Here is a 57,671-nt window from a genome sequence, read left to right on the forward strand (position 1 = left end):
CGTTTCCCGGAATATCCTCTGACGCCAGGACGTCAGGTGGGCACCGTGTGATCTGGACCTTAAGGTTTCCCAAACGGCCCAGGCAGGGACAGCTCCCTTAGATAGATAATCGCCTCAGGGATGTTCTCATCAGTTCGTGCCGGACAGTACCGCCAAAAAACAATATAAGCCACTTACGTTAATTCTCAAGCCTTAGCGCCAGATTTTCCAGCCGGCTCGCAAGCCTCTCTAATATATCGCAGGATTGCAGCATTGCGGCGGAAGGTCCCGCAGTTTCGGCGGGCGTTGTACGACCTGCGTCATGCAGCTTGTCGGCGAGTAGCAGCGCAGAAAACAGGAGCGCGCGCGTTTCTGTCAGGCCACGGGCGCCGCCAGCTGCTTCAAGCGCAGTGGCGTCCACCAAAGCGCCCAGTTGCAGCAGGCGCTGCTCTTCACCGGCGTTACACGCAACGAAATAGTCGCGACCAGCGATGGATAATTTAACGTCGGGCATCAGCGCGCATCCGCCAGTATCTTGTCCAAATCTTGAATGGCCATAAGCGTTTCAGATTTTAGCTTCTCATGCCGCTCGGCAAGGCCATTATCGCCAGTTGGCGCAGGTGCGATTGCCGATTTTTCGATGCGCGACAGGGCACGCTCTATCCGGCCGATTGCCACAATAAATCGTTGTTCTATCATGGGTTAGTTTCCTTTGCTGAGGAGTCTTAGCAGAGACTATGCCGTATGCAAATGTGTGAACGCGATTATAAGCACAAATTCATGGGGAAAAGCGCCCTCGCTCACTTGACGCTTTGCGCTTGCATCCGCAAGGGTTCGCTCCAACGATTCGGCGGTGCCACACACAACAATGTGCTCCGCCACCCGCTCCCGGCCGGGAGTAACCAGTGGGGAAAAGAACATGACCGTTAGTGACCAGCAAATGGCCAATGCAATTCGGGCACTGGCCATGGATGCTGTGCAGGCCGCGAATAGCGGTCATCCCGGAATGCCAATGGGCATGGCCGATGTCGCAACGGTGCTATATTCGAAATTTCTAAAATTCGACCCAAAAGCGCCCGATTGGGCCGACCGTGACCGGTTTGTTTTGTCCGCAGGCCATGGTTCGATGTTCGCTTATGCGTCCTTATATCTGACTGGCTATGCCAGCCCGACTATCGACGATATTCGTAATTTCCGTCAATTGGGTAGCCCATGTGCGGGGCATCCTGAAAACTTCCTGCTCGATGGCATTGAATGCACCACCGGTCCATTGGGGCAGGGTTTTGCTATGGCCGTCGGGATGGCCATTGCGGAACGGCATTTGAATGCGCGCTTTGGCGATGATCTGGTCGATCACCGTACTTGGGTTGTGGCTGGCGACGGGTGCCTGATGGAGGGCATTAACCATGAAGCCGTTGGTCTGGCCGGACATCTTGGGTTGGGACGTTTGATTGTGTTCTGGGACGACAACCGCATCACCATCGATGGTTCGACCGACCTTTCCACCAGCGAAGACATTGCAGGACGGTATAGCGCCAGCGGCTGGCATGTTGAGGCTTGTGATGGACATGATTTCAATGACATAGAGCGCGCAATTAAGACGGCTTTAGCCGACAACCGGCCCTCATTAATTGCCTGCCGGACTTTGATCGGCAAGGGATCACCAAATAAAGAAGGCACGAAAGCGCCGCATGGCAGCCCGCTTGGCGCAGATGAAATCATTGTGACGCGCGCTGCTCTTGATTGGCCTTATCCTGCATTCGAAGTACCCGACGACATTCTTGGGGCATGGCGTGCAACGGGCGAAGCAGGCGCAGCCGCGCATGCGGATTGGAAATCTAGGTTCGCCGCATCCGCCAAGAACAGTGCGTTTACGGCGGCCATGGCGGGCGAACTAAATAATGCATGGCTGAAGCCGCATCTCGATAGCTTGATTGCGGCACCGCAAAAGATTGCCACGCGAAAGGCATCCGAAATCGCGCTGACGGCTGCTACGGCTGCAATATCGGAATTATTGGGTGGGTCTGCGGATTTAACGGGCTCCAACTTTACCCGCACGGTGTACACCAACACATTGGATAAAAAAGACTATTCGGGCCGCTATGTCAATTACGGTATTCGTGAATTTGGGATGGCTGCGGCGATGAACGGCATGGCGCTGCATGGCGGCATCATACCGTATGGCGGTACATTCCTGATTTTTTCGGACTATTGCCGTGCAGCCATTCGGCTGTCCGCTTTGCAAGAAACGCGTGTCATTTACGTCATGACGCACGACTCCATCGGTGTTGGCGAAGACGGCCCGACGCATCAGCCCATTGAGCAGATTATGTCGATGCGGCTGATCCCCAATTTGGATGTGTATCGGCCATGTGACGTGATTGAGACCGCCGAATGTTGGGCGCTGGCGATTGAAAGCGCATCTACGCCCTCGGTGCTGGCGCTTTCGCGGCAAAATCTACCGCAACTGCGCACGGACATTAGCGAGAATTTTTCCGCCAAGGGGGCTTATAAATTGCTCGCGGCCACCGCGGCACGCAAGGTCATCCTTGTTGCAACGGGTTCTGAAGTGGAGATTGCTACTGTGGTGGCGGACAAGCTCGAAGCACAAGGCATTGGCGCAGACGTGGTCTCGATGCCAAGCTGGGAGAGGTTTGACGCACAGCCGGCGGCTTATAAATCGGAACTTCTTCCAACCGATACGCTGCGCGTTTCCATTGAGGCGGGCACAACCATAGGGTGGGAGCGTTATGTCGGCGACGGCCTTCGGTTCGGTATCGATAGCTTTGGCGCTTCTGCACCCATTGATGCGCTTTACGAGTATTTTGGCCTGACGGCTGACAAGATTACCCCGCAAATTGTCGCCCGCTTGGGCTGATAGGAGCAGTTATGACAGTGAAAGTAGCAATTAACGGTTTTGGTCGTATCGGCCGTTTGGTCGCCCGCGCGATTTTGGAACGCGATGACCATGATCTGGAACTGGTCGCGATTAACGATCTTGCACCTGCCAAGGCAAACGCCCTGTTGTTCAAACGTGACAGCGTCCACGGGGCCTTCCCCGGCACGGTTGAGGCCGATGGCAATGACATCATCGTCAATGGTAAGCGGATTCATGTGACGGCAGAACGTGACCCGGCCAATTTGCCGCATGCGGCCAACGGCGTCGATATTGCGCTAGAATGCACCGGTTTCTTTACAGACCGCGTCAGCGCCGAAAAGCATCTTGCGGCAGGCGCAAAGCGCGTCCTGATCTCCGCGCCCGGTAAAAATGTGGACAAGACGGTTGTTTTTGGCGTCAACCATAACGTGCTGAGCGCTGCCGATATTATCGTGTCAAACGCAAGCTGCACCACCAACTGCTTAGCACCAATGGCAAAGGTCCTGAACGACGCCATTGGTATTGAGCGCGGATTGATGACCACGATCCATAGCTACACCAATGATCAAAAGATACTCGACCAAATCCACGATGACATGCGCCGTGCGCGTGCTGCGGGCATGTCGATGATCCCGACAACGACTGGCGCTGCGCGCGCTGTTGGCGAAGTTATGCCAGAGCTGAAGGGCAAGCTGGATGGTTCTGCGATCCGCGTGCCTACGCCCAATGTCAGCATCGTCGACCTGACCTTCACGCCAAAGCGCGATACCAGCGTTGAAGAAGTCAACGCATTGTTGAAAGCAGCATCCATAGGCGCTTTGCAGGGCGTGTTGGCCTATTCGGATGAGCCCTTGGTCTCAATTGACTATAATCATTGTCCCGCAAGTTCGACGATCGACAGCTTGGAAACAGCCGTGATCGACGGCAAGCTTGTGCGTGTGTTGAGCTGGTATGACAATGAATGGGGTTTCTCCAATCGCATGGTTGATACCGCCGGTGTCATGGGCAAGTTTCTGTAAGGATCAATAAATGGCATTCCGCTCGCTCGACGACCTCGGCGATATCAAGGGCAAGCGTGCTTTGGTTCGCGTTGACCTGAACGTCCCCATGGCTGACGGGCGTGTGACGGAAGAAGCGCGCATGCGTGCGTTGTTGCCGACGGTGCTGGAACTGGCGGATAAGGGAGCCAAGGTCCTGCTGCTTGCACATTTCGGGCGACCCAATGGCGCGAAGCATAGCGAAATGTCGGTGTCGATGGTGCTCGACTCCTTGCAAGAAGTGCTTGGCCGCGAGATCATGTTTGTCCCAGAAATAGCGGGCGACGTTGTTGCGCAATCTGTTGGTATATTGGCCGATGGTGATGTCGCGCTCCTCGAAAACACCCGGTTTTGGCCGGGCGAGGAAGCGAATGACCCTGAACTCGCACGCGCCGTTGCCGCCAACGGCGATTTCTATGTAAACGATGCCTTTTCTGCGGCGCACCGTGCGCATATGTCCACCGAAGGCCTTGCGCATGTCCTGCCAGCTTATGCTGGTCGTGCCATGGAGGCCGAGTTGAAGGCGCTTCAGGCTGCCTTGGGCGCACCTGAACATCCTGTCGCCGCTGTCGTTGGCGGAGCAAAGGTTTCCACTAAGCTCGACGTTCTGAACCATCTGGTCAAGCAGGTTGACCATTTGATTATCGGCGGCGGTATGGCCAATACATTTTTGGCTGCGCGCGGTGTCAATGTCAGGAAATCCTTGTGCGAGCATGATCTGGCAGATCAAGCCAATGCGATTATGGATGCGGCGGATGTCGCAGGCTGCACGGTCCATCTCCCCTATGATGTCGTGACGTCAGTCGAATTCCGAGCAAACCCGCCAATCCGGACGGTCAATGTGCATGAAGTGGCGGCGGATGAAATGATTTTAGACGTGGGGCCTGCCGCGGTTGAGGCATTGGCCGATGTTTTGAAAAACTGCCGCACTTTGGTGTGGAATGGCCCATTGGGTGCTTTCGAGATTGAACCTTTTGACGCTGCAACGGTGTCATTGGCGCGGACGGCGGCTGCCCTGACCCGGGAAGGGTCGCTGGTGTCGGTTGCAGGGGGTGGCGACACCGTTGCCGCACTGGCCCATGCGGGCGTGACTGAAGATTTTACCTATGTTTCGACCGCAGGCGGCGCTTTCCTCGAATGGATGGAAGGCAAGCCGCTTCCGGGCGTCGATGCTTTGAATATCGCTTAAACCTGCGGTGCAATGCCCCGTTTTTTTCAATTGCCCATGCATACGTATGCAAGACCATATTATAGGATGCCAACAATGAATTACGCCGAAATGCTTGCAAAAGTGTCCACTGCCTCGGGCTTTATTGCTGCACTCGATCAGAGCGGCGGTTCAACTCCCAAGGCGCTCAAGGGATATGGCATAGAGGAAGATGCCTACACGACCGAAGAAGAGATGTTTGGCCTCATCCACAACATGCGTGCGCGGATCATTACCGCACCCAGCTTTTCCGGCGAGAAAGTATTGGGCGCGATATTGTTCGAACGCACCATGGACGGCGAAGCAGGCGGCAAGCCCGTGCCGACAGCATTGCAAGACCGCGGCGTTGTGCCTTTCCTTAAGGTAGACAAGGGGCTGGAGGACGAAGTGAACGGTGTTCAGTTGATGAAGCCAATGCCAGGTCTGGATGCGTTGCTTCAACGCGCCAAGGCCAAGGGCGTGTTTGGCACAAAAAAGCGCTCCGTCATCAACCAAGCGTCGCCATCGGGCATTGCCGCGATCGTAAAGCAACAATTTGATGTGGCCGAGCAAATCCTCGCTGCTGGATTGATGCCGATAATCGAGCCTGAGGTGAACATCAAAAGTGCTGATCGCGCGCACAGCGACATCATCTTGCGTGATGAAATTTTCAAAGCGCTAGAAACCGTATCGGCTGACCACAAGGTCATGTTGAAACTATCGATTCCCGCAGAGGCAGGGACGTTTGACGCGCTCATCAATCACCCACGCGTGCTGCGCGTTGTCGCGCTTTCTGGTGGCTATGCCCGTCCGGAGGCTTGCGCTGAACTTGCCAAGAATAGCGGCATGATCGCCAGCTTCTCCCGCGCTTTATTGGAAGATTTGCGTCACCAGATGACGGCTGAGGAATTTGATGCCGCGCTTGCCAGCGCCATTGACGAAATCCACGCAGCATCCGCGACCTAGGGTCAGGACCGCTTATGCGAAAGATGTTTGCCGCCGGCCTAAAGCCCCGCTAATGAGCGCGGCATGAAAGAATCTGCCTGCCAATTATACTTGATCTCACCGCTGGACGTAGGCGGCGATTTTCCCGCCCGGCTTGAGGCTGCCTTATCCGCTGGCCCCGTTGCCGCGTTCCAGTTTCGGGTCAAAGAATTGGATCAGCATGAGGCGGCGGCCCTTGCAGAGCCATTGCAGGCCATTTGCGCTGCGTATGACGTTGCGTTCATCGTGAATGACAGCGTTGCTTTGGCCAAGCGGTTAAAAGCCGACGGCGTGCATATGGGGCAGGGCGATGGCGACGTTCGTGAGGCGCGGGAAATGCTTGGTAGTAACGCACAGATTGGCGTTACCTGTCACAACAGCCGTCATCTGGCGATGGAGGCAGCGGAGGCCGGGGCCGATTATGTGGCCTTTGGCGCTTTTTATCCCACGGTTACGAAGACGGTGGAACATGTCGCTGAACTCGACACATTACAGAAATGGTCTTTTGTAACGGAGGTCCCCTGCGTTGCCATTGGCGGCATTACATCAGACAATGCCAAGCCATTAATCGATGCAGGCGCGGATTTCATAGCGGTGAGCAGCGCGGTGTGGAACCATCCGCAGGGTCCCGCCGAAGCAGTCAAGGCGTTTAACGCATTGCTTGCCTAATTGCGCCGTCATCGTTAATGCCCGCGTCCATCGGCACGTTTTTGCGTGTCTGCTCTTTCCATCTGTCAAGCGAGTGCACTCATGAAAATCAACGCGGTTGAAATCAAGCCGGGTAACATATTGGAATATGAAGGCGGCCTGTGGCGTGTCGTAAAGACCGCGCACACCCAACCGGGTAAAGGCGGCGCGTATATGCAAGTTGAGCTCAAAAACCTCCGCGACGGCCGCAAGAACAATATCCGTTTCCGTTCGGCCGAAAGCGTCGAAAAAGTGCGCCTTGACCAGAAAGATTTTCAGTTTCTCTATGCCGAGGGCGATAATCTGGTGTTCATGGACACGGAAACCTATGATCAAGTGACTTTGCCAACCGATCTTCTGGGTGACGCTTCGGCTTTCCTTCAGGACGGCATGGACGTTGTCATGGAAATGTATGATGACGAAGCGCTCTCAGTCGCTTTGCCGGATCAGATTGAGGCTACGATTGTCGAAGCAGACGCTGTTGTAAAAGGCCAGACGGCGTCATCAAGCTATAAGCCTGCAATCCTCGACAATGGCGTGCGTGTAATGGTGCCGCCGTTCATCAGCGCAGGTACGCGGATTGTGGTCGATGTTTACGAACGGGAATATGTCCGGAAGGCTGACTAATGCCAGCATTAACCGGTCTTTTGACCATCATGGAAAAAGCAGCCCGTAAAGCGGGCGGCAAGCTTCGCCGCGATTTTGGTGAAATTGAACATTTGCAGGTGTCTCAAAAGGGGCCTGCTGACTTCGTATCAAAAGCCGACGAGCGCGCCGAAGATACGATTTTCCGTGAACTTGAAATCGCACGTCCCGATTGGGGCTTTCTAATGGAAGAAGGCGGCGAGATTGCAGGGGCGGAGGGTAAACCACGCTTTATCGTCGATCCGCTCGACGGCACGAGCAACTTCCTACATGGCATTCCGCATTTCGCGATTTCGATTGCCGTACAAGATCCAAAGCCGGATGGTTCGGGCTGGGGCGATATTTTTGCGGGCCTGGTATACAACCCGATCACCGACGAAAGCTTCTGGGCCGAACGTGGCAAGGGGGCTTGGCTTGGCAACCGCCGTTTGCGGGTATCTGCGCGCCGTCAGTTGAACGAAGCCCTTATTGCGACGGGCACGCCTTACAAAGGCCATGGCGATTTTGAAGAATGGACCAAGATTTTTGAGGCCATTGGGCCTTCGGTTTCGGGCATTCGGCGTTTTGGCGCAGCGAGCCTTGATCTCGCTTGGTTGGCCGCTGGCCGCTACGATGGTTTCTGGGAAAGTGCCTTATCTCCGTGGGATACGGCGGCTGGATGCCTGCTTGTGCGCGAGGCGGGTGGCTTTGTAACCGACTATCGTGGACGCAGTCCGCACATTGCAGATGTTCAGGTTTTGGCCGCTAACGACATTTTGCACAGCAAGCTGCATAAGCTGTTGGTCGGCGCCATAAAATAAACGACGAAAATGGCACAAAAAATGACGAGTCTTGGCCTTGCAGGTCAGCACTCTTCTGCCTAAAAGCGCCGCAACTTACGGGGTTTCGGAAACGAGTCTGATATGACTGATTTGTCGCAATATTTGCCTATACTGCTTTTCCTCGTGGTGGCGCTTGCGTTGTCGTCGGCCTTTGTGTTTCTGCCGATAGGTGTTTCGCGATTAACGGGCACGCACAAGCCCACAGAGGCAAAGCTCACTGAATATGAGTGCGGCTTTCCTGCGTTCGAAGATTCGCGCAGCCAGTTTGACGTTCGCTTCTACCTCGTTGCGATTTTGTTTATCATTTTCGACCTTGAAGCTGCCTTTTTGTTTCCATGGGCGGTCAGTCTGGGTGAAACAGGCTGGATTGGTTGGGGCACCATGATGCTGTTCCTGTTCGAATTGGTTATTGGATTTATCTATGCATGGAAAGTGGGAGCACTCGAATGGGAGTAATCGCGCCATCACACTCTGACGTGCAAGCGCCGGATGCTGCGTTTTTCAAGGATATTGAAAGCGAAGTGAACGACAAGGGCTTTGTCGTGTCTTCGGCCGAAGACCTGTTTAATTGGGCGCGGACCGGGTCATTGTGGCCAATGACTTTTGGGCTTGCTTGCTGCGCAGTTGAAATGATTCACGGTTACATGCCGCGCTATGACTTTGAACGTTTTGGTATCGCACCGCGCGCGTCCCCGCGTCAGTCCGACGTGATGATCGTCGCCGGCACGCTTTGCAATAAAATGGCACCTGCGTTGCGCAAGGTTTACGACCAGATGTCTGAACCCAAATATGTCATTTCCATGGGTAGCTGCGCCAATGGCGGCGGCTATTATCATTACAGCTACAGCGTGGTGCGCGGTTGCGACCGCATTGTGCCAGTTGATATTTACGTACCCGGATGCCCGCCAACTGCCGAAGCGTTGCTATACGGTATTATGCAGTTGCAGCGTAAAATCCGCCGGACAGGGACCATCGAACGGTGACCCATTCTGCGCCCCTTATCCAAACGCCCGATGGCACGATAGAAGCTATCTCATATACGCTTGGTAAGCATATGGTTTCTATTGAAGAAGCCAATGGTGAAGTTGCCGTGCACATTCACCGTGATGCGTTGGGTGAGTGTATGTTCAAACTGCGCGACCATTGTGCGTATCAGCAGTTGATGGAAATTGCAGGCGTTGACTGGCCCGATCGCGAGCCACGGTTTGAGATTGTCTATTGCCTTTTGAGCCTGACTAAAAACCACCGTATTCGCGTGCATCTGACCACGAATGAAGATCAGCCTGTGCCTTCGGTCACCAGCATTTGGCCCGTTGCTGGATGGTTGGAGCGCGAAGTGTTCGACATGTATGGCGTGTTATTCTCCGGCAACGCAGATTTGCGGCGCATTTTGACCGATTATGGTTTTTCGGGACACCCGCAGCGCAAGGACTTTCCATTGTCGGGCTATGTTGAGCTGCGCTATTCCGAAGAGGAAAAGCGCGTGAAATATGAACCCGCGCAATTGGCGCAGGATTTCCGCAATTTCGACTTTCTTAGCCCCTGGGAAGGCGCGGATTATGTCCTGCCGGGCGATGAGAAAACTGGCGAGGGCGCTGGCAACGACGCGCCTCCGCCGGCTACGCCCAAAACAAGCGATACCGCGGCGCAGACGGGCGCGGGTAAGGCAACGAATACAGAAGCGGTGAAGCGCAGCGTGCATAAACCAAAGTCGACGGGAGACAAAGCATGACCATGCAACAAGACCTCGCGCCGACCACTGGCGATGAAGTCATTCAGAATTACACGATCAACTTTGGCCCACAGCATCCCGCAGCGCACGGTGTTTTGCGTCTGGTGATGGAACTGGACGGTGAAATTGTCGAGCGGCTTGACCCGCATATCGGCCTTTTGCACCGTGGCACCGAGAAACTGATCGAATATAAAACCTATTTGCAGGCTTTGCCTTATTTCGATCGGTTGGATTACGCCTCGCCAATGGCGATGGAATATAGCTATGTGCTCGCGATTGAGAAATTGTTGGACCTCGAAGTGCCACTTCGGGCGCAATATCTGCGCGTATTGTTCGCAGAACTGACGCGGATCAAGAACCACACGTTGAACATTGCGCACCATATTATCGATGTTGGCGCGATGACGCCGCCCTTGTGGCTCTATGAAATCCGCGAAGACATTATGGGCTTTTATGAACGGGCGAGCGGCGCACGGATGCATGCCGCATGGTTCCGGCCCGGCGGCGTGCATCAGGATGTGCCGTTGAAGCTTTTAACCGACATTGCCGATTGGCTCGATGACCGCATGCCCAGCTTATTTGAGGACGCGATGTCGCTGGTGGTCGACAACCGCATTTTCAAACAACGCAATGTCGATATCGCGATTGTTTCAAAGGAAGACGCGATCAAATGGGGCTTTTCCGGCCCGATGATCCGTGGCGCTGGCATCCCTTGGGATATCCGCAAGAGCCAGCCTTATGATGTTTATGACCGGATGGAGTTTGACATTCCCGTCGGCACACGCGGTGACTGCTACGACCGGTTCATGGTCCGCGTCGAAGAGGTGCGCCAATCGATCTGCATCATGAAGCAATGCCTACAGAACATGCCCGAAGGTCCGGTATGCACCGACGACCGCAAGGTCGCACCGCCCAAGCGCGCCGAAATGAAGCAATCGATGGAAGCATTGATCCATCACTTCAAATTGTACACCGAAGGCTTCAAAGTGCCCGCAGGCAGCGTCTATGTCGCCACCGAAAGCCCCAAGGGCGAGTTCGGAGTGTATCTGGTCGCCGACGGTAGCAACAAGCCTTATCGCTGCAAAATCCGGCCAACAGCCTTTTCGCACCTTCAAGCGATGGATTTCATGACTCGTGGGCATATGCTTGCTGACACGACCGCAATCTTGGGCGCGCTCGACATCGTGTTTGGGGAGTGTGACAGGTGATGACACGCGAGCTTATGTTTTTGGCATTGGCGGCGTTTGGTTCGGTCGCATTGGTCGCGGCCTATCTCTATTTGTTTCATGCCGAGGTGTCGGCAAAGGAAGTGGGTTCGACCGCAGCGGCGATGATGTTTGGCGCATATTTGGGGCGCGTTTGGGGACGGAAAGAAGCGCATGGCTGACCCGCATTGTCTTGAAAATGTAAAAGGCACAGCTCTGTCGCTGTCACTTGGAGCTTTCGCGTCATGAGCGCGCGCCTGGCTATCGCGCAGCAGATGATCGCGCACTACAATGCGCAAGATGCGGACGCATATGTGGCCTTGATGACCGATGATGCCGCCGAGGCGGGATATCGTGGGGCCGTTGTACGCGACGGGAAAGAGGGCGTTTGTACGGGATTGAAAGCAATGTTCGCTGAATTTCCGGAAAATAGAGCCGAAATATTGGCGGGCTATGCCTTGGGCGATTTCGCGGTTTTGCACGAAAAAGTGTATCGTTCAGCGTCGTCCGAGCCCTTTGAAGTCATGACGATTTACAGTTTTGAAGGCGACAAAGTCAGTCGCGTGGAGTTTGTGCGATGACAAATCCTCCGCTCTCTTCATTCGGCACCCTGAACTTGTTTAAGGGTCCATCGTGCAGCCAATCCGGCGCGTGCAGTGAACAAACTGAATCGGAAACATTGCGTTCGATTTCAAAAATTGAGCGTGCGGATAAATGGACCCTGAAACAAGTTCAGGGTGACGGAGTGTGTGATGGCTGATTCAGCAGCAATTCCCAACGAAGCCGAAACCAGTTCCAAATGGGGCAGCTTTGCTTTTGCGCCGGAATATAAGGCAAAGGCCGATATGTACATCGGCCGCTATCCTGCCGGACGGCAACAATCGGCCGTGATGGCGTTGCTTGACTTGGCGCAGCGTCAGGTTGGCGAAGAAACACAGACGCAAGGCTGGTTGCCAGTGCCGGTGATCGAATATGTCTCTGGCTATCTCGGCATGCCGTATATGCGCACTTACGAAGTCGCGACCTTCTACACGATGTACAATCTCGCGCCCGTTGGCCGCTATCATGTGCAAGTGTGCGGAACGACGCCGTGCATGTTGCGCGGGTCGGATGATATCATCGCGGCGTGCAAGAGCCGTGGACTATTGAAAGGTGCGACAACGCCTGACGGCATGTTCACGCTGACCGAAGTGGAGTGCATGGGCAATTGCGCGTCTGCACCTATGGTTCAGATCAACGACGATAATTACGAAGATCTCGACCATAGCAGCATGACCGCAATCCTCAAAGGCTTGGCCGAGGGTAAGCAGCCGAAGGTCGGCACCCAGTTGCCGGGCCGTCACACGGTAGAACCTTATGGCGGCGCAACGACCTTGCATGCCATGGTGGACAAGAACCATGACTATCGGGGGGAATATTGATGCTCGCCTTTGCCGCATCGAACTCCGTCGCCCCAGCGCAGGCTGGGGCCCATTACGTCTATCATGCACGGACGACGCGCGAGATAGGCACCAGCCTTCGCTGGTGCGACGTGGCGTGTTTTTGTGAGACGGGGAGATTGCGCTAATGGAATTTCTCTCCCTCATCGGCATTCTTATCGCCGCGTTCGTCGCGTGGAAATTGCTCAAGGGCATTATTAAGCTGGCCGTTATTGGCCTGCTGATCGCCGGGGCAGCTTGGTTTTTTATTGGAGGTTTGGGCTAATGCTCGCTGACAAAGACCGCATCTTCACCAACCTTTATGGCTATCAGGAATTCGCCCTGAAAGCGGCGCAGGCGCGTGGCGATTGGGACAAGACCGTTGACCTGATGAAGGTCGGACAGGATGCGATTATTGAGGAAGTGAAGGCGTCGGGCCTGCGCGGTCGCGGTGGTGCGGGCTTCCCGACGGGGATGAAGTGGAGCTTCATGCCCAAGGCACCAACGCCCGAGCGGCCCAACTTTCTCGTTATCAACGCCGATGAATCCGAGCCTGGTAGCTGCAAGGATCGCGAGATTATCCGTCATGACCCGCATAAGCTGATTGAAGGCGCGCTGATCGCTGGCTTTGCCATGCGCGCGCGTGCCGCCTATATCTATATTCGCGGCGAGTATATTTTCGAGGCAAAGGTGCTGGAAAACGCAGTAGCCGAGGCATATTCGGCGGGACTACTCGGCAAGAACGCCGCAAAATCAGGCTATGACTTTGACGTCTTCGTCCATCGCGGCGCGGGCGCCTATATTTGCGGCGAAGAAACCGCGATGATCGAAAGCCTTGAGGGCAAAAAAGGCCAGCCACGCCTGAAGCCACCATTTCCGGCAGGGGCAGGACTATATGGTTGCCCTACGACCGTGAACAATGTCGAAAGCATTGCGGTCGTGCCAACGATCCTACGGCGGGGCGCGGCTTGGTTCAAAAGCTTTGGTCGCGAGAATAACCATGGCACGAAGCTGTTCCAAATCTCAGGCCATGTGGAAAGGCCATGCGTTGTCGAAGAAGAAATGGGCATCCCGTTCTTCGAGCTGATTGAAAAGCATTGCGGCGGCGTGCGCGGTGGATGGGACAATCTCCTCGCCGTCATTCCGGGCGGTTCGTCAGTACCATTGGTTCCTGCCGCGATGATGATGGACGTGCCGATGGATTTCGACGGCTGCAAGGCTGTTGGCTCCGGCCTCGGCACTGCGGCAATTATTGTGATGGACAAGTCTACCGATATCGTTCGTGCGATTTCGCGATTGAGCTATTTCTATAAGCATGAAAGCTGTGGTCAATGTACGCCATGCCGCGAAGGCACTGGCTGGATGTGGCGCGTCATGGAAAAGATGCGCACGGGCAATGCAGAGATTGGCGACATTGATACCTTGTATGATGTCACCAAGCAAGTCGAAGGCCATACGATATGCGCGCTCGGCGACGCGGCGGCTTGGCCAATTCAGGGCCTGATCAAGCATTTCCGCCCAGAGATGGAGCGGCGCATTCATGAAGCCAAGGGCGACAATATGTTGGAGGCGACGGAGTAAACATGCCTAAAGTCACCGTAGACGGCCTCGAAATCGAAGTCCCGCAGGGCGCAACCGTCCTTCAGGCGTGTGAGATGGCGGGGAAGGAAATTCCGCGTTTTTGCTATCATGAACGGCTGTCCATTGCGGGCAATTGCCGCATGTGCCTAGTTGAGGTTGCCCCCGGGCCGCCAAAGCCGCAGGCGTCTTGTGCGTTGCCCGCTACCGAGGGCCAGATCATTCGCACCGATACGCTGATGGTGAAAAAGGCGCGTGAGGGGGTGATGGAGTTTTTGCTTATCAACCACCCGCTAGATTGCCCGATTTGCGACCAAGGCGGCGAATGCGATTTGCAGGATCAGAGCGTTGCTTTTGGTCGGGGTGCTTCGCGTTTTGAGGAAAACAAACGCGCGGTTACCGAGAAATATATGGGGCCGCTCGTCAAAACGGTGATGACGCGCTGCATTCAGTGCACCCGCTGCGTCCGTTTTGCGCAAGAAGTCGCAGGAATTGAGGAGGTGGGCGCGATTGGTCGCGGCGAGAATTTGCAGATTACGACCTACCTCGAGCACGCCATGCAAAGCGAGCTTTCGGGCAATGTTGTTGATCTTTGCCCTGTCGGTGCGCTGACGTCGAAGCCATATGCGTTCGAAGCGCGTCCATGGGAATTGAAGAAGACGCCAAGCATCGACGTCATGGACGCGGTTGGCACCAACATCCGCCTCGATAGCCGGGGCAGGGCCGTATTTCGGGCGCTGCCACGCATCAATGATGACGTGAACGAAGAATGGGCGTCCGACAAAACGCGCCATGCGGTTGATGGCCTCACACATCGGCGTTTGGACAAGCCTTATATCCGCAAAGACGCAAAGCTTGTCGCGGCAAGCTGGGCCGAGGCGTTTGACGCGATCAAGGCGCATTGGACGGGCGAAGCGGCGGTCGTCGCCGGTGATCAGGTCGATTGCGAAACCATGTTTGCCGCGCGCGAGCTTGCTGGCGCGTCGACGTTGGAGGGCCGCCAGACGGGCCTTGCCTATGACACATCCTCGCTGTCGGCAGTGAATTTCAACACCACCATCGCTGGCATTGAAAATGCGGACGTGATCCTATTGGTCGGCAGCGATTTGCGGCGTGAGGCACCATTGGTGAACACACGCATTCAAAAGGCTATGCGCAAGTGTGGGGCAAAGGTGTTTGCCATCGGTCCCGTCACGAACCTGACCTATCAGGTTGAGTGGCTCGGCGATGACCTAAGCGCGCTGACCAAATTGCCTAAGCTATTATCTGATGCGCTGAAGTCGGCTGAACGTCCGGCGATTATCGTTGGCGGTGGCGCGTTGCGTTATGAAGGCGTCCACGGCGCGGCGTTGGCGTTGGCCAACAAGTATAAGCTGGTGCGTTATGGCTGGAACGGGTTTAACGTTCTGCACTTTGCAGCCGCGCGGATGGGCGGGTTGATGCTCGGTTTTGCGCATGATGGGGGCATTAAGGCGTTGGCGGCGAAGAAGCCTAAGCTGGCATTCTTCCTTGGCGCGGACGAGGCCGATTATGGCCTGTTTGCCGAAAGTTTCAAAGTTTACGTCGGCCACCATGGCGACAATGGCGCGCATCATGCCGACGTGATTTTGCCGGGTGCTGCTTATTCCGAAAAATCTGGTACCTATGTGAACTTGGAAGGCCGCGTGCAGCGCGGCGAGCGTGCGGTATTCCCGCCCGGCGATGCGCGCGAAGATTGGGCCATATTCCGCGCTTTGTCCGATGTTCTGGGCAAGCGCCTGCCATTTGACAGTCTCGACGCCCTGCGCGCTGAAATGGCGAAGGCAGTGCCTGCTTTGGGTGTTGAAGGGCTGGCGGATTATGGTTGGTCAGAACCATCTCTGCCATCCGATGTGACTGGCAAAATCGTTGATTATCCGATTAAGGATTTCTACCTGACGAACGCCATTTGCCGCGCGTCCGAAACGATGCAGAAATGCTCGGCGGAACTGGTGCATTGCACACAATTTTTGGAGGCGGCGGAATGACGCTCAACCTCAGAACACACAGCTACGTCGCTCCAGCGCAGGCTGGAGCCTATCTCGTCTTGCGGTTTAGACGGATAGACGTGATGGACTCCAGCCTGCGCTGGGGCGACGGGGGAGTGGCATCATGACTTCCTTCTTCCAAAATCTCGGCATGAGTTACGAAGGCGCTTGGTTCACAGCCACCATAGCCGGCATCCTCCTGATCGCGCTGCCGCTAATGCTCGCGGTGGCGATGATCATTTATGCGGAACGTAAATTATGGGCGGCTTTCGCACTGCGCCGGGGACCCAATGTCGTCGGTCCATTTGGGGTGCTGCAAAGCTTCGCGGATGGCTTGAAGGTGTTCTTGCAAGAAACCATCATCCCAAGTGCGTCGAACCGCGGCTTGTTCCTGATTGCGCCGATCATCACCTTTACCGTCGCATTGATGGCTTGGGCGGTCATTCCCTTCGCCGATGGCGTCGTATTGGCGAATATCAATGTCGGATTGCTCTACATCCTCGCGATCAGCAGCTTGGGTGTTTATGGCGTGGTCATTGCGGGATGGGCATCCAACTCCAAATATCCATTCTATTCGGCGATGCGCGCTGCCGCGCAGATGATTTCATACGAAGTCTCCATTGGCTTCATCCTGATCTGCGTCGTCCTTTGGGCAGGCACATTCAACGTCAGCGGCATTGTCGAGGGGCAGCGTGGCCATGTTTTCGGCTTCATCAACGCTTATGCCTTCAACCCCTTGCTGTTCCCGATTGCGGTGATGTTCCTCATCAGCTCAATGGCCGAAACCGCACGTGCGCCGTTCGATTTGACTGAGGCGGAGAGCGAGCTTGTTGCCGGTTATCAGACCGAATATTCTTCCATGGCCTTCGCTTTATTCTGGTTGGGTGAATATGCCAATGTCCTGTTGATGTGCGCGCTGAACGCGATTCTGTTCTGGGGCGGATATTTGCCACCCGTTGATTGGGCGCCATTATACGCCGTTCCGGGCATCCTCTGGTTCTTTGCCAAAATCCTTTTGATGTTCTTTATCTTCGCATGGGTGAAGGCAACCGTGCCGCGTTACCGTTATGACCAATTGATGCGTCTGGGCTGGAAAGTGTTCCTGCCGATTTCGCTCTTCTGGGTATTTTTGGTGAGCGGTTATCTTATGTTCACAGGACATTTCGCATGACCACCATCGCGCACCTCATCAAAACCTTCACGCTGTGGGAATTCGTAAAGGCGCATATGTTGACCTTGAAATATTTCTTCAAGGCAAAGGCGACGATCAACTATCCGTTCGAAAAGAACCCGCTTTCCCCACGTTTTCGCGGCGAGCATGCTTTGCGGCGTTATCCCAATGGTGAAGAACGCTGCATCGCGTGTAAATTATGTGAGGCGGTTTGCCCTGCTTTGGCCATTACCATCGAGTCCGAACCACGCGACGATGGCAGCCGCCGGACCACGCGCTATGACATCGACATGACTAAGTGTATTTATTGTGGTTTCTGCCAAGAGGCATGCCCGGTTGACGCCATTGTCGAAGGTCCGAACCTCGAATTCGCAACAGAAACGCGCGAGGAACTGCTCTATGACAAGGCCAAGCTCCTCGACAACGGCGCAAAATGGGAACGGGCAATTGCTGCGAACCTTGCCGCCGATGCACCCTATCGTTAAGGGCGGCGCTGAGATGACTCAAGGGCTGACCTTTACCAACAAAAACATCGTCGCCCCAGCGCAGGCTGGGGCCCATGACGTCTGTCCGTTTAGAAAGATAAGCGAGATAGGCACCAGCCTCCGCTGGTGCGACGATGTTATCATGACTGAGGTATTGGCATGATCCAACTGGTCTCCTTCTATATCTTCGCAAGCATCGTCATTGCGTCTGCCGCAATGGTCATTTTTGCGCGCAATCCGGTGCACAGCGTGCTCTGGCTCATCGTTGCATTCTTCAACGCGGCAGGCCTCATGGTCCTCATCGGTGCAGAGTTCATCGCGATGTTGTTGGTCATTGTTTATGTCGGCGCGGTTGCGGTGTTGTTCTTGTTCGTAGTGATGATGCTCGACATTGATTTTGCCGAATTGCGTGCAGGTTTCGTCAAAAACGTGCCACTTGGGTTTTTGCTCGCGGTGGTTTTGGTGGCTGAACTGGTGCTTGGTATCGGCGCGTATCAGGCTGGTGCAGTGAAGCTTGGCACAGAAGAAGCGGGCGTTGCAACGCTGTCGGCGACCGTGCCGAATATCGAGGCGATTGGTGCGTTGCTGTATAGCAAATATGTGTTCTTGTTCGAAACCGCGGGCTTGATCTTGCTGGTCGCGATGGTCGGCGCAATCGTTTTGACGCATCGCCGCAGCCACGGCACACGCGGCCAAAGCATCAGCAGCCAGGTGCAGCGCCGTCCGCAAGACGCGACGCGTAATGTTAATCAGCCCGTCGGGCAGGGGATTGAGCTGTGATTGGTATCGAACATTATCTCGTCGTCAGCAGCATATTGTTCGTTATGGGTGTGCTTGGTATTTTCCTGAACCGCAAAAATGTCATCATCATCCTGATGGCGATTGAGCTCATATTGCTTGCGGTGAACATCAATCTGGTCGCGTTCAGCGTGTTTTTGGGCGACCTGACCGGGCAGATCTTTGCGATATTCGTTTTGACCGTCGCGGCGGGTGAGGCGGCGATTGGTCTTGCGATACTGGTTATTTATTTCCGCGGCCGTGGCACCATCGCCGTTGATGACGTCAACCGGATGAAGGGATAACATCCAGTGACTGCAATCCATTTCATTGTTTTCCTGCCGCTTCTGGCTGCGCTCGTCGCTGGTTTGGGACAGCGCTTCATTGGCGCGTTGGCGGCCAAGACGATCACAACCGCAGGGTTATTTATCGCCGCGTTCCTGAGCTGGCCGATCTTCATCGGTTTCCTGAACGGCAGTGAGACCACTTATGTACAGCCGGTGATGACATGGGTGCAGTCAGGCGACCTGACCTTTGATTGGGAATTGCGCGTTGATGCGCTGACCGCCGTCATGCTCGTGGTGATCACCAGCGTATCGGCGCTCGTCCATCTCTATAGCTGGGGCTATATGGAGGAAGACCCCGATCAGTCGCGCTTTTTTGCGTATCTGTCGCTGTTTACCTTCGCGATGTTGATGTTGGTGACGGCCAACAATCTGGTGCAGATGTTCTTTGGATGGGAAGGCGTTGGCCTTGCGTCTTATTTGCTGATCGGTTTCTGGTACAAGAAACCAAGCGCAAATGCGGCGGCAATTAAGGCATTTGTCGTCAACCGCGTTGGCGACCTTGGATTTATGCTCGGTATCTTTGGCATATTCTGGCTTTTTGGAACTGTTTCGATCCCCGAAATCCTTGCTGCCGCTCCTGATAAAGTCGGCTCAAGCATTGGCTTCCTTGGCCTGCGCATCGACACCATGAGCTTGCTGTGCGTATTGCTGTTCATCGGCGCGATGGGTAAATCAGCGCAGCTTGGGCTGCACACATGGTTGCCGGACGCAATGGAGGGCCCAACGCCCGTTTCCGCGCTGATCCATGCCGCGACTATGGTTACCGCTGGCGTGTTCATGGTCTGCCGCCTGTCGCCCTTGTTTGAAACCAGCCAGTTCGCGTTAGATGTGGTCACGATTGTTGGCGCCACGACGGCGATTTTTGCTGCAACTGTTGGTCTTGTGCAAACCGACATTAAGCGTGTGATCGCATATTCCACCTGTTCGCAATTGGGCTATATGTTCTTTGCAGCCGGCACTGGCGCTTATGGCGCGGCGATGTTCCATCTGTTCACGCATGCCTTTTTTAAGGCATTGTTGTTCTTGGGGGCTGGTTCGGTCATCCACGCGATGCACCATGAGCAGGATATGCGTTATTATGGCGGCTTGCGGAAACATATCCCGCTGACATTCTGGGCAATGATGGCGGGGACGCTGGCGATCACCGGCGTCGGTATCCTTGGGGTTGCCGGATTTGCAGGCTTTTATTCAAAGGACGCCATTATCGAGGCCGCGTTCGCCAGTGAATCCACTTATCATATGTATGGCTTTGCCATCGGTGTGATCGCGGCTTTGCTAACGAGTTTCTATAGCTGGCGTTTGATGTTCCTAACTTTCTTTGGAAAGCCACGTTGGGATCAGTCGGAGCATATCCAGCACGCGATGCATGACCATGGCGACCATGAAGCACATGCGCATAGCGCGACCAGCGAGGGTACCGCAGAATATCATCCCCATGAAAGTCCATGGTCGATGCTGATGCCTTTGGCGCTGCTGACCATAGGCGCAGTTTTTGCAGGTTTTGTCTTCCATGAAGCATTCATTGATGCGGAGGCTGGCAAGGCATTTTGGGCAAACAGCACCCTCTATTTCAACGCGCATCTGATGCATGCGATGCACGAGGTGCCGTTGTGGGTGAAATTGTCGTCGACCGTGGCAATGCTGCTTGGCCTAATAACAGCCTATCTGATGTACATGCGGTCGCAAGATGCACCACAACGTCTGGCAACCACGTTTGCACCAATCTACCGTTTCTTCCTCAACAAATGGTATTTTGATGAGCTGTATAACTTCCTGTTCATCCGCCCCGCATTCTGGTTCGGACGTCTGTTCTGGAGGCAAGGCGACATCGGGATCATTGACCGCTTTGGTCCCAATGGTTCGGCGGTTGTCGTTTCCTTTGGTAGCAAATTGGCTGTGCGCATGCAGTCGGGCTATCTGTATACATACGCGCTTGTGATGCTTCTTGGCTTAGTTATCGCGGTGAGCTGGATGATGGTGAGAGTGTAATGAACGCCGCGGATATCCCTGTACTTTCGATCATGCTTGCCATTCCGGTGGTCGCAGCGGCAATGTGCCTGTTCGTGCGCGCTGAACGTGCGCGTATCATAGCGCTGTCGGCGACATTGGTGAATCTGGTTCTTGGTCTCCTGCTCTGGCTGTGTTATGATCCAGCGGGCGCGCAGTGGCAGTTTACCGAAAGCGCTACTATGTTCGGGCCAATTGGCTGGCGGCTTGGCATAGACGGTATTTCACTGAGTTTGATCATGCTGTCGGTGTTCCTAATGCCGATTTGTATCGGTGCAAGCTGGACATCCATTCAGAAACGCGTCGGCGAATATATGGCGGCGTTCCTGCTAATGGAAACGCTGATGATTGGCGTTTTTGCGGCGCAGGATTTGTTGCTGTTCTACATCTTTTTTGAAGCTGGTCTCATCCCGATGTATCTTATCATCGGTATCTGGGGTGGGCAGGACCGCATCTACGCATCGTACAAATTTTTCCTCTACACCTTGCTTGGCTCACTCGTGATGTTGATCGCAATGCTGTGGATTATCCAATTTGCGGGCACCGCCGATATTCCGACATTATTGAATACCGATTTCCCTGCAGAGGCGCAGAAATGGCTGTGGTTTGCATTTTTCGCATCCTTTGCGGTGAAAATGCCCATGTGGCCAGTGCATACATGGCTACCCGATGCCCATGTTCAGGCGCCGACCGCTGGCTCAGTCATATTGGCTGGCGTGCTTCTCAAAATGGGCGGCTACGGCTTCTTGCGTTTCTCTTTGCCGATGTTTCCAGAGGCAAGTGCGGACTTCATTCCATTGGTCTTTGGCCTATCGATGGTCGCGGTGGTCTACACCTCGCTCGTTGCATTGGTGCAGGAGGATATGAAAAAGCTTATCGCTTATTCCTCAGTGGCGCATATGGCGATTGTAACCGTTGGCCTGTTCACTTTCAACCAACAAGGTATAGAAGGCGCAATCATCGTGATGTTGAGTCATGGCCTAGTGTCGGGTGCCCTGTTCCTGTGCGTCGGCGTCATTTATGACCGCCTGCATACGCGTGAAATCAGCCGTTATGGCGGCCTCAGCGTCAATATGCCTAAATATGCCTTGTTGTTCATGCTGTTCACCATGGCGAGCGTTGGCTTGCCCGGCACCAGCGGATTTGTTGGGGAATTTTTAAGCCTTGCCGGCGCGTATAAGGTTTCCACCTGGGCCACATTTATTGCGACCACCGGAATTATCCTTGGCGCTGGCTATATGTTGTACCTCTATCGCCGCATTGCATTTGGGCCGCAGATCAATGCTGATGCCGCTACGATGTCGGACGTCAATATTCGTGAAATGTGGCTTCTCGCGCCAATTGCTGTCGTGGTGTTGTGGATGGGGGTTTATCCGGAAACATTCCTGGCACCCATTCGCCGCGATGTGGCAACGATTGTCGCCCGCATTGAACGCGCTGCACCCGTTGGTGACAGCAAGCTGAAATTAGTCGACCCGACAACCGCGCGGTACCGCGTGGTGCATGGTCCGGAAAAAAATATGGCTGAGGGGAGCCATTGATAATGGAACTGAACGCCTCTCTTTCTCTGGTCCGTCCGGAAGTCATCTTGAGCTTTTCTGCGCTTGGCCTGCTGCTTTTGGCTGCGTGGCGTGAGCAGGCCGGACGCTTGATCAGCATATTGGCTGTCGCTGCGCTGGTCGCTGCTGCCGCATTCGTCCTCAACTTTATGATGAATGGCACAAATTTGTCCGCTTTTGACGGTCTTTTAATCAATGATGCATTTGGCAATTTCTCCAAGATACTGATTTTCATTGCGGCCGCGATTTCGTTGATCATTGCGCCACGCTTCTTGGAGAATGCAGGGGCGATGCGGGCCGAATATCCGGTGCTCATCCTGTTGTCTTGTGTTGGCATGGGCGTGATGGTGTCTGCAACCGACCTGATTTCCTTATATATTGGTTTGGAGCTGCAGAGCCTGTCAGCCTATGTCCTTGCAAGCTTTGTGCGCTCTGACGGGCGTTCAGCCGAAGCCGGGCTGAAATATTTCGTCCTTGGTGCATTGGCCAGCGGTATGCTCTTGTTCGGCGCGTCTTTGGTTTACGGCTTTGCCGGATCGACAAGCTTTGCTGCTATCGGCGCGGCCATGGATGCGGACGTCGGCCTCGGCCTGATCTTTGGCATTGTGTTCATTCTCTCGGGCCTCGCCTTCAAAATTAGCGCTGCGCCTTTCCACATGTGGACACCGGACGTGTATGAAGGCGCGCCAACGCCTGTGACCGCATTCTTCGCCAGCGCGCCAAAGGTTGCGGCAATTGCGTTGACCATCCGCATCGTACTTGAGGCATTTGGCGCGCAAATATTGGTATGGCAGCAAATCATTATCGCCGTGGCATTGATGTCGATCATCATCGGCGCAGTCGGCGCGATTGGGCAGCAAAACCTGAAGCGGCTGATGGCCTATAGCTCGATCAACAATGTCGGCTTCATCCTGATTGGCCTCGCCACCGGAACGGAGCAGGGCATTTCTGCGATGCTGGTCTATTTGGTGATCTATGTTGCCATGACCTTAGGCAGCTTTATCTGTCTTTTGCAGTTGAAGGATAAAGACGACGGCTATCGTGAAGAGTTTGCTGACATATCCGGCCTATCCAAGACGCGTCCGGCCTTGGCCGCTGCGTTGGCAATATTCATGTTCAGTCTGGCTGGTATTCCGCCATTATTCGGTTTCTGGGGTAAGCTTGTGGTGTTTAACGCCGCTGTGGCTGCTGGCCTGTTGCCACTGGCCGTGATCGGCATCACAGCGTCCGTCATTGGCGCATTTTATTATCTGAAGGTCGTCAAGGTCATGTATTTTGATGATGCTGCGGATGTCATTGTCGACAGCGACGACAATGTTCTCGTCTGGACTGGCGGCATATTGGCCGCTGCGAACTCACCTTTGGGCTATTTTGCGATACCTGCGCTTGGCATCTGGACGGCCTATGCCGCAAGGGCGCTGTTCTGACGCCCATCTTTGAAGAAGTCGCGCTCACTGGGTCTACCAATGCTGATCTTTTGGTACGGGCGGCACAAGGCGCACCGGAAGGGCTATGGCTTCGCGCAGATGCACAAGATGGCGGCCGTGGACGACTTGGCCGTGCTTGGGAAAGCCCCAAGGGTAACCTCTTTGCCAGTTCCATTGTGCGCTTGCGCGATACGGACTCTTCGCCCGCCGGTCTGGCTTTCGTAACTGCCGTTGCTGCATATGACGCCATCCGACAGATGGCGCGGCAAGTTCCAATCATCCTGAAATGGCCAAATGACATTCTGGCGCATGATGGTTCAAAATTATGCGGCATATTGTTGGAGCGCGCGTCTGACGCAGTGATTGTGGGCATTGGCCTCAACCTTGTCTGGCACCCGCAAAATCTGGATCGGAAGGTGTCTGACTTGCGGACACTTGGCGCAACGCCGCCCGATGCGCAAACGGCAGTGGAGATCGTGGCAGAGGCATTCGCCCGCTATCTCAATATTTGGCGGCAGTCGGGGCTGGGCAACATCGTCCGGCATTGGGAAGCGTGCGCTCATCCACGCGGCACAGCCTTGTCAGCGAAACTGCCGGATGGCACGGAAGTGTATGGTCTATATGCCGGGCTGAATGATGAAGGTGCGTTGCAGCTTCGCTTGGCGGATGGTGCAATTCGTGCCATTCACGCTGCCGACGTTTTTCTAATTTAACAGGGATGGGCTATGCTGCTCGCGATTGATACGGGTAATACCAATGTGAAATTTGCATTGGTCGATGACACTGGCGAAATACTGCAGCGATGGCGCATTGCAACCGATGCGCGGCGCACGTCGGATGAATATGCCGTATGGTTGGATCAATTGATTCAGATGGCCGGCTTTCACCGCACAGACATTAAAGCGGTCATTATTGCCACCGTCGTTCCGCGCGCTTTGCACAATCTGCAGTTGCTCGCGACACGCTATTTTGGGTGTGAGGCCTTGGTTGCCGGACGCGATAGTGTGGGTTGGGGTATCCAATTGCATGTGGCCGAACCGCATTCCGTTGGCGCTGATCGCGCAGTGAACGCCATTGCGGCGCAGTCCATGGCCGACGGGCACAAGGTCGTCATCAGCTTTGGCACAGCGACGACGTTTGATTATATTGGGCCAGATGGTTCCTATCGCGGGGGCAGCATCGCGCCTGGCGTTAACTTATCACTCGATGCCCTATATGCCGCAGCCGCCATGTTGCCGCGAATTGCAATTGAACCACCACCAAATGAAAGCGTTCTTGGCACAACGACTGTTGGACAAATGCAGATTGGCATCTATTGGGGCTATGTGGCGATGATCGAAGGGATACTCGCACGGATGAAGGCTGAAATTGGCGAACAGGTATCGGTCATTGCAACCGGCGGTTTGGCTATTTTGTTTCAGCAACACGGCCATTTATTCGACCGGGTAGAACCCGATTTGACGCTGCGGGGGCTGGCGCTTTTATATAGGAATAGAGACATAAACTCATGACGACCCCAAAAAATGAACTGCTTTTCTTGGCCCTTGGTGGGTCCAACGAAATCGGAATGAACGTTAATTTATACGGTTGTCAGGGCAAATGGGTGATGGTCGATTTGGGCCTTACATTCGCGAATTCGGAATATCCCGGAATTGACCTTGTCCTGCCTGATCTGGAATTCATCGAAAAGCGCAAGGCCGACCTGCTGGGTATCGTGCTGACCCATGGCCATGAAGATCATATCGGCGCAGTTGCCTATTTTGCCGCCGACTTGGGCGTTCCACTTTATGCTACGCCGTTTACGGCAACCCTCATCCGGGGCAAGCTGGAAGAAGAAGGCATAGCTGACATCGTCGAACTCAACGTGATCCCGATGGAGGGCGCGTTTTCCATGGGGCCGTTCGACTTCAAATTCGTTACCTTGGCCCACTCGATCCTTGAAATGAGCGCTTGCCTGATAAGCACGCCTTATGGGAATATTTTCCACACCGGCGACTGGAAACTGGATCCGAACCCCGTATTGGGCACGCCGTCGACACAAGAAGCGCTGACCGCCATTGGCGATAGCAAAGTGTTGGCGATGGTGTGTGATTCTACCAATGTGTTCAATGCAGAAACCAGCGGCAGTGAAGGCAGCGTAAAGGACGACCTGCTGAAGGCTGTCAATGCTGCCAAGGGCAGGGTCGTTGTCACAACCTTTGCGTCGAATGCCGCGCGGTTGCAGACCTTAAGCGAGGTCGCCCGCGAAAGCGGTCGCACCTTATGTTTCGCAGGGCGCTCGCTTCACCGGATTATTGAAGCCGCGCAGGCGAATGGCTATTTGAAGAATATGCCTAAGACGGTGGATATGGAGAGCGTCGATAGCCTGCCGCGTCCCGACGTTATCGTTGTCGCCACTGGCGGGCAGGGTGAGGCACGTGCAGCTTTGGCGCGTATATCCGAGGGCAATCACCCTGTGAAGTTGGAAGCCGGCGACACGGTTATTTTCTCGTCGAAGCAGATACCGGGTAATGAAATCGCTATTGGCGTGATCATGAACAACCTTGCCGAACGTAACATCCTGACAGTTACCGAAAAGCAGGCGCATGTGCATGTATCCGGCCATCCAGGGCAGCCGGAACTTGCCGCGCTCTATGATTGGGTTCGGCCAGAGGTCCTTATTCCCGTGCATGGCGAGCGCCGGCATATGGCAGAACAGGCGCGGTTTGCGCGGGCACATGGGGTGCCAAAGGCAGTCGTGCAATCCAATGGCGACGTGGTGCGCCTTGCGCCAGGTGAACCCAAAATCATCGGCAAGGAACGCACTGGCCGCTTGATCCTTGATGGGGACACCATCATCGCCGCCGACGGCGCGACATTGAACGAACGCCGCCGCCTGTCATGGTATGGCCTGATTTCCGTCGCCTTCGCGCTGGATGCCAAAGACCGGATGCTCGGCAACCCTGAGATCCGATTGCACGGTGTGCCGATTGAGGAAGATCTGGACGATTTTCTGGAAGAAGCCACTGCCGCTGCCGTCAAAGCGGTGAAGGACCATCGCGGCGATTATGACAAGTTGCGAGAAACCGTGCGTTTGGCTGTGCGCCGTGTGGCGGTTAGCTGGACGGGTAAGAAGCCGATCGTGGATGTTTTGATAGTGGAGACCGCATGACCTGGACCTCGATTATTGCCATTTATTTGCTGTTTTGGGTTATGTCGGCGTTCGTCATCTTGCCCATTGGTGTACGCACGCATGACGAACTGGGCCTTCCAAAGATCCCCGGTCAAGCAGATAGTGCGCCGGGGAATTTCCAACCCCGGAAGATATTGCTGAGAACGACAATGCTTTCGGCTGCTTTATTCGCGTTATTTTATGCCAATTATAGCTTTGGCTGGATAAACCGTGACAGTTTTGACGGGTTGTTTAACCCGCCCGCTTAAACCTTAGTTGCGCAGCCGCTCAATGGCTTGTGCCAGCGCAACGTAAAGCTTGCCTATGTCCGACGACAGCAAGGTAACACCTATCGTGTTCCCATCGCGCGTGCTGAGCAACAGGCGCATGATGCCCTCAAAATCATGAACGTAACGGTTTACATGTTCGCGAAATTCGCTGTCATCGCCATAATGTTTGGCGATGATCCTTGCCTCACGTGAATCCAACAAGCGAACGGCGCGACGCGTAAACACGCCTCTGTCGCCCTTCAAATAGGCTGCCCAAGCGTTATCTGTCACGTCGTTGGACAATATTTTGGTAACGTCGATAGCGGTCGAATTCAAAGATTCGGTCAAAAGCACCATACGGCGGGCAAAGCTGTCGTCTTGGACTGATTCAAAGCCATTTATCGAATTTGCGATACGGTTTTCAAGGCTGATCGTCATGTCGTTGAGTTCGCCGAGTTGTTTGGTTACCAAGGATGAGGCGGTTTCCGACAATTCAATATTGCGCGATATGGCTTCCTGCACAGCTTCATTCATCGACGCGACCTGCGCATCCAGTGCATTGGCCAATGCCGCGCGATTTTGTTCGGTCAACTGATCGGCGATATGCGCCAGTTCCTCGTCGAGGATCTTGCGGCTGCTTTCTGCGGCAGCGCGCGTTGTTTCACGCACGCGGAGCAAAGATGTCACTAAGCCGTCATTTGCTTGATCCGACATGTCCTGTAGCAGCGACTGTGTTTGCTTGAGCGCAGCGCCGAGGGCATCCACTTGTTCATGACGTGCGGCAAAATGTGCATCGCTCTGGGCTATCAGCGCGCTAACAGATTCATGTTGCGCGGAAGTTAATCGCTGAATGTCGTTGAGCTTTTCAAGCGTTCCGTCGCTTATATTGTTGAGCGATTCTGCCGCAGCGAGCGCTGAGTTCACTTGCTCTATGCCTTGTGTCATGCGCGCGTTCACGCTGTCCATCGCGGCGGGAATCTTATGACCTATTTCCAGATTGGCTGTGCTGAGTGATCCAATCAACTTTTCCGATTGGTCCAATAAGCTGGCTGTGGTTGATTGGTTGTCGGACAAAGCGCTACCCAGTGAACGGCTGCTTTCGCCAAGCGCCGATACGGCAAAGGCGAGTTTTGACGTCTGCTCAGTGGCTGTGCGGTCAATCTGTGAAATCTGCGCGGCGCTGTTGTGAATATGTTCGCTAATATTCGCGATCATGGCCTGAATGCGGACATCTTCCCGGTCAGATTGGGCTTCAATGTCACCCAAAGCGCGACGGAGGTTAGCAAGGTTAGACAGGATTTGCGTTTTGCTGCGGGTAATGAGGGCATCGGTATCGCTTGACGCCTGCGCAATGCCGTTGGAAATCGTTTGTGCGGCGCTTTCCATAAGCGTGGCCATTTCGGCGCTACGGTCGAGCGCTTCTGCACTTTTTGCGTCGAGCAGCTTCACACTATTACCCAGCGATTGCTCTAGCCGGTTGGACAAGTCATCTCCGCGCGTTTCGACATTCTCCATATAGTCATTTACTGTTTTACCCGCATCGCTTACGCGCTCAAGGGCAGCGATCAGCGCCTTAATCTGAACCTGCGCATCATTACCTGCGCTTCCGATCTGGTTGCTGACATCTTTGGCGGCGCTTGTCACAACGGGCAAATGTTTGCGGAGTTGCTGCAAATTTGTATTGGCGGTGTTGCTCACCAATTCCAGCGTCTTTGCCTTTTCATCGCTATCCGCAAGCGCAGCCGACAACATTTGCGCAGAATCCAATAGGCTTTTGGAAGATTGGCGACCCACTGTTTCCAGTTCACGCGCATTTTGGGACAGAAATTGGCGCGCGAGCGATATTTCTTCGTTCACTGACCGCATCCGTATTGCCAATGCGTCGCTCTCTGTCCGCAACACATTCGCTATCTTGCCAAAGCGTAAGGCCTCTCGGATACTGTTACGCATGACCAGCAGCCACAGGACAGCAATTAAAAGCGTAGGAATGGCCCAGGTCGTGATTAGCGTTACAATCCGGTCATTGTTCATACCGAGTTGAGCCTCAGACCAATATGTCAGGCCAAAAAACGCCGACCACCCGACAAACGCGATCAACAGCAGGGTTGGGGCAACATAATGCCCGGCACCCCGATATTGGGAAGTTTCACCGGTCCCATGATCATAATTATACTGTGGTGCTTGATCATCTTCAGCAGCGCCTTGGGCATTGCTGTCGACATCCTGCGAAGCAGTTTCGTGTTCGGTTTTAGCGATTTCGCGGTTCAGGCCGACGATTTTGGAGCGTGTAGTCATGAAGCCCTATTTAACACATTATTCGGTAAGAGAAACGCAAACTTATCATAGCACGGAAAGGGTTATTAAACGGCTTAGGATTAAGGCGTATTTGGCCCTGATCATGGAAAAATGATTAGCGCAATTGAGTGCTTTAGCGTTCATATCTCGGCAGGTACCTCATATTTCTGTTGGCAAAACGGCCTTAACGTTCATATCTGCCAAAATGCCTCTCGTTCGAAATCCGAATTTCCCGACAATCGCTTTGCTTTGCGTCGTCTGCGATAATGACAGTGGACCTGATTCGGCCACCATATCCGGGCGTCCGGACTTGGCAGGCCTATCCTTGGTTGAATATCAGATAACGACGTTAGCGCGTGCCGGTATTCAAAGGTTCCTGATTGAAGTCGAAAATGTCGACGGTTCGTTAATCGCGCTGGCCGACCGTTGCGCTTCGCGAAAACTGACGGTCGATTTTGTCCAAACGGGCGCGGATATCATGCGTTACATGGACGCCGACGATCGCATATGGGTGCAATCCGGACAGTTATATGTGCAATTAGGACTCGTTGAAACACTTCTCAAATCTCCCGACAATTTCATCGCAACAATTGATGGCCGGGACGAAAATCGGGCGTTTGAACGTATTGATTTAAACACGCGGTGGGTTGGTGTCTCGGTTGTTGGATATGAAGCTATCGCGATGCTGCGTGACCTGCCCGAAGACTGGAGCATTATATCATCCCTGCTGCGGCAGGCGTTGCTGGCGAAAATTCCCTTCCGCCCGCTGTCTCAACAGCATGTTCATAATGGCACGCTGACCATCCTAACGGGCGCGCAGGATTTTTCGCAGCTCAATCGCCAGATACTGCGGCGACGGGTTGCCAGCAGGGCAGGGTATATTGAGGCACAGTTGTTCGGGCCAATCCTTGCCCGTCTTGTTCCGCTTATCTGGCAAAGCCCAACAGCGGTAACCGCGACTAAATTCGCCGCCCCTGTCATTGCTTTAGCGGCACTTGCTTTAGGGCTTGGAAATCTAGCCACAGCAGCAACTGTCGCGGCATTTCTATCCATCGCGGCAAACGCTTTAAGTCTGGCGGTGACAGATGATGCAGATGGCAGTGATCACATACAAAGCCTGTCAGTTGTCACTTGGACGCTGATCATACTGGCGATGTTCGGTAGCGCGTATGTTGCGACATCTTATCATAACAACGGCTTATTTGGCGCGTTTGCAGTGGCAACGCTCGCCTATCTTACCCATAAAATGGTGTTGCCTGGCTGGGCCAAGCAGCTGTTGCATTCACCTGCTGCTTTGGCCTCACTTGCTATAATTGGGGCCGTGACCATTGGAATAACGGCTATACTACAATGGATTATGGTATTGCAGCTTAGCATCCTGATGATCGCAAGCATGATGCGTGACGCTGAAGGAAAAAAATCAAACTAAGCATAAAGCCGCGTTAACCCACAATCTCTAAAGCCTTGGCGGCTTAAGGCAGAGGCGCAATTTTTACCTTGCGCCTTCCACGATGATTCAGCGCGCGTCTAAACTTGAGTAAGGACGGTGATTTGGTCCGGTATACAACTGACGCGGGCGGCCAATTTTCTGCGCCGGATCCGAAATCATTTCATTCCACTGGGCAACCCAGCCAACCGTGCGCGCCAGTGCGAATAATACGGTGAACATATCGGTCGGGAAACCGATAGCCGAAAGCACTATCCCGGAATAAAAGTCCACGTTCGGGAACAGCTTCTTCTCAACGAAATAGGGGTCATTCAACGCCATTTCTTCGAGTTGCAGCGCAACGTCAAAAATTGGATCGGTCACTTTTAGTTCGGTAAGAAGCTCACGTACCGTTCTCTGCATGACGGTCGCACGCGGGTCATAATTTTTGTAAACCCGATGGCCAAAGCCCATCAAGCGGAACGGGTCATTCTTGTCCTTTGCCCGTTCAATATAATGCGGGATGCGGTCAGGCGTGCCGATTTCGCGCAGCATGTTCAATGCAGCCTCGTTCGCGCCGCCATGGGCTGGGCCCCAGAGGCAGGCGATACCGGCCGCCATACAGGCGAAGGGATTCGCGCCTGATGATCCGGCCAAGCGCACAGTTGATGTAGATGCGTTTTGTTCGTGGTCGGCATGGAGGATAAATATCCGGTCCAACGCGCGTTCAATCACAGGGTTCACAACATATTTTTCCGCTGGAACACCAAAGGTCATGCGCAGGAAATTGCCCGTGTAGGACAAGTTGTTGTCGGGATAGACAAAAGGCTGCCCTAAGGAGTATTTGTACGCCATGGCCGCGATTGTCGGCATTTTGGCGATCAAACGGTGGCTTGAAATCATTCGGTGTGTTGGGTCGCTAATATCGGTGGAGTCATGGTAAAACGCCGATAGCGCGCCAACTACGCCGCACATGATGGCCATGGGGTGTGCATCGCGGCGGAAACCACGGTAAAAAGTTGCCAATTGCTCATGCAGCATCGTGTGCCGCGAAATCGTGTAACTAAATTTGTCTAATTGCGCCTTGTTGGGGAGTTCGCCGTTCAACAGCAGATAGGACACTTCCATGAAGCTCGACTGTTCGGACAGCTCTTCAATGGAGTAACCCCTATGCAAAAGAATGCCCTTGTCACCATCAATAAAGGTCAGCGCAGACTCGCAGCTTGCCGTTGATGTAAAGCCAGGGTCAAAGGTGAAATGGTCCGATGCCCCATAAAGCTTGCGGATATCGATCACATCAGGGCCTTCTGAACCCTTCATGATGGGCAAGTCATAGCTGGTTTCGCCAACGGTGAGCGTTGCGTTGTTATCGGCCATTTTCAAACTCCATATCTACTAAGCTATTTACCGGGTTGCCCTTTTAAAAAGGCATGTGTTTCAATGACACGGGACGCAAGAGACGCCCGTGACGACATTCTAAGACCCTTCAAGTGCCAATATTTCGTGGGGAGAATATGGTTATGTCGTTGCGTAGCCCCATGATAGGAAATTACATGGGCGTCAAGGCAAACAATGGATTGCGCTTCGCGGATGAATTGCGCTTTCGTTTTTTGGTGCTAAATAGCTGGGGTAGAAACGAAATATGGCAATTCGGTTGCGGACGGAAACGTGCGGTTCGGTGCGCCAATACCGCTGTTTGCGGTTCTCGAAAACTGGCTTGACCGCGAACGCGACCAATTACCCTTATGGCTGCCCGTTGGTATCGGATTCGGTGTCGCTTTTTGGCAGTTCTGCTTGGGCCGGATTGGCAATGTCATGCGCTTCCTTATTGTTTTTTGGGTATTTGGCGCCCCCATATAGCCGGTTGCGGCAAATGGCGCGGATGGCTGCTATTGAGATATTGCTGGTTTTTTCCTGATTGCCTTTCGGTCAACAACCGTTGCCCAGCCAGTTTTAGGCAAAATATGGACAGGCGAGTTTTACGGGCGGGTTGAAGCGGTTGAAAATACCTCCGCGCGCAATGTCTATCGGCTGCGGCTCGCCACTGGCCGTAGTTCCGACTTGCCGCGATTTGTCCGCGTCAACCTGTCACCGGAACAATATGACGACGCGTTCCAACCTGGCGCGATAATTCGCCTGTGCGCGCGCCTGCTGCCGCCTGCTGGGCCAACCTTGCCCGGCGGGCATGGTTTCAACAGATTGGCGCGACCGGAACGGCTTTGGGCGATGTCCGGCTGTATCAAAAAGCAGACAGCAGGGCATGGTTCGCGACGCAGCGTGCAGCGCTGACAAAGCATATACTGGATCAATGCCCCTTGGCAACGGTGCCATAGGCGCGGCGCTGGGCACCGGTGATCAGGGGCATATCAGCCCCGCCGATGCACAAGCCATGCGGGACAGTGGTTTGGCGCACCTTCTATCGATTAGCGGGCTGCATGTGACTGCGGTAGTCGGATTCATTTTCATCGCGGTCAGCCGCCTTTTATCGTTGTCTTCATGGCTTGCATTGCGGATTTCTATACCCATCGTTGCCGCAGCAACGGCGGCTTTAGCTGCGCTGGCGTATACGTTGTTAACGGGGGCCGAAGTACCAACGGTTCGATCGTTCATTGCCGCAGCTCTCATTTTGATTGCGCTGGCGTTAGGGCGCGGGGCTCACGCTGCGACTGGTGGCATTTGGTGCATTAATCGTGCTGATATTCTGGCCCGAGGCCATATCTAAGCCGAGTTTTCAACTCAGCTTTGCGGCAGTTGCGACCATCGTCGTCCTGCATGATCTGCCGTTCATACGGCGGCTGACCGAAAGGCGCGACGAAAGCTTGGCGCGCAAGGCGGTGCGGGCGGTCGGGTCGCTCATCCTGACCGGCGTCGCCATTGAGCTTGTCCTTACCCCATCGCCCTGTTTCATTTCCACAAGGCAGGGCTTTATGGTACCTTGGCCAATGTGGCGGCGATCCCGATGGCAACGTTCATCATCATGCCGTTGGAGGCATTAGCGCTGATTTTTGACGTGATTGGCTTGGGGCAGCCATTTTGGTGGCTGGCAGGGAAGGGCATCGCCGCGATTCTGGCGCTTGCCTATTCCGTCAGTGGCCTGCCCGGCGCGGTCACTATGGTCCCTGCAATACCCACATGGGCCTTTGCAACTTTCGTCGCTGGAGCGTTGATATTTGGCTTGCTGACAACAGGCGTCCGCTATTTTGGTGTTCCGCTATGCGCGATTGGAATTATCGCAATGGCCATGGCGCCACGCCCGGATATTCTGGTGACGGGAGATGGCAAGCATCTGGCCTTGGTCAGCGCAGACGGAGAAGTCGCGTTACTGCGCGGTAGGGCAGGTGATTTTGTACGCGGGATGATTTTTGAAAAAGCTGGAAGCTTTGCAAACGCAACGCCGATTGATGACTGGCCCGGCGTCCAATGCACGTTCGACAATTGCGTGATTACTGTGAAGTGGGCAGAGCGTTCTTGGACATTACTCGCCACCAGAACACGCACCCCCATAGCGTCCATGGAAATGGCCTCAGCGTGCAAACGCGTTGACATCGTATTGAGCGACCGATGGTTGCCGCAGTCATGCCGCCCAAAATGGATAAAGGCCGACCGCCGATTACTTGAACAAAGCGGCGGTCTGGCCTTTTATCTGGATGCACAACGCGTGGTTACCGCGCATGAGGGCAACCGCCATATGCCTTGGGTGCAGGCTGCCAATGCCGCGCGTGCGGCACACGCATCAGATCAATGATATCGGCGTAACAGCCCGGCCAGCTTACCCTGAACCTCAACCTCGTGTGGCGCATAATATTGCGGCTCATAACTGCCATTGGCGGGATCAAGACGGATTTGCTGACCTTCACGGCGCAGATATTTCAAAGTTGCTTCCTCGCCGCGCACCAAAGCCACCACAATTTCGCCATCGCGCGCCGTGTTTGCCTTACGGATCAGCGCGTAATCACCATCCAATATCCCCGCCTCAATCATCGAGTCACCGGACACCTCAAGCGCATAATGCTCACCTGCACCCAACAATGCCATCGGCACCGACAATGAATTCTGACCTTCAAGTGCCTCAATCGGCACACCAGCCGCGATCTTACCGTGGAAGGGAATTTCCATGACATCATTGGCGGCAACAGGAATCTGAATTTGCGGTTTGGTTTCCTTCACAGGCGCAAAACGGGCCACATTGTTACTGCCCAGATTCCCGCCTTCGGGCAATTTCATTACTTCAAGCGCGCGCGCACGGTTGGCCAATCGCCGAATAAAGCCGCGTTCCTCCAACGCGCCAATCAAACGGTGCACCCCGGATTTACTCTTCAGATCAAGCGCCTCTTTCATTTCCTCAAACGAAGGGGAAATGCCGCTTTCATCCAATCGTTGGTTAATGAATATAAGCAATTCGTGCTGTTTTGCCGTGAGCATATTCAGGGCTCCATCCTATTGAACATGAATGGAACGATTAGAGAACAAAAGCGGTTAAGTCAAGCACAACATACATATTGTGCCCAGATTTTACGACAGGCGCATATATTGAACCATGGTGCCTTTTGCGCGTGGCGGAACATGGGGTTGTTGCACGAGCAGCGCATTGGCTTGGGACAGAGTGCGCGTCAGGCCGCTGTCCTGCGATAGAAACGGGGCGATATGACCCCCTTCGACCGTTGCGCGCAAATATTCGGCGCGGTCTCCTCCTGATGGCAAGTCGGTCGCGGTCGCCGCTGCATACAATGCGGGCAGGGGCGCTGCGCACCCCGCCATGTGGCGGATTAGCGGCAAGAGGAACAGAAATGCGGTGACGAACGCGGAGGACGGATTGCCGGGTAAACCAAGCACCACCGCGTTCCCAACTTTGCCGGCCATAAGCGGTTTTCCCGGACGCATCGCAACTTTCCAGAAATCCATCTGCGCGCCGATATTCAACAACGCGCTTTGCACGAGATCATGGTCGCCAACCGACGCGCCGCCGGTGGTGACGATGACATCCACTTGTTTGGAAAGCGCCGAAAGGCTGGTCTCAAGCGCCGTCAAATCATCGCGCAATATCCCTGCGTCCAACACATCGCAGGGCAGGCCAGCCAGCATGGCTTGCAACATCGGGCTGTTGGAGCATGGGATTTGCGCTGGGCCAGCGGCGGACCCGGCGGGAACCAATTCGTCGCCAGTTGCGGCAATTGCAATACGCGGGACGCCGCCCACGGCGACCCTGCCATGCCCCGCCATCGCGGCGACGGCTATTGCCCCTGCGTCCAAATAGGTGCCCTTGGGCAGGACTTCGTCACCAGCGCGAAAATCACCGCCAAGGCGGCGGATATTGGCCCCGCTTATAGGCATGCGGTCGACTATCGCGCGCAAACTATCGCCATCGCGCGCGGCGTTTTCTTGTATGAGGACGCAATCGGCATTTTGGGGCACATAAGCGCCGGTAAAAATGCGGACCGCCTCGCCACGTTTTAAGTCGCCTGCAAAAGGATGCCCCGCCGCGCTTTCGCCGATCACGCGCCATGGGCCAGGAAACCCGTCAACCGCGATGGCATAGCCGTCCATCGCCGACAGATCGGCCGCAGGTTGCGTGCGCATGGCCATTAAAGGCGCGTGCAGATAATGCCGCACAGCCTGCATAAGGTCTCGTTCAACAGGGGGCAAAGGAGAGGCCAAAGGAGAGGCCAAAGCCAGCAATCTGGCTTGCGCTTCGTCCACCGAAATCATGCGCGATAGTCGCCCGATTTGCCGCCTGTTTTGGAGAGTAAGCGGACGTCGGAAATAATCATCGATTTGTCGAGCGCCTTGGCCATGTCATAAAGGGTCAGCAAGGTGATGCTAACCGCGGTTAATGCCTCCATCTCCACGCCAGTCGGCCCGTTTAACCGCACCCGCGCTTCAACGCGAATGGCGGTGGCCTCATATTCAAACTCGACATTTATCTTGGACAACATCAAAGGGTGACACAAAGGAATGAGGTCGCTTGTCTTTTTCGCCGCCATTATGCCAGCGATGCGCGCCGTGCCCAACACATCGCCTTTTTTCATATTGCCCGCGCGTATGACCGCCAGCGCTTCGGCAGACATGGATAGCCGGCCCTCGGCAACCGCCTCGCGCGCGGTATCTGCCTTGGCCGACACATCGACCATATGCGCGCCGCCATCGGCGTTCAAATGGGTAAGATCAGCCATGACCCGACAAAAGCCTCTGCGTTGCTGCCTGAATATCATCTTGCCGCATCAGGCTCTCCCCCACCAAGAAGGTGTTAATTCCGGCCTCTGCCATGCGCAGGCAGTCGGCATACGTCGATATACCGCTTTCGCAGACGAGCAACACGTCATCGGGCACCAATTTCGCTAGACGCTCCGTTGTGGCCAAATCCACCTCAAAGGTTTTCAAATTGCGGTTGTTCACGCCGACCAGCCTGGATTTCAGATGTTTGAGCGCGCGCTCCAGCTCGGCCTCGTCATGGACCTCAACAAGCACATCCATGTTTTCTTGGCCTGCGGCATCCTCGATTTCCGTCATCACGATATCATCCAGCGCCGCCACGATAATCAATATCGCATCGCCGCCCATCGCGCGTGCTTCTGCGCATTGCCAAGGGTCAACCATGAAATCCTTACGGATCACAGGCAAATCACATGCGCTGCGCGCCGCGATCAGATAATCCTCATGCCCCTGAAAATAAGGCGCGTCGGTCAGCACGGATAAGCAGGCAGCACCGCCCGCCTGATAAGCCGCAGCATGCGCCGCCGGATTGAAATCCGCACGGATCAGGCCTTTGGACGGACTGGCTTTCTTGATCTCCGCAATGAGCGCGACCCCGGTCTGGCTTTTGGCCCGCAACGCCGCTTCAAACCCGCGCAGGGCAGACGGCTTTGACCAATGCGTCAGGCCCAGAAGCTTACGCGCCGAAACTTCTACACGCTTCGTCGCGCAAATTTCTGCAAGCTTGTCCGCCATCAATATGCCACCCAACAATTCAGCAATGCATTGGCAAGGCCCTTATCGATGGCCTCCGCTGCTTCTTCCACACCCTCCGGCATATTTTCGACAACGCCAGCGACTATCAAGGCTGCTGCCGCGTTAAATAACACAGCGTCGCGATAGGCGCTATGTTCGCCCTGAAGCAATTTGCGTAATGCCAGCGCATTATGCGCCGCATCGCCGCCACGGATCGCTTTGACGGGATGAACCGGCAGGCCAGCGTCAGCCGCATTTATGCGTTGGAAGCGGATACCGTCGGCGTCCACCACGGCGACTGCGTTGCCACCGGCAAGGCTCAATTCATCCAAACCTTCGTCGCCTGAAATGATCCGCGCATGTTCGGTGCCCAAATGATGCAACGCCTCTGCATAAACGGGTACAAAGGCAGGGCGCGCGATGCCGATAAGCTGCCGCTTAACGCGCGCCGGGTTGGCCAATGGGCCCATCAGGTTGAAAATCGTACGTTGGCCAATGCGTTGGCGGATAGGCTGAATACGCTTCATCGCGGGATGGTGGTTGGCGGCGAACAGGAAGCAGATGCCCAAGTCCTTAAGCGTTTCTTCCGCCTTCTGTCCGGCGCGCTCCATGTTGAGGCCAAGCGCCTCCAGCGTGTCCGCAGCACCAGCCAAGGACGATGCTGCCCGGTTGCCATGCTTGGCGACAGGCACTTCGCAGGCGGCAACGACGAGCGATACGGCGGTGGAGACATTCAATGTATGATGCCCGTCACCACCCGTGCCACACACGTCTATCGCTCCGTCTGGCGCATCTATGGGGATCAATCGGTCACGCATTGCCTGCGCCGCAGCCGCGATTTCCACCATCGTCTCGCCGCGCGCGGTTAGCGCAATCAGAAAGGCTTCTATCTCGTCCTCTGACGCGCGGGCGTCCAATATATCGGCAAAGGCCTGTGCCGCCTCGTCATGGTCGAACAGATGTTGCGGGTCAGGCAAGGTGCCAAAAGGGTTCACGGGTTTTCTCTCTGGGCTTTGTCCGTGACATCCACACCAGCAATACGCATGAAATTGGCCAACATTGCGTGGCCGTGCTCCGTCGCGATGCTTTCAGGGTGAAACTGCACGCCGTGAATGGGCAGAGTCGCGTGACGAAAGCCCATGACATGGCCATCATCGCTTGTGGCATTCACGATCAAATCGGATGGCACATTTTCGACAATCAACGAATGATAACGCGTTGCCTGAAACGGGGAGGGTAATCCTGCGAACAGGCCGCTATTGTCATGCGTAACGGGTGAAGTTTTGCCATGCATTAACCCGCCGCGCGCAACGGTCCCGCCAAAATGCTGCCCAATCGTTTGGTGACCAAGGCACACGCCAAGCAGTGGCTTGCCCGCTTCGGCACATGCGGCAACGAGATCAAGGCTCACGCCCGCTTCGTTCGGCGTTTTTGGCCCTGGAGAAATCAGGAACGCTTGCGCGCCCGATGACAATGCCTGACCCGCCGAAATGTCGTCATTGCGAACAACCTCAACCTGCGCCCCAAGCTCCATCAGATAATGGACAAGGTTCCAGGTAAAGCTGTCATAATTGTCGATGACTAAAATCATGCGGCGTCCCTAGCGGCTTTCCCGCGTGGGTGGAAGAGGCACTATTGCCCAAATTTCGCTTCACCCGCCACACGAATAGCCTCGCGCGCAGCGGCGATCAGGGCGCCTGCCTTTGCCTCACATTCGCGTTGTTCATATTCGGGGTTGCTGTCGGCAACGATGCCAGCGCCCGCCTGCACATGCATGATGCCGTCTTTCAACACCGCCGTGCGCAGGACAATACAGCTGTCCATGTCGCCATTGGGTGAGAAATAGCCGACACCGCCTGCATAGGCACCTCGGGTTTCCGGCTCCAGTTCCGCGATGATTTCGCATGCCCGGACCTTGGGTGCACCCGAAACTGTGCCTGCTGGAAAGCCAGCGAATAAGGCATCAATCGCGTCCTTATCATCGGCAAGTTCGCCCACCACGTTCGACACAATGTGCATCACATGGCTGTAAAATTCGACCATATAACTGTCGGTAACGGTCACGCTTCCGCCCTTTGTCACGCGACCAACATCGTTGCGCCCAAGGTCGAGAAGCATGAGATGTTCTGCGCGCTCCTTGGGATCGGCCAGCAAGGAGGCCTTGTTTTCCGCATCTTCAAGGCTGCTTTTACCGCGCGGCCGTGTTCCAGCAATTGGCCGGATCGTAACTTCCCCGCCGCGCGCGCGCACCAAAATTTCCGGGCTTGACCCGATAAGTGCAAAACCCGGCAGGTCGATAAAATACAGAAACGGGGAAGGGTTGATCCGCCGCAATGCGCGATAGAGATGGACGGGCGGTAAAACAAACGGCGCGGTGAACCGCTGCGCCAATACGACCTGAAAAATGTCGCCCGCCTCTATAAACTCTTTGGCAGAAGCTACCATTTCGGCATAGCGTCCAGAGGGCAAGACCGTCTGCAGCTTTAGCTCTTGCCCATCGCTCTGTGCCGTCGGTTCCGCTTTGGCGAGATGTCCGGCATCAAGCAGCCGTTCCGCCTCATCCAAACGTTCATGGGCCAGGGCAACGGCTTGCGCGTCCTTTATGCCTGACCAGACAGGCGATACCAGAAACATTTCGTCCTTCAAACGGTCAAACAACAGAATGACCGTTGGCCGCACAAACAGCATGTCCGGTATTTCCAACGCCGATTGCGGTGCGCGCGGCAGCTTCTCGACAAGACCAATGGTCTCATAGCCAAAATAGCCGACAAGACAGGCAAGGGCAGGTGGCAATTCTTCAGGGACATCCATGCGACATTGCGCGGCCAAGTCGCGTAAGGCATCAAGCGACGGCAGCAAGGAGGGCACAAACGCCTCCCGATCGGTCATCCATTGGCTGTTAATCTCTGCCTTGTTCCCCGCGGCGCGGAATACAAGGTCAGGTGCGATGCCAATAAGGCTATGACGACCCCGCGTTTCGCCGCCCTCAACCGACTCCAAAATGAAATCGCCGCGTTCTGCCTCGAACAATTTTAGCGCAGCCGACACCGGTGTTTCGGTGTCAGCAATACGCTTTCGCCAGATGAGCTGCGGCTTAGTTTCCGTCACGGTTTGTCAGGCGGGTGCGGAGTTCTTCGATTCCGCCTTCATTCTTTTCAGTACCGGCATTTTTTGCGGCAGATACGATCATCTGCGCTGCATATTCTTGCTGCAATATGCCCGACAGTTCTTGTTTGCGCGCCATAAGCATGGGTGCATCGCCGCGCGCGTCGCCCTTTTTAATGTTATTAAGTTGCACAACAAACCAACCGCGATCCCCAACTGCCGCGAGGATTTTTGCCGTGCCCTTTTTCATTGCGAACATCATCGACAATGGTGGGGGCACAGGTTGACCTTCGAGTGATATGTCCGCGCGGGTGCCGCTGAGCCTCTCAACTTGTGCACCCTTAATAGCTGCGGCGACAAGCGCCGTTTGAAGCGGTTGCCCAGCGTCTAAGGCCTTGCGCAAAGCATCCGCAGCAGCGCGTGCGCCCTTTGCGCCTTCCGACAACGCCCATTGTTGCTGCACGATGCTGCGTACGTCATTCAATGGCGGCGGCGCAGCTTCTTCAAAATCGGCAACGCTAACCATGGCGAATTTCTGGCCGGGGACCAACTCAATCAATTGCGCCGCGCCATTGGTTTCCATCTGGAATGCCGCAGGCAACATGGCCTGCATTTCCGGGATTGGCTTATAGGATGGATTGCTGATGTCCTGCCCGGTCGCAAGTAACTTTGGCGAGGTATTGATGGTTAAACCGTTTTGCTTTGCGACATCGGAAATCGTTGCGCCGTCCGCAAACGCGTCTTCGATCTCTGCTGTCATCTCGGTCAGCATTTCTTCGCTGCGCGTTTTCAGCAGCTCCTTCTCAATGTCGGCGCGCGCGGCGGCCAGAGACTTTGCCGCAATATTATTGATTGCATCGACGCGGATAACAGTCCAGCCCAACTTACCACGCGCAGGGGTCGCAACGCTGCCAGATGCCGCGGCGAATGCCGCGTTGGCCACTGCGGCCGTTGTGGAGCGCGTCAGGCTGTCTTTAGTGGCATTTGCCGTTGTCGTTACCGATAGTCCCAGTTCATTGGCAACTGCCGATAGCGATTTACCGATAGAAACTTGCGCCAGTACGGATTTTGCAGCCGCCTCCGTTGGGACGATGACTTGGCTGATATTCCGCGTTTGTGATGCCGCAAACTGCGCAGCATTTGCTTTATAAAAAGCGGCAATGTCTGCTTCGCTCGGCTTGGCGCGTTGCGCAATGATGTCGGGTCCAAATATCGCGTAGCTAATAGCCCGTTTTTCAGGGATGGTGAACTTTACGGCGTTGGCACTGTAGAACTTGGCCAACACAGCCTCGCTTGGCGCGCGTGTTGGCAAAAATGCAGTGGCCGGGATGGACGCAATCTGTCCGGCACGTTGTTCCAGTATCAACGACGCATAGGGTAAAGTCATGCCGTCCGGCGCGGCGGGGCCGTTGGCGGCTACGGGTAGTATCTGCTGTGCGAACAGATTTTGAGTCAAATCGTCGCGGATTGCCTTTTCACTGATGCCAATTTGCTTTGCAAAGGCGCGAAACGCGTCGGCGCTGAATTTTCCGTCTAATCCCATGGCACCCGGAATCTTGCGTATTTCGGAATCTACCAGACGTTTGCTAACCGCCACGCCGTATTTTTCACCAAAAACCGTGATTGCGTAGCGATTAATCAGCTGTGCAAGCGTGGAATCGAGACCGCCGCCATCGACAAATTGGGCCATATCAAGCGTTGGATTGTTCTGGCGCTCCGTCCTCAACTGGTTTTCAAGGGAGTCATTCAGCTCACTTAAGGTGATGTTCTTGTCGCCTACGCGGGCTACGTTACCGCCGCTTAGTGCACCAAAATTGCTTGAACCGCTCATATCGCCAAGCGCAAAGGCAATGGCGATTAATCCAATGAATATAAGCGCGAAAATCGCGCCGAATTTTGAATTAATGAGCGAACGGATGGAGCTAATCATGAACTGCTATTTCCTGCATATACGGCGCTAAATGCCCTTTGCGTGACGCTTTAGGCGGCAAGCCGCTGGCAATCAAGGGATAGACTTGCCCAAATGGCGGAAAGCATGGATAGCACAAAAAAAGATTCGGGGCCCATGAAGCTTTGAGGTGTCAGATGCGTAAGTATATCGTCGGGAATTGGAAAATGAACGGCACGTCCAATGATCTCGGCGAAATAGTAGCAATTGGTGCCTTGGCGCAGCTTCATAATAATGTGGATTCGGCTTTATGTATTCCGGCCACGCTTATCGAACGTGCCGTCACCGCCGTTGGCGCGTTTCCAATTGGCGGCCAGGATTGCCACATGCAAGCTTCAGGGGCGCATACCGGCTGCGTTTCTGGCGAGATGTTATCGGATGCAGGCTCTGTGCTGACCATCATTGGCCATAGCGAACGTCGCGCCGCGCAGCAGGAACAGGACAGTGATATCCGCGCCAAGGCCGAGGCTGCCAACGCTGCTGGCTTGAAAGCCATATTGTGCGTCGGCGAAACGCTTGAGGAACGCGAAGCTGGCAAGGCGTTAGAAATCGTCCTAGCCCAAGTTACGCAGTCGTTACCTGACGCCGCAGCAGGCGGATGGCTTTGCGTTGCGTATGAACCTGTATGGGCCATTGGAACGGGCCGGGTGGCCGAACCAGCCGATGTTACAGAGATGCATGCCGCCATTCGCCGTGCTTTGGTGGAGCGCTTTGGCGCGGAAGGTCAGAAGATCCGTATTCTATATGGTGGTTCCATGAACGGCGACAATGCTGCGGTACTTTTGGCATTGCCAAATGTCGACGGTGGATTGATTGGCGGGGCAAGCCTGACCGCAGCCCAATTCCAACCGATATTGGCCGCAGCCCAAGCCATCGGCAAATAGCATTGAAGAATAGGGATGCGCTCGCTATGTGGGCGCAGTAATCATTAGCACACTGCTTTTTATATTCGGAATTTCTCTTATGGGTGTTTTTCATTTTCTCATCGTCGTTCAGGGCATTATTGCGGCATCGCTCGTTGGCATTATCTTGATGCAGCGTTCCGAAGGCGGCGGCTTGGGCATGGGGGGAAGCCCATCGGGCCTGATGTCAGCCCGTGGCGCAGCAGATTTTTTGACGCGCACAACCACGATATTGGCGACCTTGTTCGTCCTGCTGTCGATATCCTTGGCCTTTGTCGCTGCGAAAGAGGGCAAAAGCGGAGAAATCGACAGTAGCTTGCAACGGACCGAAGTGCCGGCAGCGCCAACCGCGCCAGTCACGAATGCGCCGGTTTCTGCGACGCCTGCCGTCCCTGCGCCTGCTACCGAAGTTCCGCTCGACAAATAATCGTTTCGGTCGAAAAAACCGTTTTACACAGGTTAATTTTCATCTGCCGGATTCGCGCGCTTGTGTTTTGGTGCAAAGGTAGCTTAAACCTTTCCTCCCATGACACGGTTCATTTTTATCACCGGTGGCGTGGTCTCCTCGCTTGGCAAAGGTCTTATGGCGGCATCGCTTGCTGCCCTATTGCAGGCGCGCGGGTATCGCGTCCGCATCCGGAAGTTCGACCCTTATCTGAATGTCGATCCAGGCACGATGTCGCCATATCAACATGGCGAAGTCTATGTGACGGATGACGGGGCGGAGACCGATCTCGACCTTGGTCATTATGAACGCTTCACCGGCGTTTCGGCGCGTCAGTCGGACAACATCACTTCGGGCCGGATTTATCAGACGATTATCCAAAAAGAACGCCGCGGTGATTATCTTGGCGCAACTGTGCAGGTCATCCCGCACGTTACCGACGCCATTAAAGAATTCGCGAAGGCCGAGACACAGGATATGGATTTCGTGTTGTGCGAAATCGGCGGCACCGTTGGCGATATCGAATCGCTTCCGTTTATTGAGGCTATTCGCCAGTTGCGCAATGAGCTGGGCCGCGAACGCACCTTGTCCGTGCATGTGACATTAGTGCCGTATATTGCCGCAGCAGGTGAGCTTAAAACAAAGCCGACACAGCATAGCGTGCGGGAATTGACATCCTTAGGTATTCAGCCCGATGTGTTGCTGTGCCGCTGCGAACATCCGCTGCCAGAGGCAGAGCGTGCCAAGATTGCGGCATTTTGTAACGTGCGCAAAGAGGCGGTTATTCCTGCACTTGACGCCAAAAGCATTTATGCTGTGCCCCTGCAATATCATATCGAAGGACTTGATAATGAAGTGCTTCGGGCATTTGGCCTTGAATCGGAAGGCGAGCCTGATCTAAGCCGTTGGGACGATATCATCGACCGGCAATCCAACCCCGAAGGCGAAGTGACCATCGGCGTTGTCGGCAAATATGTTGGCCTTGCTGACGCGTATAAGTCTCTCAACGAAGCTTTAACGCATGGCGGCCTCTCCAACCGGGTGAAGGTCAACATCAAATGGATTGACGCCGAATTGTTCGAGCAATCCGAAGATGAAATTGCTACGGCGCTTGAGCCCATGAACGCCATTTTGGTCCCGGGCGGATTTGGGGAGCGCGGCTCCGAAGGGAAAATTGCGGCAGTTAAATTCGCGCGTGAACGTCAGGTGCCATTTTTCGGTATCTGCCTCGGGATGCAAATGGCGTGTATCGAGGGCGCACGGAACACCGCAGGGCTGTCGGGCGCATCCAGCACGGAATTTGGTCCCACAAAAGAACCCATCGTTGGCATCATCACCGAATGGATGAGCCAAGAGGGTATTCAAAAGCGCGAAACGGGTGGCGATATGGGCGGCACGATGCGGCTTGGCGCTTATGATGCCGTGCTGGATGGCAATAGCCATGTTGCGTCGATTTACGGCACGCAGGAAATATCCGAACGGCATCGGCACCGTTACGAAGTGAACGTCCATTATAAGGACGCTCTGGAGCAGGGCGGTTTGGTGTTTAGCGGCATGTCACCCGATGGCGAACTGCCTGAGATTGTCGAGCGTCCCGACCATCCATGGTTTATCGGCGTGCAGTTCCACCCGGAATTGAAATCACGCCCATTTGCGCCGCATCCCTTGTTCGCCAGCTTTGTGAAGGCTGCATTGAAACAGAGCCGCTTAGTATAATTGGTAAAAGGCGAATTTGGGGCGGTCCGTTTCTACGTCCCGCCCCAAACGCTTAAGCGGCGCGCGGCCCCTTTTTCTTGGGCGCGTCATCATGTTCAATGACCGTTGGCGTTGTTTTTGCGCCAATCGCAATTTTGCGGGGTTTCAACGCTTCGGGCACTTCACGTAATAGGGTGATAATCAAAAGACCGTCGGCCATGTCGGCATCGATCACATGAATGTGATCGGCCAATTGAAACCGGCGTTCAAAGTTCCGGGTTGCAATGCCCATATGCAGAAAATCCCGATTATCGTTGCTTTCGCTCTGCTTGCTGCCAGTCACAATCAACAAATTCTGCTGCGCAATTATGTCGATCTCATCGATCTTAAATCCGGCAACGGCGACGGTGATTTTATAGTCATTCTCACCCGTGCGTTCAATATTGAACGGTGGGTAATTCTCATTTTGCGCGGCACGGCCCGTGGTTTCGAGCAGCTCGAAAAGGCGGTCAAAGCCAACGGTGCTGCGGCGATAGGGTGTAAAATCAAAACGCGTCATTACAAATTCTCCTTCAAGCAATTTGGTTCTTCGCTAACCCCGCTATTGCAGCGGCCAGCATTCTCGTTTTGGAGCCCTGCGGCCTCCGCTGTGGAAGATGGGTTGTGTCCAAAAAATTGCAAGGCCAAAAAATCATGGCAAAACATCGTCCGCAACATTGACCACAGCAAAAAAAGGCCGCCCGGATTTTCCGAACGGCCTTGCTCTGCGGCTTTGCTAGCGCTTAGCTTCAGTCCTCTACCGGTCCCCACCGGCGGGTCTGATTTTTCTCCCTGAACCATCGGCCATATTGGACTTTCGACGAATTCTATGACTTCATCTGCCTTTGCTATGTGCTTTGCAAATGGAACCACACTCTGCCTAACGCTTTTCTTCAATGCTGTTGCGCTGCTGCAACAATACTTGCCAGTCGTCATGACGGAACCTAAGAACAGTCTATGCCGAAATTATGGATGAATGGCCGCACATGATATTGTCGCGATATGAACGCATGGTCGCACGCCGCTATCTGCTTCCGGGTAAGGGCGAGGGCTTTATCTTTTTAGTCGCCAGCATCAGCCTGGTTGCGGTTGCCTTGGGTGTTGCGGCGTTGATTATTGTCATGAGCGTCATGAACGGTTTTCGGGCCGAATTATTTGATAAGATCGTTGGCCTCAATGGCCATGCCGTCATTCAGGGCTATGGCGGTCGCTTGCAAGATTGGCATCAAATCCTTAACGACGTGAAGCAGACCGACGGCGTTACCGAAGCAACGCCGTTGATAGAGCAACCTTTGCTGACGACCTTCAATGGCCGGGTTGAGGCGATTTTGGCGCGCGGCATGTCCGTGAATGATATCCTGAAAAACGACACGTTGAACGGAAAGACTGTCGCTGGCGATTTACGCCGGCTAAACGTCAATGAAGACAAGGTTGCGATTGGTTCGCGGCTTGCCCAAAATCTTGGGGTTCAGGTCGGGCAGAATGTCACGATTATCAATCCAGCCGGTCGCACCACGCCATTTGGCACCGTACCGCGTGAGATATCCTATGAGGTAGCCGCGATCTTTGAGGTCGGCGTGTATGATTATGATAAGGCGTTTGTTATCATGCCCATCGAGCGCGCCCAAATACTGATGTTGATGGGTGATGAAATCGGCATGATCGAGATTAAGACCGAAAACCCGGACAAAGTGAACGAGATACTCATGCCCTTATTGCCTAAGCTTGAGAATAAGGGGCAGATTGTCGATTGGAAAAGCATGAATGCGTCCTTGTTTGAGGCTTTGGCGGTCGAGCGTGTCGCGATGTTTGTCGTGCTGTCGATCATCGTGTTGGTTGCGGTGTTCAACATCTTGTCGTCACTCATCATGCTGGTGCGCGCCAAAACCCGCGACATTGCCATATTGCGCACCATGGGCGCGTCGCGAAAATCGCTGCTGAAGATTTTCATGACGGTCGGCTTGCTGATTGGTGCATCCGGAATTGTATTGGGCATGATATTGGGCGCGATATTCCTTTATTTCCGGCAATCGGTCGTGAACTTCATTCAATTTGTCACTGGACAAAATTTGTGGGACCCATCGATCCGGTTCCTGACCGAGCTGCCGTCGCGCACTGACCCGTTTGAAGTGCTGGCGATTTGCGGGCTGGCGTTGCTGTTCAGCTTCCTTGCAACCTTGTACCCGGCGCTAAAGGCGGCAAGTACGGACCCAGTTCAGGTGCTGCGTTATGAATAATATCTTAGAACTCATCGATGTTCGCCGCAAATTTGTGCAAGGCGATGTCACCATCGAAGTCTTGCGCGGTGTCGATCTTGTTGTTGGGAAAGGCGAGCTGGTGGCGTTGCTTGGCCCATCGGGATCCGGCAAATCGACCATGCTTCAGGCTGTGGGCTTATTGGAAGGCGGATTTTCTGGATCCATCAAATTGGATGGTGAAGAAGTGAGCGCGGCGAGTGTTGACCGCCAGACAGAGATACGCCGACAAAAACTGGGCTTTGTATATCAGTTTCACCATTTGCTCCCGGATTTTGACGCATTGGAAAACGTGATTTTGCCGCAGTTGATTGCGGATGCCGCGCCCGATGTTGCGCATGATCGCGCGACCTATTTGTTGACGCAGTTGGGGCTGGCCGAACGCCTTTACCATCGGCCGTCAAAGCTGTCGGGTGGCGAGCAACAACGTGTTGCGGTGGCGCGGGCATTGGCGAACCGGCCAAAGCTGGTGTTGGCCGATGAACCAACCGGTAATTTGGACGAGCATACGGCCAATATCGTGCTTGGTGAATTTATGGCGCTGGTCCGCGAAGAAGGATCATCAGCCATCGTTGCCACACATAACGAACGGTTGGCAGCCAAGATGGACAGGGTCGTGCGTCTGCATGATGGTAAATTGAACGCAGAAAGGGGATAGTTGATGTCAGTATATGATTTTACGGTAAAGATGCCCGGCGGCGGAGTCGAGGCCATGGGCACGCATCAGGGCAAGGTGTTGCTGGTGGTGAACACCGCCTCCAAATGCGGTTTCACGCCCCAGTATAAGGGCCTAGAAGCGCTCTATCGCCGATATAAGGACCAAGGTCTCGAAATACTTGCTTTCCCGTGTAACCAGTTCGGCGCGCAGGAGCCTGGCGACGCACAAGAAATCCAGAATTTTTGTTCGCTGACTTATGATGTGTCCTTTCCATTGGCGGCGAAAATCGATGTCAACGGAACCGATGAAGACCCGCTGTGGCATTATCTGAAGCAGCAGCAGGCTGGCCTGTTGGGTTCACGCGGTATCAAATGGAACTTCACCAAATTCCTTGTTGATCGCAAGGGGAATGTCGTCGCCCGCCATAGCCCGCAGGTCAAACCAGAGGCGCTAGCAAAAGACATCGAAAAATTGCTCGCCGGGGCAGCCTGATTGTCCACAGCTTAGCCGAAAACAGACTTTGTCGAATCAGGCGCGTGTTCTAACAATAGGGCATGGCTTATGTACCCTTCGTCCCCTTGCGCGTGTATTCCGCATACACCATGTTGGAAGGCGCGATTGAGCCTAAGGCCATTGGAGAAACTGCGAAGAAACTTGGTTTTCCCGCAATCGCGATTTGTGATCGCAATGGCCTTTATGGCGTTATGACGTTTCAGGACGGCGCAAAATCTTATGGCGTGCAACCGATCATTGGCGCGTTGCTCGGGGTAAGGCGGCCGACGTCTGACGGAAAATTCATCCGCGACTGGCTGCCAGTATTTGCTCAGGATGAAAGCGGTTATATCAATCTATGTCGATTGGTTTCGATGGCGCATCTTGATCGCCCCGAAGACCTTGACGCGCATGTCACGATGGAACAGCTTTCGGTCCATAAGGACGGCTTGATTGCGCTTACAGGGGGCGCAGAGGGCGCGATGGCCCGATTGTTAAGCGCAGGGCAGCATGACGCCGCTTCCGGCTACCTGACGCGTCTTCAGGCGCTATTTTCCGACCGTTTGTATATCGAACTCAGCAGGCGCAACGACGCGGTTGAAGACGCAGCAGAAGACGCGCTCATGGACCTTGCTTATGCGCGCGATATTCCCTTGGTCGCCACCAATCCCGCCTTTTTTGCGGAACCCGATTTCTTTGACGCGCATGACGCCATGCTGTGCATCTCGGACGGCGTCTATATCGAAAGCGAGGATCGCCGTAGAAGTAGCCGCGACACATGGATTAAAACGGGCAAGCAAATGCGGGAACTGTTTGCCGATGTGCCTGAGGCGCTGGCCAATACGCTCGTTATTGCGCAGCGTTGCGCCGCCCTTGCGCCATATCGAAGCCCGATATTGCCAAGCCTTGCCGGTGACCGAACCGCCGAAGACGGGCAGTTACGCGAAGATGGGCGGCTTGGGCTTGAAAAGCGACTTGAGATAGCGGGTATAACTGACCCTGCGGAGCGGATAGTCTATTTTGACCGGTTGAAGTTTGAAGCCGATGTCATCTGCGCCATGGGTTTTCCGGGCTACTTTCTGATCGTTGCCGATTTCATTAAATGGGCAAAGGAACAGGACATTGCCGTTGGGCCGGGCCGTGGATCGGGTGCGGGTTCGCTGGTCGCTTGGGCGCTGACAATTACCGATCTTGACCCTATCAAGCTCGGCCTTTTGTTCGAACGTTTCCTAAACCCCGACCGTGTGTCGATGCCGGACTTCGATATCGACTTTTGCGAAACCCGCCGTGGCGAAGTCATTCGTTATGTGCAGAAAAAATACGGCGCGCGCCAAGTTGCGCAAATCATCACTTTTGGAAAGCTTAAGGCGCGCGCGGTCCTGCGCGACACAGGGCGCGTGTTGCAGATGAGCTATGGTCAAGTTGATCGGCTGTGTAAGCAAGTCCCCAATCTGCCCGCTGACCCATGGGACTTAAAACGCGCTTTGTCGGGCGTGGCTGAGTTGCGCGAAGAATATCGGAGTGATGCGCAGGTGAAACGCCTGTTTGACCTGGCGATGAAGCTGGAAGGCCTGCCGCGCCACAGTTCGACCCATGCTGCCGGTGTTGTGATTGGCGACCGTGAATTATCGGAATTGGCGCCCTTATACCGCGATCCGCGTTCGGACATGCCCGTCACGCAATTCGACATGAAATATGTCGAGAGTGCTGGCCTAGTTAAATTCGACTTTTTAGGATTGAAGACGCTGTCAGTCTTGCAAAAGGGTAGCCAGATGCTCGCCAAACGGGGCGTAGAGATCAATCTCGACCTATTGCCCCATGATGACCCGGCGGTCTATGAATTGCTGCAACGTGGCGATACCGTTGGCGTTTTCCAATTGGAATCCGAAGGCATGCGACGCACACTTGCGGCGGTGAAGCCAACCAATTTCGGTGACATCATCGCGCTCGTGTCGCTCTATCGTCCCGGTCCAATGGACAATATCCCGATGTTTGGCCGGCGCAAAAATGGGGAGGAGAGCATTGAATATCCGCACCCCTTGCTAGAGTCCGTCTTGAACGAGACTTACGGAATATTCGTTTACCAAGAACAAGTTATGCAAGCCGCGCAAATTCTGGCAGGCTACAGCCTTGGGGAAGCCGATTTGCTTCGCCGCGCAATGGGTAAGAAGATTCAGGCCGAAATGGATGCTCAGCGCGAACGCTTTGTCACTGGCTGCGCAACGCATGCGATCTCTGCGCACCGGGCGAATGAGCTTTTCGACTTGATCGACAAATTTGCAGGCTATGGTTTTAACAAAAGCCATGCCGCCGCTTATGCTGTTTTGGCGTACCAAACGGCTTGGCTAAAAACCCATCATCCCGAAGAATTTTATGCCGCGTCCATGTGTTTCGACATGCATCAAACCGACAAGCTTGCGACCTTCATAGACGATATGCGCAGGCTTGATGTGACGTGTTTGCAGCCGGACATCAACCGGAGCGAGGCCGAATTTACCGTTGAGACCGATGCCCATGGGGAGCATGCCGTGCGTTATGCGTTGGGCGGCATCAAAAATGTTGGCGAACGGGCGATGGAGATATTGGTCACTGAACGCGCGACGGCAGGACTGTTCAAAAGCCTTGATGATTTTGCGAACCGAGTTGATCCAAGTCAAATCAACCGCCGAAGTCTTGAAAATCTCGCTGCGGCTGGGGCTTTTGATGCCTTGGACCCAAACCGTGGCGCGGTACATGCTGCGGCAGAAACGATTTTGGCGGCAGCGCAATCGGCGCGCGATTCGCGCGAAAGCGGGCAGGGCGGCCTGTTTGGTGAGGGCGGGTCCGACATGGCAGCGTTGCGGATCGACAGCAGTCTGCATTGGGCACCCAGCGAACACATGAACCAAGAAAAGGACGCGTTTGGGTTTTATTTCTCGGCGCATCCTTGTTCGCAATATGAAGCGCTGGCCATTAGCCACGGCGCAAAACCTTATGCGGTTTGGCTCGATAGCGGACCAATACCGGAGGGTGTCCGCCGCGCCGCCACGATGTCGGCATTGATCGAAGGCGTCCGCTGGCGCGAATCACGCAAGGGAAAGCGTTTCATGATTGCGGATTTTTCGGACAATAGCGGCCAGTTTTCGGTACGCTGTTTTGACGATGCGCTCGGCGTACAACTTGCCGAGTGGACAAAAGAGGCGGAGTGCCTTTTGCTCAATTGCGAAATGGATATGCGGCCCGGCGACGAAGCGCCAAGCTTTACGGTGAAAAGCGTAAAGCCGCTCAGCGGCCTGACCAGCGTTTCGCGTCTGAAAATGCAGTTGGATGTGACACATGAAGCAGCCATGGCGCAGCTTGCGCAACTTGTCACACCCTTGGATGGTGGTCGAAGCGAGTTGGTGGTCAAAACCCGCGCTGCCGATGGACGCTGGGTGCATATCGTGCTTGGTCGCCGCTTCCAGTTCGAGGCATCTTTGCTTGCCCAAGTGCGTAATATTGACGGTATCGAAAATGCAGAGCTTGCGCCACTGGGTCCTGTTTTGGCATTGGTGCACTGAACTGCGAAAATCGTAGACAGAAATTGCGTCTGCGTTATCGTGCAGCGCATGAAGAGGGAGAGGTTTTGATGTACGGCACCATGCAGGATTGGGACCTTCGCGTTCCGCGTTTGATCGACTACGCAGCCCGCGAACATGGCACGCGCGAAATCGTGACACGTTGGACCGACGGCAATATTGAACGTACAAACTGGTCTGGCGTTGCAACCGAAGCGCGCAAATTGTCGCAAGCCTTTGCGGGTTTAGGCCTCCAAAAAGGCGACCGGATTGCCACCTTTGCCATGAACCATCACCGGCATTTGGCCGCTTGGTATGGCGCTATTGGCTTTGGCGGCGTGATCCACACCGTCAATGTGCGGCTGTTCGACGAAGACCTTATCTACATCATGAACCATGCCGAAGATAAGGTGTTGATGTATGACACAATGTTTCAGCCTATTATTGATCGGTTGAGGCCGCATCTGAAGACCGTTGAGCATTATGTCGTGTTTGACCGCGACGACAACTACGGTGCGCTTATCGCCGCGCAAGATGGCAGTTATGAATGGGCCACCGGCGATGAGCGTGAGCCGTGTATGTTATGTTACACCAGCGGCACAACTGGCAACCCAAAGGGTGTTTTGTATCAACACCGCTCGACCATGTTGCACGCGATGGCGGAAATCGCGCCAGCCATTTTTGACCTTAGCCCGCAGTCGGCATTGCTGCCGATTGTACCGATGTTCCATGCGGCAAGCTGGGGCCTACCCTTTGCTGGCGCTGCTGCGGGCGTGAAGTTCGTGTTTTCGACCACCAATGACGCCGCAACCTTGCATGGATTAATGCTTCAAGAAGGCATTACCCACAGCGCGGGTGTGCCCACTGTGTGGCTCTCCATGTTCGCGCATTTGGATGCAGAGGCCGCCGCCGAGCGTGATGCGACACTTGGCAAATTGCGCTTGGTCACGATTGGCGGGTCGGCTGCGCCGCGTGCCATGATCGAGCGTCTGATGAAATCGGGCGTGCGTGTGTCGCACGCATGGGGCATGACCGAGACATCCCCCATTGGCACGATGGGGGCGCCAACACCCAATTGGGATGAACTGACGCTGGACCAGCAAATTGACGTGGTTTGCAAACAAGGCCGCACGCCATTTGGCGTAGAGCTGCGCGTGATCGACAAGGACGGCAATATTGCTCCGCGCGACGGTGTGACATCTGGTGCGCTTCAGATTCGCGGGCCATGGGTCATTAAACGCTATTTCAAGGCCGAGGCGGACGCAGTTGACGCGGATCAGTGGTTTGATACCGGAGATGTCTCCGTGCTGCACCCAGACGGCACGATGCAGATCACGGACCGCGTGAAGGATGTCATCAAATCGGGCGGCGAGTGGATTAGTTCAGTTGAACTTGAGAACATCGCGGTTGGTTGCCCCGGTATTGCCGAAGCAGGCGCAATTGGCATCCCGCACCCCAAATGGGATGAACGGCCAGTTCTGATCGCTGTGAAGAAACCAGGGGCTGACGTCGATGAAGCGACGGTGAAGGCCTATCTGGCGGAACGCATCGTCAAATGGTGGATGCCCGACCGTGTGCTGTTTGTGGACGAATTACCGCATACAGGCACTGGCAAAATCCAAAAAGTGGCGCTTCGCGCGCAGTTTAAGGATTTTGTGCTGGTGGATTGAGGCCTAGTCGCTGGGGCCTTGGGCTAAAATAGGCTTCGCTGGCTGTTTTAACTACACTTCGCGCAAGCGCGGCATCAGTTCCACAAAATTGCACGGACGATGCCGGCTGTCGAGTTGATGCACCAAAATCTGGTCCCAACCGTCTTTAACTGCGCCGTTTGAACCGGGCAGGGCAAAAATATATGTCCCGCCCGCTAGCACGGCGCAGGCGCGCGACTGTATTGTGGATGTGCCGATGCTTGCGAAGCTTATCCAACGAAACAGCTCGCCGAAACCTGGGATATCCTTCGTCTTTACAAGTTCCAAAGCTTCGGGTGTCACGTCGCGTCCGGTTAACCCGGTGCCTCCGGTTGAGATGACAACATCGATGTCATCGTCGTCGATCCAACTACGCAGCCGTGCAGCGATTGAAGCGGCGTCGTCGCGCAAAATAGCGCGTTCAGCGATTTTGTGGCCAGCGGCGACTATGCGTTCTGCCAATAAATCGCCGCTGGTATCGTTTTCGATGCCGCGGGTATCGGACACCGTCAGGACCGCGATGTTTACTGGCTTGAACGCCCTGCTTTCATCGAGCGGCAATGATGCCTCCTGTCATGCGGCGCGCGGTGACGGTGCCATTGGTATCGGGAAATTTTGGCCACATATATTGGGCTAGGCCCGTCAAGCTGCCCGAAGCCCTGTTTGCACGCATCTCGTAAATCCAGTAATTTCGTAGGATGATCGCCACATAGCCGCGCGTTTCCCAATAGGGGATAGATTCAATGAAGAGCAGCGGGTCACCATTATCGCGCACTTCGCTATTCCACCGCGTTACCGGCGTTGGCCCTGCATTATAGGCGGCGATCACCTTGGGCAAAAGTCCACCCGTCGCGGGCAAGTCGCGCAGCTTTTCCAAATAGGACTGGCCATATTCCAAATTGGTTGCCGGACGGTCCAATTCGGATGCCGTGAAGAACGCACCGCGCGCCCGCGCAAGGTCCTGAGCCGTTCCAGGGCGGACCTGCATGAGGCCGCGTGCGCCCGCAGGGCTGATCACGTCAGTACGAAAATTGGATTCTTGCAGCGTGTGGGCATAGACCAATGAGGGCGTGACGCGCCAGCCACCGGTAGGTTCCCAACTGGGCAGGGGGTAACGTGCCATAATGTTGCTCTGGTCACGTGATGGACCATAATGGCCCAACCAGAATTGGGTGGAAGCTAAGTTCAACGCGCCGGCCAACTGCGCGAGTTTTGCATGCTGCCGGGCATCACCAATTCTGGCCTGATGGCGAAGCGCCTGATCCGCCAGCTTATTCTGGCCAATTTCCGTCAAAGATACCGCCAAAATCGCGTTTTGCTGCTCCTTCAAACTCGCCCAATCGAGCTTGACGACTTTCGTTACCTTGCGCACGATTGGTTCCATGCCAAGCGCTTCGCTGGCGAGTAATCCGTAAAAGGTTTCTGACAGTTGCGCCGCCTTTTGCATCTTGGGCTGCATAAATTGCGGCTGTTTTGCGGCCATAGCCGCGCGTGCGCCCCAGAACAACCCTGCGGCCCTCAAGTCATCGTTGCTGGCCAAACGGGCAACATGGTCAAAGGCATTATAGGCGGCGGCATAATTGCCGAGCCTCCAAGAAGAGAGGCCAAGCACCCAAGTGGCCTGCGTACCCCATTCTCCACCGGCAGCTTGCGCGACAGTAGAAACACGCACTGCGGCTGCGTCGTCATTTTCGATGTAATAAGACCATGCCACACGATAGCGTAACTCCGTCAGCCCTTCGGGCGACAGTTCTAATGCCTTGCTTTCCAAAAATTGTTCGGCGGCAAACGATTGGTCATTTTTAATGAACACCTGCAGTTCGGCACGTACGCTATCGCTTGCCTTACTTGCGGGTAAATCCCTTTTTGGTGCGCCACCTAGCCATGAAAAGCGGCGGATGCCAGGCCGATCGGGAAGCATCTCCAGGCCGCGCTTACGTGCCATAGTCGCCAATTGTTCTGCCTGCGGCAAATAAGGTGCAGCCTCAAGCAGGGCTTGCAACTGTGCTGCCTCCACCTTTGGGCTATTTGGTGCAACATATAATTCTGCGCGCGCCATCGCCGACATCGGGCCTTGGGGCGCCACATCAATCATGCGTGATGCCGCATCCCATTTTTCTGCACGGATAGCGTCATAGATTGCCGTGAAAACGGCTTTTTCTTGGGTACTTAGAACATGGGGTGCCGGCTGAGAGAGCGTAATTGCGCGAAATCCGTCGCTTATGTTTGCGTGAGCCGTCGCAATGGGGGCGCAAGCCAATGCAAAAGCCAGCCAATTCAAATTGAATATTCTTTTGCTCATTGGAGCACCCTTTTCGCAAACATCTGCAAATCTCTCCATGCCTGCTTTTTCATGGCAGGCCGCGCAATAAGCGTCCGTGGATGAAATGTCGCCAGCGTTGTTATATTGAGGCCATCATGGTTAACAATTCGTAACTCCGCCCGCGCATGCATCAGTTCTTCGCCCAACAAAGCCTTGCATGCGGCGGAACCGAGTATCACCAGCGATTTAGGTCTAATCAGCTTTATCTGATGCAGCATAAACGCGGCGAGGTCGGGCAAGTCGTTTTCAGGAACCTCCGCCGTTGACGGCATACTCGTCGCCAACCATGTGCAGTAACATTGCGCGATATCGATCCCGATTGCTGCAAGCATCCGTTGTAGGAGAGCCGCATTCAAAGATGCCGTGGTTTCTGGCGAAGGCAAAATGTCTGGCAGATCCGAAATAATCATCACATCGCAACTAACCGGGCCAACTGACGGGAAGCGGACGGGACCATAAGCATTGCCGGGCAGGGGAGCGCCACCAACCACCATCTCGCGAAGGGCGGCAATATCGGTGGGCCACATGATACTGGGCATCGCAGGTGCGTCGGCCTGTTTCTTCTCAGCA

General features: G+C 54.7%; 54 protein-coding genes and 1 pseudogene (1 of these 55 running past the window's edge). 39 read left to right on the forward strand and 16 right to left on the reverse strand.

All coding sequences use genetic code 11. From position 1 onward, the window contains the following. Positions 1 to 178: 178 nt before the first annotated feature. Entirely contained in the window at positions 179 to 493 is a 315-nt protein-coding gene (locus Q0N43_RS03790; protein WP_295442763.1) for a cell division protein ZapA, read from the reverse strand. Further along, positions 493 to 678 (reverse strand): hypothetical protein, encoded by a 186-nt coding sequence (locus Q0N43_RS03795; RefSeq protein WP_295442765.1) that lies wholly within the window; start codon positions 676 to 678, stop codon positions 493 to 495. Before Q0N43_RS03795 ends, Q0N43_RS03790 begins: the two co-directional genes overlap by 1 nt. A gap of 220 nt (positions 679 to 898) precedes the next feature. Here Q0N43_RS03795 and tkt point away from each other — a divergent pair, with 220 nt between their 5' ends. The 28 genes from tkt to Q0N43_RS03935 all read left to right on the forward strand — a co-directional run bounded on the left by tkt (position 899) and on the right by Q0N43_RS03935 (position 27,349). After that, a complete protein-coding gene (gene tkt / locus Q0N43_RS03800; RefSeq protein ID WP_295442767.1) occupies positions 899 to 2,857 on the forward strand; it encodes a transketolase in 1,959 nt (652 codons plus the stop codon). 11 nt (positions 2,858 to 2,868) lie between these two features. Then, complete coding sequence (gap, locus tag Q0N43_RS03805; RefSeq protein ID WP_295442769.1) at positions 2,869 to 3,876, forward strand: type I glyceraldehyde-3-phosphate dehydrogenase; 1,008 nt, start codon at positions 2,869 to 2,871, stop codon at positions 3,874 to 3,876. Between the two features lie 10 nt (positions 3,877 to 3,886). After that, complete coding sequence (locus Q0N43_RS03810) at positions 3,887 to 5,083, forward strand: phosphoglycerate kinase (protein ID WP_295442771.1); 1,197 nt, start codon at positions 3,887 to 3,889, stop codon at positions 5,081 to 5,083. A gap of 75 nt (positions 5,084 to 5,158) precedes the next feature. Further along, positions 5,159 to 6,046 carry a fructose bisphosphate aldolase gene (locus Q0N43_RS03815; RefSeq protein ID WP_295442773.1) on the forward strand — a complete coding sequence of 296 codons (888 nt, stop codon included), beginning with the start codon at positions 5,159 to 5,161 and terminating at the stop codon, positions 6,044 to 6,046. Positions 6,047 to 6,109: 63 nt separating this feature from the next. Then, positions 6,110 to 6,733 carry a thiamine phosphate synthase gene (gene thiE / locus Q0N43_RS03820; RefSeq protein ID WP_295442774.1) on the forward strand — a complete coding sequence of 208 codons (624 nt, stop codon included), beginning with the start codon at positions 6,110 to 6,112 and terminating at the stop codon, positions 6,731 to 6,733. Positions 6,734 to 6,814: 81 nt separating this feature from the next. Continuing rightward, a complete protein-coding gene (efp, locus tag Q0N43_RS03825; protein ID WP_295442776.1) occupies positions 6,815 to 7,378 on the forward strand; it encodes an elongation factor P in 564 nt (187 codons plus the stop codon). Next, a complete protein-coding gene (locus tag Q0N43_RS03830; RefSeq protein ID WP_295442778.1) occupies positions 7,378 to 8,196 on the forward strand; it encodes an inositol monophosphatase family protein in 819 nt (272 codons plus the stop codon). Before efp ends, Q0N43_RS03830 begins: the two co-directional genes overlap by 1 nt. Before the next feature lie 102 nt (positions 8,197 to 8,298). After that, positions 8,299 to 8,673, forward strand: a complete 375-nt coding sequence (gene ndhC, locus Q0N43_RS03835) for an NADH-quinone oxidoreductase subunit A (protein WP_295442781.1) — start codon at positions 8,299 to 8,301, stop codon at positions 8,671 to 8,673. Beyond that, complete coding sequence (locus Q0N43_RS03840; protein WP_295442784.1) at positions 8,664 to 9,200, forward strand: NADH-quinone oxidoreductase subunit B family protein; 537 nt, start codon at positions 8,664 to 8,666, stop codon at positions 9,198 to 9,200. The genes ndhC and Q0N43_RS03840 overlap by 10 nt, the downstream gene beginning before the upstream one ends. Continuing rightward, positions 9,197 to 9,949: an NADH-quinone oxidoreductase subunit C gene (locus Q0N43_RS03845; protein WP_295442788.1), complete on the forward strand. Its 753-nt coding sequence runs from the start codon at positions 9,197 to 9,199 to the stop codon at positions 9,947 to 9,949. The genes Q0N43_RS03840 and Q0N43_RS03845 overlap by 4 nt, the downstream gene beginning before the upstream one ends. Beyond that, positions 9,946 to 11,157, forward strand: a complete 1,212-nt coding sequence (locus Q0N43_RS03850) for an NADH-quinone oxidoreductase subunit D (protein WP_295442791.1) — start codon at positions 9,946 to 9,948, stop codon at positions 11,155 to 11,157. The genes Q0N43_RS03845 and Q0N43_RS03850 overlap by 4 nt, the downstream gene beginning before the upstream one ends. Next, entirely contained in the window at positions 11,157 to 11,336 is a 180-nt protein-coding gene (locus Q0N43_RS03855; RefSeq protein WP_295442793.1) for a hypothetical protein, read from the forward strand. Before Q0N43_RS03850 ends, Q0N43_RS03855 begins: the two co-directional genes overlap by 1 nt. Positions 11,337 to 11,399: 63 nt before the next feature. Beyond that, complete coding sequence (locus Q0N43_RS03860; protein ID WP_295442795.1) at positions 11,400 to 11,735, forward strand: nuclear transport factor 2 family protein; 336 nt, start codon at positions 11,400 to 11,402, stop codon at positions 11,733 to 11,735. 171 nt (positions 11,736 to 11,906) lie between these two features. Then, complete coding sequence (locus Q0N43_RS03865) at positions 11,907 to 12,575, forward strand: NAD(P)H-dependent oxidoreductase subunit E (protein WP_295442798.1); 669 nt, start codon at positions 11,907 to 11,909, stop codon at positions 12,573 to 12,575. A 145-nt stretch (positions 12,576 to 12,720) separates the two neighbouring features. Then, positions 12,721 to 12,858, forward strand: coding sequence for a hypothetical protein (locus Q0N43_RS03870; RefSeq protein WP_295442801.1), 138 nt, complete (start codon positions 12,721 to 12,723; stop codon positions 12,856 to 12,858). After that, positions 12,858 to 14,153, forward strand: coding sequence for an NADH-quinone oxidoreductase subunit NuoF (gene nuoF, locus Q0N43_RS03875; RefSeq protein ID WP_295442804.1), 1,296 nt, complete (start codon positions 12,858 to 12,860; stop codon positions 14,151 to 14,153). The genes Q0N43_RS03870 and nuoF overlap by 1 nt, the downstream gene beginning before the upstream one ends. Before the next feature lie 2 nt (positions 14,154 to 14,155). After that, positions 14,156 to 16,156 carry an NADH-quinone oxidoreductase subunit NuoG gene (nuoG, locus tag Q0N43_RS03880; RefSeq protein ID WP_295442807.1) on the forward strand — a complete coding sequence of 667 codons (2,001 nt, stop codon included), beginning with the start codon at positions 14,156 to 14,158 and terminating at the stop codon, positions 16,154 to 16,156. Between the two features lie 124 nt (positions 16,157 to 16,280). Next, the gene (gene nuoH, locus Q0N43_RS03885; protein WP_295442810.1) at positions 16,281 to 17,327 is read left to right on the forward strand and encodes an NADH-quinone oxidoreductase subunit NuoH; all 1,047 of its coding nucleotides are present in this window, start codon (positions 16,281 to 16,283) and stop codon (positions 17,325 to 17,327) included. Then, positions 17,324 to 17,812, forward strand: a complete 489-nt coding sequence (gene nuoI, locus Q0N43_RS03890; RefSeq protein WP_295442813.1) for an NADH-quinone oxidoreductase subunit NuoI — start codon at positions 17,324 to 17,326, stop codon at positions 17,810 to 17,812. Before nuoH ends, nuoI begins: the two co-directional genes overlap by 4 nt. A 159-nt stretch (positions 17,813 to 17,971) precedes the next feature. After that, positions 17,972 to 18,592: an NADH-quinone oxidoreductase subunit J gene (locus Q0N43_RS03895; RefSeq protein WP_295442815.1), complete on the forward strand. Its 621-nt coding sequence runs from the start codon at positions 17,972 to 17,974 to the stop codon at positions 18,590 to 18,592. Continuing rightward, a complete protein-coding gene (gene nuoK / locus Q0N43_RS03900; RefSeq protein ID WP_295442816.1) occupies positions 18,589 to 18,894 on the forward strand; it encodes an NADH-quinone oxidoreductase subunit NuoK in 306 nt (101 codons plus the stop codon). Before Q0N43_RS03895 ends, nuoK begins: the two co-directional genes overlap by 4 nt. A 6-nt stretch (positions 18,895 to 18,900) precedes the next feature. Further along, positions 18,901 to 20,925, forward strand: coding sequence for an NADH-quinone oxidoreductase subunit L (nuoL, locus tag Q0N43_RS03905; protein ID WP_295442818.1), 2,025 nt, complete (start codon positions 18,901 to 18,903; stop codon positions 20,923 to 20,925). After that, positions 20,925 to 22,484, forward strand: a complete 1,560-nt coding sequence (locus Q0N43_RS03910) for an NADH-quinone oxidoreductase subunit M (protein WP_295442821.1) — start codon at positions 20,925 to 20,927, stop codon at positions 22,482 to 22,484. The genes nuoL and Q0N43_RS03910 overlap by 1 nt, the downstream gene beginning before the upstream one ends. Positions 22,485 to 22,486: 2 nt before the next feature. After that, the gene (gene nuoN, locus Q0N43_RS03915; RefSeq protein WP_295442825.1) at positions 22,487 to 23,929 is read left to right on the forward strand and encodes an NADH-quinone oxidoreductase subunit NuoN; all 1,443 of its coding nucleotides are present in this window, start codon (positions 22,487 to 22,489) and stop codon (positions 23,927 to 23,929) included. A gap of 5 nt (positions 23,930 to 23,934) precedes the next feature. After that, positions 23,935 to 24,642, forward strand: coding sequence for a biotin--[acetyl-CoA-carboxylase] ligase (locus Q0N43_RS03920; protein WP_295443022.1), 708 nt, complete (start codon positions 23,935 to 23,937; stop codon positions 24,640 to 24,642). Positions 24,643 to 24,654: 12 nt separating this feature from the next. Next, positions 24,655 to 25,440: a type III pantothenate kinase gene (locus Q0N43_RS03925; protein WP_295442828.1), complete on the forward strand. Its 786-nt coding sequence runs from the start codon at positions 24,655 to 24,657 to the stop codon at positions 25,438 to 25,440. Next, complete coding sequence (locus Q0N43_RS03930; protein WP_295442829.1) at positions 25,437 to 27,080, forward strand: ribonuclease J; 1,644 nt, start codon at positions 25,437 to 25,439, stop codon at positions 27,078 to 27,080. The genes Q0N43_RS03925 and Q0N43_RS03930 overlap by 4 nt, the downstream gene beginning before the upstream one ends. Further along, positions 27,077 to 27,349 carry a DUF1467 family protein gene (locus tag Q0N43_RS03935; protein ID WP_295442832.1) on the forward strand — a complete coding sequence of 91 codons (273 nt, stop codon included), beginning with the start codon at positions 27,077 to 27,079 and terminating at the stop codon, positions 27,347 to 27,349. Before Q0N43_RS03930 ends, Q0N43_RS03935 begins: the two co-directional genes overlap by 4 nt. 3 nt (positions 27,350 to 27,352) lie before the next feature. Here Q0N43_RS03935 and Q0N43_RS03940 read toward each other — a convergent pair whose 3' ends face one another. Then, positions 27,353 to 29,644: a hypothetical protein gene (locus Q0N43_RS03940; RefSeq protein ID WP_295442835.1), complete on the reverse strand. Its 2,292-nt coding sequence runs from the start codon at positions 29,642 to 29,644 to the stop codon at positions 27,353 to 27,355. A 205-nt stretch (positions 29,645 to 29,849) separates the two neighbouring features. On the opposite strand from Q0N43_RS03940, the gene Q0N43_RS03945 reads away from it, so the two are divergent. After that, positions 29,850 to 31,073: a hypothetical protein gene (locus tag Q0N43_RS03945; RefSeq protein WP_295442838.1), complete on the forward strand. Its 1,224-nt coding sequence runs from the start codon at positions 29,850 to 29,852 to the stop codon at positions 31,071 to 31,073. Between the two features lie 87 nt (positions 31,074 to 31,160). On the opposite strand, the gene Q0N43_RS03950 is transcribed toward Q0N43_RS03945, so the two are convergent. Continuing rightward, the gene (locus tag Q0N43_RS03950) at positions 31,161 to 32,447 is read right to left on the reverse strand and encodes a citrate synthase (RefSeq protein WP_295442841.1); all 1,287 of its coding nucleotides are present in this window, start codon (positions 32,445 to 32,447) and stop codon (positions 31,161 to 31,163) included. A 684-nt stretch (positions 32,448 to 33,131) separates the two neighbouring features. On the opposite strand from Q0N43_RS03950, the gene Q0N43_RS03955 reads away from it, so the two are divergent. Beyond that, entirely contained in the window at positions 33,132 to 33,359 is a 228-nt protein-coding gene (locus Q0N43_RS03955) for a hypothetical protein (protein WP_295442843.1), read from the forward strand. Positions 33,360 to 33,459: 100 nt separating this feature from the next. Beyond that, positions 33,460 to 34,815, forward strand: a pseudogene (locus Q0N43_RS03960) (ComEC/Rec2 family competence protein). On the opposite strand, the gene lexA reads toward Q0N43_RS03960, so the two are convergent. The 8 genes from lexA to Q0N43_RS04000 form a co-directional block, all read right to left on the reverse strand. Next, positions 34,809 to 35,492 (reverse strand): transcriptional repressor LexA, encoded by a 684-nt coding sequence (lexA, locus tag Q0N43_RS03965; protein WP_295442847.1) that lies wholly within the window; start codon positions 35,490 to 35,492, stop codon positions 34,809 to 34,811. The pseudogene Q0N43_RS03960 and the gene lexA overlap by 7 nt on opposite strands. A gap of 90 nt (positions 35,493 to 35,582) precedes the next feature. Further along, the gene (locus tag Q0N43_RS03970; protein ID WP_295442850.1) at positions 35,583 to 36,776 is read right to left on the reverse strand and encodes a molybdopterin molybdotransferase MoeA; all 1,194 of its coding nucleotides are present in this window, start codon (positions 36,774 to 36,776) and stop codon (positions 35,583 to 35,585) included. Next, on the reverse strand, positions 36,773 to 37,240 hold the full coding sequence (moaC, locus tag Q0N43_RS03975) for a cyclic pyranopterin monophosphate synthase MoaC (RefSeq protein WP_295442853.1): 468 nt from the start codon (positions 37,238 to 37,240) through the stop codon (positions 36,773 to 36,775). Before moaC ends, Q0N43_RS03970 begins: the two co-directional genes overlap by 4 nt. After that, positions 37,233 to 38,015, reverse strand: coding sequence for an indole-3-glycerol phosphate synthase TrpC (gene trpC, locus Q0N43_RS03980; protein ID WP_295442856.1), 783 nt, complete (start codon positions 38,013 to 38,015; stop codon positions 37,233 to 37,235). The genes moaC and trpC overlap by 8 nt, the downstream gene beginning before the upstream one ends. Further along, complete coding sequence (trpD, locus tag Q0N43_RS03985) at positions 38,015 to 39,010, reverse strand: anthranilate phosphoribosyltransferase (RefSeq protein WP_295442858.1); 996 nt, start codon at positions 39,008 to 39,010, stop codon at positions 38,015 to 38,017. The genes trpC and trpD overlap by 1 nt, the downstream gene beginning before the upstream one ends. After that, on the reverse strand, positions 39,007 to 39,606 hold the full coding sequence (locus Q0N43_RS03990; protein ID WP_295442860.1) for an aminodeoxychorismate/anthranilate synthase component II: 600 nt from the start codon (positions 39,604 to 39,606) through the stop codon (positions 39,007 to 39,009). The genes trpD and Q0N43_RS03990 overlap by 4 nt, the downstream gene beginning before the upstream one ends. 41 nt (positions 39,607 to 39,647) lie before the next feature. Next, complete coding sequence (locus Q0N43_RS03995) at positions 39,648 to 41,123, reverse strand: chorismate-binding protein (protein ID WP_295442862.1); 1,476 nt, start codon at positions 41,121 to 41,123, stop codon at positions 39,648 to 39,650. Next, positions 41,110 to 43,050 carry a peptidylprolyl isomerase gene (locus Q0N43_RS04000; RefSeq protein WP_295442865.1) on the reverse strand — a complete coding sequence of 647 codons (1,941 nt, stop codon included), beginning with the start codon at positions 43,048 to 43,050 and terminating at the stop codon, positions 41,110 to 41,112. Before Q0N43_RS04000 ends, Q0N43_RS03995 begins: the two co-directional genes overlap by 14 nt. A 155-nt stretch (positions 43,051 to 43,205) precedes the next feature. On the opposite strand from Q0N43_RS04000, the gene tpiA reads away from it, so the two are divergent. The 3 genes from tpiA to Q0N43_RS04015 all read left to right on the forward strand — a co-directional run bounded on the left by tpiA (position 43,206) and on the right by Q0N43_RS04015 (position 46,131). Continuing rightward, positions 43,206 to 43,952, forward strand: a complete 747-nt coding sequence (gene tpiA, locus Q0N43_RS04005; RefSeq protein ID WP_295442867.1) for a triose-phosphate isomerase — start codon at positions 43,206 to 43,208, stop codon at positions 43,950 to 43,952. Between the two features lie 79 nt (positions 43,953 to 44,031). Further along, complete coding sequence (gene secG, locus Q0N43_RS04010; protein WP_295442870.1) at positions 44,032 to 44,397, forward strand: preprotein translocase subunit SecG; 366 nt, start codon at positions 44,032 to 44,034, stop codon at positions 44,395 to 44,397. A 99-nt stretch (positions 44,398 to 44,496) separates the two neighbouring features. After that, positions 44,497 to 46,131, forward strand: coding sequence for a CTP synthase (locus Q0N43_RS04015; RefSeq protein ID WP_295442873.1), 1,635 nt, complete (start codon positions 44,497 to 44,499; stop codon positions 46,129 to 46,131). 52 nt (positions 46,132 to 46,183) lie between these two features. Here the strand turns inward: Q0N43_RS04015 and Q0N43_RS04020 are convergent, their stop codons facing one another. Further along, a complete protein-coding gene (locus Q0N43_RS04020; RefSeq protein WP_295442875.1) occupies positions 46,184 to 46,669 on the reverse strand; it encodes an Hsp20 family protein in 486 nt (161 codons plus the stop codon). A gap of 466 nt (positions 46,670 to 47,135) precedes the next feature. Between Q0N43_RS04020 and Q0N43_RS04025 the strand changes: the two genes are divergently transcribed. The 5 genes from Q0N43_RS04025 (at position 47,136) to Q0N43_RS04045 (ending at position 54,760) form a co-directional block, all read left to right on the forward strand. After that, positions 47,136 to 48,386: a lipoprotein-releasing ABC transporter permease subunit gene (locus Q0N43_RS04025; protein WP_295443025.1), complete on the forward strand. Its 1,251-nt coding sequence runs from the start codon at positions 47,136 to 47,138 to the stop codon at positions 48,384 to 48,386. Continuing rightward, the gene (locus Q0N43_RS04030) at positions 48,379 to 49,062 is read left to right on the forward strand and encodes an ABC transporter ATP-binding protein (RefSeq protein ID WP_295442878.1); all 684 of its coding nucleotides are present in this window, start codon (positions 48,379 to 48,381) and stop codon (positions 49,060 to 49,062) included. Before Q0N43_RS04025 ends, Q0N43_RS04030 begins: the two co-directional genes overlap by 8 nt. 3 nt (positions 49,063 to 49,065) lie before the next feature. Continuing rightward, positions 49,066 to 49,554, forward strand: a complete 489-nt coding sequence (locus tag Q0N43_RS04035) for a glutathione peroxidase (protein WP_295442881.1) — start codon at positions 49,066 to 49,068, stop codon at positions 49,552 to 49,554. A gap of 62 nt (positions 49,555 to 49,616) precedes the next feature. Continuing rightward, the gene (gene dnaE / locus Q0N43_RS04040) at positions 49,617 to 53,093 is read left to right on the forward strand and encodes a DNA polymerase III subunit alpha (RefSeq protein ID WP_295442884.1); all 3,477 of its coding nucleotides are present in this window, start codon (positions 49,617 to 49,619) and stop codon (positions 53,091 to 53,093) included. A 68-nt stretch (positions 53,094 to 53,161) separates the two neighbouring features. Next, positions 53,162 to 54,760: a long-chain fatty acid--CoA ligase gene (locus Q0N43_RS04045; protein WP_295443028.1), complete on the forward strand. Its 1,599-nt coding sequence runs from the start codon at positions 53,162 to 53,164 to the stop codon at positions 54,758 to 54,760. Between the two features lie 51 nt (positions 54,761 to 54,811). Here Q0N43_RS04045 and moaB read toward each other — a convergent pair whose 3' ends face one another. The 3 genes in view from moaB to Q0N43_RS04060 are tightly spaced (each overlapping or abutting the next) and all read right to left on the reverse strand, a layout consistent with a single transcriptional unit that may run on beyond the window. After that, positions 54,812 to 55,339, reverse strand: coding sequence for a molybdenum cofactor biosynthesis protein B (gene moaB / locus Q0N43_RS04050; RefSeq protein ID WP_295442887.1), 528 nt, complete (start codon positions 55,337 to 55,339; stop codon positions 54,812 to 54,814). Continuing rightward, a complete protein-coding gene (locus tag Q0N43_RS04055) occupies positions 55,326 to 57,080 on the reverse strand; it encodes a lytic transglycosylase domain-containing protein (RefSeq protein WP_295442889.1) in 1,755 nt (584 codons plus the stop codon). The genes moaB and Q0N43_RS04055 overlap by 14 nt, the downstream gene beginning before the upstream one ends. After that, positions 57,077 to 57,671 carry the 3' portion of a uracil-DNA glycosylase family protein gene (locus Q0N43_RS04060; RefSeq protein ID WP_295442892.1) on the reverse strand. 158 nt of this gene lie beyond the right edge of the window, so the window shows 595 of its 753 coding nt (coding positions 159-753); its start codon lies beyond the right edge, outside the window — the gene reads right to left on this strand; it ends in the stop codon at positions 57,077 to 57,079. Before Q0N43_RS04060 ends, Q0N43_RS04055 begins: the two co-directional genes overlap by 4 nt.

This window comes from Sphingorhabdus sp. EL138 (genome assembly GCF_945882965.1).
In the GTDB taxonomy this organism is placed as follows: Bacteria; Pseudomonadota; Alphaproteobacteria; order Sphingomonadales; family Sphingomonadaceae; genus Sphingorhabdus_B.

Coding starts and splice junctions, on each gene's coding strand:
- Q0N43_RS04045 (WP_295443028.1), top strand. CDS start 53,162: ATGTACGGCACCATGCAGGATTGGGACCTTCGCGTTCCGCGTTTGATC.
- ndhC (WP_295442781.1), top strand. CDS start 8,299: ATGACTGATTTGTCGCAATATTTGCCTATACTGCTTTTCCTCGTGGTG.
- Q0N43_RS04020 (WP_295442875.1), bottom strand. CDS start 46,669: ATGACGCGTTTTGATTTTACACCCTATCGCCGCAGCACCGTTGGCTTT.
- Q0N43_RS03790 (WP_295442763.1), bottom strand. CDS start 493: ATGCCCGACGTTAAATTATCCATCGCTGGTCGCGACTATTTCGTTGCG.
- efp (WP_295442776.1), top strand. CDS start 6,815: ATGAAAATCAACGCGGTTGAAATCAAGCCGGGTAACATATTGGAATAT.
- nuoH (WP_295442810.1), top strand. CDS start 16,281: ATGACTTCCTTCTTCCAAAATCTCGGCATGAGTTACGAAGGCGCTTGG.
- Q0N43_RS03850 (WP_295442791.1), top strand. CDS start 9,946: ATGACCATGCAACAAGACCTCGCGCCGACCACTGGCGATGAAGTCATT.
- Q0N43_RS04025 (WP_295443025.1), top strand. CDS start 47,136: ATGATATTGTCGCGATATGAACGCATGGTCGCACGCCGCTATCTGCTT.
- Q0N43_RS03865 (WP_295442798.1), top strand. CDS start 11,907: ATGGCTGATTCAGCAGCAATTCCCAACGAAGCCGAAACCAGTTCCAAA.
- nuoI (WP_295442813.1), top strand. CDS start 17,324: ATGACCACCATCGCGCACCTCATCAAAACCTTCACGCTGTGGGAATTC.
- Q0N43_RS03935 (WP_295442832.1), top strand. CDS start 27,077: ATGACCTGGACCTCGATTATTGCCATTTATTTGCTGTTTTGGGTTATG.
- dnaE (WP_295442884.1), top strand. CDS start 49,617: ATGGCTTATGTACCCTTCGTCCCCTTGCGCGTGTATTCCGCATACACC.
- Q0N43_RS03795 (WP_295442765.1), bottom strand. CDS start 678: ATGATAGAACAACGATTTATTGTGGCAATCGGCCGGATAGAGCGTGCC.
- Q0N43_RS03810 (WP_295442771.1), top strand. CDS start 3,887: ATGGCATTCCGCTCGCTCGACGACCTCGGCGATATCAAGGGCAAGCGT.
- Q0N43_RS03925 (WP_295442828.1), top strand. CDS start 24,655: ATGCTGCTCGCGATTGATACGGGTAATACCAATGTGAAATTTGCATTG.
- nuoF (WP_295442804.1), top strand. CDS start 12,858: ATGCTCGCTGACAAAGACCGCATCTTCACCAACCTTTATGGCTATCAG.
- trpC (WP_295442856.1), bottom strand. CDS start 38,015: ATGGCGGACAAGCTTGCAGAAATTTGCGCGACGAAGCGTGTAGAAGTT.
- Q0N43_RS03940 (WP_295442835.1), bottom strand. CDS start 29,644: ATGACTACACGCTCCAAAATCGTCGGCCTGAACCGCGAAATCGCTAAA.
- Q0N43_RS03840 (WP_295442784.1), top strand. CDS start 8,664: ATGGGAGTAATCGCGCCATCACACTCTGACGTGCAAGCGCCGGATGCT.
- Q0N43_RS03950 (WP_295442841.1), bottom strand. CDS start 32,447: ATGGCCGATAACAACGCAACGCTCACCGTTGGCGAAACCAGCTATGAC.
- Q0N43_RS03990 (WP_295442860.1), bottom strand. CDS start 39,606: ATGATTTTAGTCATCGACAATTATGACAGCTTTACCTGGAACCTTGTC.
- gap (WP_295442769.1), top strand. CDS start 2,869: ATGACAGTGAAAGTAGCAATTAACGGTTTTGGTCGTATCGGCCGTTTG.
- Q0N43_RS03970 (WP_295442850.1), bottom strand. CDS start 36,776: ATGATTTCGGTGGACGAAGCGCAAGCCAGATTGCTGGCTTTGGCCTCT.
- lexA (WP_295442847.1), bottom strand. CDS start 35,492: ATGCTCACGGCAAAACAGCACGAATTGCTTATATTCATTAACCAACGA.
- nuoN (WP_295442825.1), top strand. CDS start 22,487: ATGGAACTGAACGCCTCTCTTTCTCTGGTCCGTCCGGAAGTCATCTTG.
- Q0N43_RS03830 (WP_295442778.1), top strand. CDS start 7,378: ATGCCAGCATTAACCGGTCTTTTGACCATCATGGAAAAAGCAGCCCGT.
- Q0N43_RS04055 (WP_295442889.1), bottom strand. CDS start 57,080: ATGAGCAAAAGAATATTCAATTTGAATTGGCTGGCTTTTGCATTGGCT.
- Q0N43_RS04030 (WP_295442878.1), top strand. CDS start 48,379: ATGAATAATATCTTAGAACTCATCGATGTTCGCCGCAAATTTGTGCAA.
- thiE (WP_295442774.1), top strand. CDS start 6,110: ATGAAAGAATCTGCCTGCCAATTATACTTGATCTCACCGCTGGACGTA.
- Q0N43_RS03930 (WP_295442829.1), top strand. CDS start 25,437: ATGACGACCCCAAAAAATGAACTGCTTTTCTTGGCCCTTGGTGGGTCC.
- Q0N43_RS03860 (WP_295442795.1), top strand. CDS start 11,400: ATGAGCGCGCGCCTGGCTATCGCGCAGCAGATGATCGCGCACTACAAT.
- Q0N43_RS03815 (WP_295442773.1), top strand. CDS start 5,159: ATGAATTACGCCGAAATGCTTGCAAAAGTGTCCACTGCCTCGGGCTTT.
- Q0N43_RS03855 (WP_295442793.1), top strand. CDS start 11,157: ATGACACGCGAGCTTATGTTTTTGGCATTGGCGGCGTTTGGTTCGGTC.
- nuoG (WP_295442807.1), top strand. CDS start 14,156: ATGCCTAAAGTCACCGTAGACGGCCTCGAAATCGAAGTCCCGCAGGGC.
- Q0N43_RS04015 (WP_295442873.1), top strand. CDS start 44,497: ATGACACGGTTCATTTTTATCACCGGTGGCGTGGTCTCCTCGCTTGGC.
- tkt (WP_295442767.1), top strand. CDS start 899: ATGACCGTTAGTGACCAGCAAATGGCCAATGCAATTCGGGCACTGGCC.
- Q0N43_RS03945 (WP_295442838.1), top strand. CDS start 29,850: ATGCCTCTCGTTCGAAATCCGAATTTCCCGACAATCGCTTTGCTTTGC.
- Q0N43_RS04035 (WP_295442881.1), top strand. CDS start 49,066: ATGTCAGTATATGATTTTACGGTAAAGATGCCCGGCGGCGGAGTCGAG.
- Q0N43_RS03910 (WP_295442821.1), top strand. CDS start 20,925: ATGAACGCCGCGGATATCCCTGTACTTTCGATCATGCTTGCCATTCCG.
- Q0N43_RS04000 (WP_295442865.1), bottom strand. CDS start 43,050: ATGATTAGCTCCATCCGTTCGCTCATTAATTCAAAATTCGGCGCGATT.
- secG (WP_295442870.1), top strand. CDS start 44,032: ATGGGTGTTTTTCATTTTCTCATCGTCGTTCAGGGCATTATTGCGGCA.
- Q0N43_RS03895 (WP_295442815.1), top strand. CDS start 17,972: ATGATCCAACTGGTCTCCTTCTATATCTTCGCAAGCATCGTCATTGCG.
- moaC (WP_295442853.1), bottom strand. CDS start 37,240: ATGGCTGATCTTACCCATTTGAACGCCGATGGCGGCGCGCATATGGTC.
- Q0N43_RS03870 (WP_295442801.1), top strand. CDS start 12,721: ATGGAATTTCTCTCCCTCATCGGCATTCTTATCGCCGCGTTCGTCGCG.
- tpiA (WP_295442867.1), top strand. CDS start 43,206: ATGCGTAAGTATATCGTCGGGAATTGGAAAATGAACGGCACGTCCAAT.